The sequence below is a fragment of the Rhodococcus sp. NPDC058505 genome, from assembly GCF_042720095.1.
GTDB lineage: Bacteria > Actinomycetota > Actinomycetes > Mycobacteriales > Mycobacteriaceae > Rhodococcus_G.
This window is the reverse complement of record NZ_JBHXNB010000017.1, coordinates 17,431-75,101: the sequence shown is the minus strand read 5'-3', so window position 1 is coordinate 75,101 and position 57,671 is coordinate 17,431. Positions and strand designations below refer to the sequence as shown.

Sequence of the window (57,671 nt, the reverse complement as noted above, 5' to 3'; positions counted from 1 at the left end):
GCGTCGACGATCGCCTCGAACGCAGTCGGCGACATGTTCGCCACCGCAACGGGGTTCGCCTCGACGATCCCGAGGATGGCCTCCGGGTCGAACGTCTCCCCCGCCAGGTGCACGGTGGCACCGGAGGTGAGCGCGGCCCACACGTTCTTCTGCGTCAGGTCGAAGCTCGGCGACGACGCGATCAGCACGCCGTCCCCGGCGGCCAGGTCCAACTCCCGCCGGTACCAGTCGACGGTGTTCGCGATGCCCGCCATCGGCACCAGCGTCGGCTTCGGCCTGCCGGTGGAACCGGAGGTGGAGATCACGTAGCCCAGGCGCGCATCGGCACCCGGCTCGGTCCACGGGTCGGCGGGGACCGTGCCGGCGTCCGACGACGCGTCCACCGCGATCACCGCGGCGTCGGCGAGGGTGCCGCCGAGGCCGGTTGCCGCGATCCACGCCGGCGTCGATACCAGGGCGCGGGCGCCGGTGTCGGTGAGCAGGGCCGCGATCCGGTCCACCGGGTGCGCCGGGTCGATCGGCGCGTACGCCGCACCGACCTTCCACGCCGCGAGCATGCCGACGACCCAGTCGACGGACCGGCCGAGGGCGAGGGCGACGACGCCGTCCCGACCCGCACCGGCCGAGGCCAGCTGCGCCGCAAGCGCATTCGCGCGCCCGTCCAGGTCGCGGTAGGTCACCGCGCCGGCGGCGTCGACGACGGCCACCGCGTCCGGTGCGGCGGTCACCCGCGCGGCGACGAGGCCGAGCAGGGTGTCCGCGCCAACCGCGGGGTCGGCGCCGCGGCCGAACCCGGCGATCGTCGCGCGCTCGTCGGCGCCGAGCAGGTCCACGGCGCCGAGACGGGTCGTCGGGTCCGCCGATACCTGCGCGAGCACCCGCAGGAACCGGTCCGCGAAGCCGCGGACGGTGGACGCGTCGAACAGGTCGGTGGCGTAGCTCAGCGACGCCGCGATGTCCGCCGGCGCCCCGTCCTCGCGGTAGGTCTCCTGCAGCCCGAGGGTCAGGTCGAACTTCGCCGGCTCGGGGCCCGCGTCGACCGCGCCGACGGTGAGGCCGGGCAGCTCGAACGTCGCCTGCTCCAGGTTCTGGAACGTGAGCATCACCTGGAAGAGCGGCGAGTGCGACGTCGACCGCTCCGGGTCGAGCACCTCGACGAGCCGCTCGAACGGGATGTCGGTGTTGCCGAACGCCCCGAGGTCGCTCTCCCGGACCGCGGCAAGCAGCTCGGTGAAGGTGATGTCCGGGTCGACCTGCGCCCGCAGCACCAGGGTGCCGACGAACATGCCGACCAGGTCGTCGAGTGCGGCGTCGCCGCGGCCCGCGGACGGGGTACCGACCGGGATGTCGGTGCTCCCGGACAGGCCGGCAAGCAGCACGGACAGTGCGGCGTGCATGACCATGAACACGCTGGCGCCGCCGGCGCGGGCCACATCGACGAGCGCCCGGTGGGTGTCGGCGTCGATGGTGAACTCGACGGTGTCGCCGGCGAGGGACTGCACCGGTGGCCGCGGCCGGTCGGTGGGCAGTTCCAGCTGCGTCGGCAGGTCGGCGAGCGCCTCCCGCCAGTGGGCGAGCTGCCGGGCCGCGAGCGACTGCGGGTCGGCCTCGTCGCCGAGGACCTCCCGCTGCCAGATCGCGAAATCGGCGTACTGCACCGGTAGTTCGGTCCACTGCGGCTCGAGTCCCGCGGTGCGCGACCCGTACGCGACCATCACGTCGCGGGCCAGCGGCGCCATCGACGAGCCGTCACCGGCGATGTGGTGGACGACAACGACCAGCACCCGCTCGGTCGGCGAGGTCTCGAACAGCGCGATCCGCAGCGGCGGCGCGACGGTGACGTCGAACCCGCCGGACGCGAAGCCCACGACCGCGGCGAGCAGGTCCGCCTCGGCGACCGGGCGCGGCGCCAGCACCGGCATCACCTCGTCGGCGGGCAGCACCACCTGGTGCGGTTCCCTGCCGACCGCCGGGTACACGGTCCGCAGCGTCTCGTGCCGCTCGACGACGTCGGCGACGGCAACGGCGAGCGCGTCGACGTCGAGGTCGCCGGACAGCCGCACCGCCAGCGGAATGTTGTAGGCGGCGGAGTCGGTGTCGAACTGGTTGAGGAACCACATCCGCCGCTGCGCGAGCGACAGCGGAATCCGCTGCGGTCGCGTCGCGGGCACCAGCGCGGGGCGCGAGATGCCCTGCGCGCGCACCGAATCCACGTGCGCGGCGAGGGCAGCGACGGTGGGCGCGTCGAACACCTGCCGGACACCGAGGGTGGCACCGAGGACCGCACCGACCCGGGCGGTGACCCGCGTCGCCGACAACGAGTTGCCGCCGAGGTCGAAGAAGCTGTCCGTGGACCCGACGCGGGCGACGCCGAGCACCTCGGCGAACACCCCCGCGACGATCTCCTCGGTCGCGGTCCGCGGCGGCACGTATCCGCCGGTGACGGTGACGATCTCGGGTGCGGGCAGCGCGCGGGTGTCGAGCTTGCCCGCCGGGGTCAGCGGCAGCGCGTCGAGCACCACGATCGCCGACGGCACCATGTACGCGGGCAGCGTCGCGCCCGCGTGCGCGGTGAGGTCCTCGGCGCGCACCGCGGTGTTGGCCGCGGCGAGCACGTACGACACCAGGTGGGTGTCGCCGGACTCGCCGACGTGACCGACGGTGTGCGCGAAGTCGATGCCCCGGTGCGAGACGAGTGCCGCGTTGATCTCGCCGAGTTCGATGCGGTAGCCGCGGATCTTGACCTGGTGGTCGGAGCGGCCCAGGTACTCCAGCTTCGGGTCGGACGGCTGCCCGACCCAGCGCACCACGTCACCGGTCCGGTACATCCGGTCGCCGGGCTCCCCGAACGGGTTGGCCACGAAGCGGTCCGACGTCTGCCCGGCCCGCGCGTGGTAGCCGCGGGCCAGCGCGGCACCGGCGACGTACAGCTCGCCGGGGACACCGGCGGGCACCGGACGCAGCCTGCCGTCGAGGACGAGGGCGGCAACGCCCCGGTTGGGTCCGCCGATCGTGATCGGCTCGCCCGCGGCCAGCGGACCGTCGATGGTCACGCAGATCGTGGCCTCGGTGGGGCCGTACATGTTGAACATCACCCGGCCGGGTGCCCAGCGGTCGGCCAGTTCGGGCGGGCAGGCGTCGCCGCCGACACCGACCCACTCGAGCCGGTCGAGGCCCTGCTCGTCCACCGAGGCGAGGGCCGCCGGGGTGATGAACATGTGGGTGACCTGCTCGTCCCGCAGCAGCTGCGCGAGTTCGGCACCACCGAACACGGTCGGCGGCGCGATCACGAACGTGGCAGCCGAGCCGAACACCATCAGGTACTCGAGCACCGACGCGTCGAAGCTCGGGGTGATCACGTGCGCCACCCGCGACGACGGCGTGACCGCGCACCGGTCCCGCATCTCGGCCGCGAAATTGTCGAGTCCGGTGTGGGTGACGGCGACGCCCTTCGGCAGACCCGTCGACCCGGAGGTGTAGATCAGGTACGCCGGGTGCGTGGGGTGCAGCGGCGCGGTCCGGTCCGCGTCGGTGATCGGCGCGGACGAGGCGCGGTCCCAGCCGGCGGTGAGGTCCGCGTCGTCGAGGACGAGCCAGTCGATGGAGTCACCGAACGCGTCGCGGTGCGCGCGCACGGTGATGCCGATCGGGGCGCCGGAGTCGCCGAGCATGTGCGCGATCCGGTCGGCCGGGTACTCCGGGTCGACCGGCAGGAAGGCGGCACCGGACTTGGCGACCGCCCACATCGCGGTGACCGACTCGACGGACCGGGACAGGCCGAGGGCGACGAAGCTCTCCGGCCCGACCCCGCGGTCGACGAGGATCCGGGCGAGCCGGGTGGACCGCTCGTCGAGGTCCCGGTAGCTCACCGCGACCTCGCCGGAGACCAGGGCGGTGGCGGCCGGGTCGAGCGCGGCGGCCGCCGCAAGCAGCTCCGGCAGGGTGCGGGGCGCGGCACCGGCGCCGCCGCGGACCGGGGCCAGGGCCGCGGTCTCGGCGTCGTCGAGGATCTCGATGTCCCCGATCGGCGCCGCCGGGTCGGCGGCGATCGCGTCGAGGATCCGGGTCATCCGGGCCGCGAACCGCTCCACCGTTGCTGCGTCGAAGATGTCGGTGGCGTAGCCGAACGTGAGAGACATGCCCTCGGCGCGGCCCTGCGCGTCGAGCCGCTCCGCGTACGACAGTTCCAGGTCGAACTTCTCGACGTGGGTGTCGTCGGCGACGCCGCTGACGGTCAGGCCGGGCAGCTCGAACCGCTCCTCGCCGACGTCGTCGGTGGACAGCACCACCTGGAACAGCGGCGAGTGGGAGGTGGAGCGGGCCGGGTCGAGGATGTCGACGAGCCGCTCGAACGGCAGATCGGCGTGCCCGAACGCGCCGAGGTCGACCTCGCGGGCCTGCTCGAGCAGGGCGGTGAAGTCCTGCGCGGCGTCCACCTCGGTGCGCAGCACCAGGGTGTTGACGAACATGCCGACGAGGTCGTCGAGGGCGCGTTCGCCGCGGCCGGCGATCGGGGTGCCGACCGCGATGTCGGAGGTCCCGGACAGCCGGGCCAGCAGCACCGCGAGGGCGGAGTGCACGACCATGAACAGCGTCGCGCCGCCCGCGGTGGCGATCGCCCGCAGCCGCTCGTGGGTGGCGGCGGCGATCGGGAACTCGACGCGCGCGCCCTGCTGGGTGCGGTCGGCCGGGCGGGGCCGGTCGGTCGGCAGGGCCAGCACCTCGGGCAGGTCGGCGAGGACGCCGGTCCAGTAGCCGACCTGCTCGGCGGCGAGGGAGGCCGGATCGTCCTCGGCTCCGAGGAGGTCGCGCTGCCACAGGGTGTAGTCGGCGTACTGCACCTCGAGTGGCGCCCAGCCGGGCGCCTCGCCCGCGGTGCGGGCCAGGTAGGCGACCATGATGTCGCGGGCCAGCGGCGCCGTCGACGAGCCGTCACCGGAGATGTGGTGCACCACGAACGCGAGGATGTGCTCGTCGGCGGCCACCCGGTACAGGGCGACCCGGACCGGCGGCTGCGCGGTCACGTCGAACGGGGTGAGCGCGAATGCGCTGACCGCGGCGGCGATCTCGTCGGCGGTGACGTCGACCGGGGTCAGGTCGCCGAGCACCTCGTCGACAGCGAGGATCACCTGATGCGGGCCGTCCGCGGAGTCCGGGAACACGGTGCGGATCGACTCGTGCCGGGCAACGACGTCGCGGACCGCGGCGGCCATCGCCGCCGTGTCGAGCTCGCCGGACATCCGGACCGCCAACGGGATGTTGTACGCGGCGGAGTCGGTGTCGAACCGGTTGAGGAACCACATCCGCTGCTGCGCGAGCGAGAGCGGGATGCGCTCCGGGCGCGGCCGCGGCGCGAGGGCAGGCCGGGTGCGTCCGGTGCCCGCGCGTTCGACCTGCTGCGCGAGACCGGCGACGGTCGGCGCGTCGAACAGGGCCCGCACCACGAGGCTGCTGCCGAGGGCGGCGTTGACGCGGGCGATCACCCGGGTCGCGACCAGCGAGTTGCCGCCGAGCTCGAAGAAGCTGTCGGTGGCGCCGACCCGGTCGAGGCCGACGACCTCCGCGAACACCGCGGCGACGATCTCCTCGACGGGCCCGCGGGGCGCGACGTACGCGGCCTGATCCACCTCGATGTGCGGAGCGGGCAGGGCGCGGCGGTCCAGCTTGCCGCTCGCGTTGAGCGGCATCTCGTCGAGGGCGACGAAGGCGGCCGGGACCATGTAACTCGGCAGCCGCTCCGCGAGGAACGCCTTCAGCTCGGCGGCCGCTGCCGCGCCGACCATGTACGCCACCAGCTGGTCGCCGGTGTGCGGGTCGCTGTGCAGCACGACGACGGTCTGTTCGACCGCCGGATGCGCCAGCAGCGCCGCCTCGATCTCGCCGAGCTCGATCCGCTGGCCGCGCAGCTTGACCTGGAAGTCGGAGCGGCCGACGTAGACGAGTTCCCCGGCCGCGTTATACCGCACCAGGTCGCCGGTGCGGTACATCCGAGAACCACCGTCCGAGAACGGGTTCGCGACGAAACTCGCCGCGGTCTGGCCGAGCATGGCGCCGTAGCCGCGACCAACACCGACGCCCGCCACGTAGAGCTCACCCGTGATCCCCATCGGGACCGGCCGCAGTCGGTCGTCGAGGACACGGAGCTCGATGCCCGGGATCGGCGCGCCGATCGGCGTGGTCACGCCGTCGGACGCCGACACCGCGCGGTACGACACGACGTCGGACGCCTCGGTCGGGCCGTAGCTGTTGACGATCCGCACACCCGCCGCGGTGAGCGCGGCGAACGGGGCGGGGCGCAGCGCCTCACCGCCGAGGAACACGACCCGCAGCGACGACAGCACCCCGTTGACGTCGGCATCCACGACCGCCTCAAATGCGGACGGCGACATGTTCGCGACACGCGCACCGGACGCCACCGCCGCGAGGATCTCCTGCGGGTCGAAGCGATCCGACACCAGGTGAACGGTGCCCGCCGAGGCGAGCGTCGCCCACACGTTCTTCTGGGTGAGGTCGAAGGTCGGTGCCGACGCGATCAGGACTCCCTCGCCCACCGTCAGTGCGAGCTCGTCGGCGTACCAGCGGACCGTGTTCTCGATGCCCGCCATCGGCACCACGGTCGGCTTCGGGCGTCCGGTCGACCCGGACGTCGAGATCACGTAGCCGACGCGGGCACCGGCCTCGGCGCCCCGCCAGGGATCCGACAACGGAGCCGGGGTGGCGGTAGCGCGCGATGCCGGTGTCAGGACCGGACGGTCGAGCGACAGGCCGGGTGCCCAGTCGTCAGCGGCGACCACGGCCGCCGCACCGATATCGGTCAGCAGGCCAGCAACCCGGTCGAGCGGCCACGCCGGATCGACGGGCACGTAGGCCGCGCCAACCGACCAGGCGGCAACCATGCCGATCACCCAGTCCGTCGAGCGCGGCAGCGCGAGCGCGACCACGTCATCGGCACCGACGCCGTTGTCGACCAGGTCGGACGCGAGGGCGGCGGCACGGGCACCGAGTTCGGCGTAGGTGAGCACCGAGTCGCCTGCCACGACGGCGGGGACGCCCGGATGCTCGCCGATGCGGCGAAGGACGGCGGCGGGGAGCGACTCGGCCGGGCGCGCGGCCGCGGCGGCCCGCGCCAACGCGGACACCCGGTCCGCTTCGGCCGATTCCATCATCGAGACGTCGCCGACGGCGGTCCCCGGCTCGGTGGTCAGGGTGCTCAACACGCGGGTGTACCACTGCGCGAACCTCGCGACCGTGGCCTCGTCGAACAGGTCGGCCGCGTAGGTGAAGTACGCGTACATGCCGTCCGGGTCGCCGGTGTCGGTGACCGCATCGCCGAGGGTCAGCCCCAGATCGAACTGGGTGACCTCGGTGCCCGGGTCGAGGGCGCTGACGGTCAGGCCGGGCAGTTCGAACTCGGCCCGCTGCTGGTTCTGCAGCGACAGCGACACCTGGAACAGCGGCGAATGAGCCGTCGACCGAACCGGGTTGAGTACGTCGACAAGACGCTCGAACGGAATGTCGGTGTTGCCGAACGCACCGAGGTCCGAGTGCCGGACCCGGCCGAGCAGGTCCGCGAAGGTCTCGTCGCCGTCGATCTGGGTGCGCAGCACGATCGTGTTCACGAACATGCCGACCAGGTCGTCGAGGGCCGCATCGCCGCGGCCGCCGATCGGGGTGCCGATCGCGATGTCGGACTCGCGGGTCAGCCGCGCGAGCAGCACCGCGAGCGCGGCATGCAGCACCATGAACGGGGTCGCCCCGTGCGCGGCGGCGAGCCGGTGCACGGACTGTCGGGTGTCCTCGCCGATCGCGAACAGGTGCCGGCCGCCGCGCATCGACTGCTCCGCCGGGCGGGGTCGGTCGGTCGGCAGGTCCAGCGCGTCCGGCAGGCCAGCGAGCGTGGTGGTCCAGTAGTCGATCTGTCCGGCGGCGAGGGACTGCGGATCGGCCTCGTCGCCGAGCAGGGCGCGCTGCCAGATCGCGAAGTCGGCGTACTGAACCGGCAGCGGAAGCCACTGCGGTGCTTCCCCGTTCGCTCGCGCGGTGTAGGCGATCATGACGTCGCGGGCGAGCGGCGCCATCGACATGCCGTCGGCACTGATGTGGTGCACCACCATCACCAGGACGTGTTCGGCACTGTCGGGTCGTTCCGCAGGCTCCACTCCTGCGCTTCCGGGTCGTTCCGCAGGCTCCACTCCTGCCCGCTGAACCGCCAGCAGACGGGCCCGCACCGGCGGGGCCGCGGTGACGTCGAAACCGGTGGACAGCAGGCCAGCGACGGTCGGCAGCAGCTCGTCCTGGCCAACCGGGGTCGGCGTCAGGTCGAACTCGACGTCGGCGGCAGGGAGGACCACCTGGCGCGGGCCGTCGACGGAGTCGGGGAACACGGTCCGCAGTGACTCGTGCCGGGCCAGGACGTCCGCGACCGCCGCCGCGAGGGCCGCGGTGTCGAGGTCACCGGACAGCCGGATCGCCATCGGAATGTTGTAGGCCGCGGAGTCCGGGTCGAACCGGCTCAGGAACCACATCCGCTGCTGCGCCAGCGACAGCGGCACCAGCTCCGGTCGCGGCGCCGCGGTCAGGGCGGGGCGCGCCGCACCGGCCGCACCGGCGTGCTCGAACCGCTGCGCCAACTCGGCGACGGTGGGTGCCTCGAACAGGTCCCGCACACCAATGCGGGCGTCGAGGGCCGCGTTGACGCGGGCGACGACGCGGGTCGCGACCAGCGAGTTGCCGCCGAGGTCGAAGAAGGAGTCGTGGATGCCGACCCGGTCGGCGCCGAGCACCTCGGCGTAGACCGCGGCGATCGCCTCCTCGACGGCGTCCCGCGGGGCGACGTATTCGGTTGCCGCCGCGAGGAAGTCCGGCGCGGGCAGGGCCCGGCGGTCCAGCTTGCCGTTCGCGGTGAGCGGGAACTCGTCGAGGACCATCAGCGCGGACGGCACCATGTACGCGGCAAGGAATTCGCCGATGAAGGCGAGCGCCGCGTCGGTGTCGACGGTGGTACCCGCCTCGGGCACCACGTACCCGACCAGCCGGTCACCGGTGTGCTCATCCGAGCGCACCAGCACCGCCGACGCGGCGACACCCTCGAAGCGCAGCAGCGCCGACTCGATCTCGCCGAGCTCGATCCGGAAGCCACGCAGCTGCACCTGGAAGTCGCTGCGCCCCAGGTACTCCAGCTGACCGTCGGCATTCCAGCGCGCCAGGTCACCCGAGCGATACATGCGCTCGCCGGCTGCTCCGAAGGGGTTGGCCACGAACCGATCCGACGTCAGATCCGGCCGCCCCAGGTACCCGCGAGCCAACTGCCCACCGTGCACATACATCTCACCGACCACGCCGACCGGCGCCGGCTGCAGACGGGTATCGAGGACGTACACACCCATGCCGGGCAGGCCGCGGCCGATGACGGAGGCCTTGGACTCCGCGGCGAACGCCCGGTCCAAAGACAGGAACGACACGTGCACCGTCGTCTCGGTGATGCCGTACATGTTCACCAGACGCGGACCGGCAGCGACATCCCCCGTCGCTTCGCTCGCCCCGTCGTCGTGCCGCTCGTACCAGCGTTCCAGCTGGCCGAGGTCGAGGGCCTCGCCGCCGAAGATCACGTACCGCAACGCCAGATCGGAGACAGAGCTGTCCCCTGAGACATCGACGGAGGTTCGGTCGGCCTCCGCGAGCTGGTAGAACGCGGACGGCGTCTGGTTCAGCACCGTCACCCGCTCACGCCGCAGCAGGTCGAGGAACTCCTCCGGCGACCGCGACGTCAGGTAGTCGACGATCACGAGTTCGCCACCGAACAGCAGCGGACCCCACAGCTCCCACACCGAGAAGTCGAAGGCGTAGCTGTGGAACATCGTCCACACGTCGGTCTCGTCGAACCCGAACTTGGTCTGCGTGTTCGCCATCAGGGTCAGCACGTCCACGTGCGGCACCACGACACCCTTGGGGCGGCCGGTGGACCCGGACGTGTAGATCACGTAGGCGGGGTGCTGCGGCGACAGCGCTGCCGCGCGGTCTGCGTCGGTGACCGGCGCCGCGGATACCGTGGCCAGCCGCTCCGCCAGCTCCGGCGAATCGAGCAGCAGCTGCGGAACATCGTTGTCCGGCAACGATTCCACGTCGGCCGCCGTCGACAGCAGGACGACGGGCTTCGCGTCGGCCAGCATGTATGCGAGACGGTCCTGCGGGTAGGTGACGTCCACCGGCACGTACCCGCCGCCCGCGGTGATCACCGCGAGCAGCGCGACGACCAGGTCGGTGGTCCGCGGCATCGCGACCGCCACCATCGACTCCGGGCCGACACCCTCGGCGATCAGCACCCGGGCAAGTCGGTTCACCCGCTCTGCCAACTCGCCGTACGCGAGCCGACCACCCTCGGCGACCACCGCGGTCCGGTCCGCATGCGTCACCGCCTGGGCGGCAAACGCGTCGGCGAGGGTTCCCGCGGGCGCGGCGACGCCGGGATCGACCCACCCACTGAGCACCAGAGCACGCTCCGGCTCGTCGAGCACGTCCACGGCGGCGACCCGCAGCTCGGGGGTCTCGGCGAACGCGGTGAGCACCCGCAGCACCCGGTCCAGCAGGGCCCGCACCTGGTCGGCGTCGTAGATGCCGGTCAGGTACTTCATCTGCAGGTTCAACCGGTCCGCGACGCTCGCGACCAGGGTCAGCGGGTAGTGCGTGGAGTCCATGCCGCGCAGGCCGGTGACCCGCATGCCGTCGATGTCGGCGGCGGCGGCGAGCGCGTCCTGATCCACCGGGTAGGACTCGAACACGGTCAGCGTGTCGAAGCCGGCGCCCGCCCCGACCGCCTGCTGAATCTCGGACAGGCCGAGGTAGTGGTGGTCGAGGAGCGCGGCCTGCTCGACCTGCACGCGGGCGAGCAGGTCGGTCAGCGTCTCCGCCGGGTCGAGGGTGACCCGCACCGGCAGGGTGTTGATGAACAGGCCGATCATCGACTCGACGCCGGGCAGGTCCGCGGGACGACCGGACACGGTCGAGCCGAACACCACGTCGGTGCGCGAGGTCAGTGCCGACAGCACAACACCCCACGCGGCCTGCACGACGGTGTTCAGAGTGACGCCGTGCGCGCGGGCCAGCGCGGTGAGGTTCGCGGTGAGGTCCACCGACGCGAGCGTCGACAGGTCGGCGGAGTCGACCGAGCCGTCGCCGGCACCGACCGCGAGCAGGGACGGTTCGTCGACGCCGGCGAACGCGTCCCGCCAGGCCGCGGTCGAGGCGGGGCGGTCGCGGTCGGACAGCCACACCAGGAAGTCCCGGTACTCACCGACCGGCGGGAGCGTGGACGCATCGCCGCCGGTGGCGTACAGGTACAGCAGGTCCTTGAGCAGCAGCGGCGTCGACCAGCCGTCGAGCAGGACGTGATGGTTGGTCGAGAGCATCCGGTACCGTCCGCCGCCGAGGTCGGCGAGGGTGAACCGGATCAGCGGCGGCGTCGCCATGTCGAACCCGCGGGCGCGGTCCCGCCGGAGCAGGTCGGCAAACGCGGCGTCGGCGTCGGCCTCGGCGCGGAGGTCGACCGTCTCCCACGGCAGTTCGACATCCGACGGGACGATCTGGACCGGCTCACCGGACGCGGTGTCGAACGCGACCCGCAGGTTCGCGTGCCGACGCAGCAATGCCTGACCGGCGGCCCGCAGCCGGTCGGCGTCGACGGTGCCGTCGAGGTCGAGGACCGTCTGCACCATGTAGGCGTCGAGGTGCTCGCCCGCGAACTGGGCGTGGAAGAGCAGGCCCTCCTGCAGCGGCGAGAGCGACCACACGTCCGCGAGGTCCGGGTGGCCCGCCTCGAGGGCGTCGACCCCGGCCTGGTCGAGCGCGACCAGCGGCAGATCGGACGGGGTGAACCCGCCCGCTCCGGGGGTGTCGGTGTGGGTGACGAGCGCTGTCAGCGCGGACACCCACAGGTCGGCGACCTCCCGCGCCTGCCCGGCGTCGAGCACACCGGTGGCGTAGGAGAAGGTGGCGCCGAGCCGGGTGCCGTCAGCGGTGTCGACGGCGGAGGCGTTGATGTCGAGCACGACCGGCGCGGTCATCCCCGCGTCCCGCACACCGCCGACGGCGGCCGATTCGGAGTCCGGCACCCACGGGGCGTCGGTGCCGGCCGCGGTGGCCGCGACCCTGCCCAGGTAGTTGAAACCGATCTGCGGTGCGGGCAGATCCCGCAGCGCGGCACCGCCGTCGGCGTCGAGATGACGGAGCATGCCGTACCCGATGCCGTTGTCCGGGATGGTGAGCAGCTGTTCCTTGATCCGCTTGAGCGCGTCTCCCGCGGCGGGGCCGCCGGCGAACGCGTCGTCGAGATCGATGCCCGCCAGGTCGAGGCGGACCGGGAAGGCGCTGGTGAACCAGCCGACCGTGTTGGCGAGGTCGGCGCCGGGTACGGCCTGTTCCTCGCGGCCGTGGCCCTCGAGGGTGACGAGGGCGCCCGGTGCGTCGATGCCCCGGCCGCGCCGCCACTTGGCGACGGCCAGTGCCAGCGCGGTGAGCAGACCGTCGTTGGTGGTGCCGTGCACCATCGCGGGCACCCGGCCGAGCACGGCCTCGGCGACCTCGGGGTCGAGTTCGATGCGCAGGTCCTCGATGGTCGACACCGTGTCGACGGCCGGGTCGAGCGCGCGGGAGCCGAGCAGCGGGTCGTCGCCGCCCAGCATCGTCTGCCACAGCGGCAGCTCCGGCAGCCGCGCCGGGGCCTCGTCGACGAGCCCGTGCGCCCAGCGGCGGAACGAGGTGCCGACCGCGGACAGCTCCGCGCCCTGGCCCTGCGTGGTCCGGTACCAGGCGAGTGCGAGATCCGGGACCAGGGCACGCCAGGACACGCCGTCCACCACCAGGTGGTGGGCGACAACCAGCAGCCTGCCGGGTTCGCCCGCGGTGGGATCGAGCCAGACGAACTGGATCATCGACCCGGCGTCGGGGTCGAGTCGGGTTGCCGCGCGGCGCATCTCGGCCTCGGCGAGGGACGCGAAGGCGTCGGAGCCGGGCAGGTCGGTGACCGGGGTGCGGGTGACGACGGTGTCCGCGGACACCGAACCGGCAGCCGACACCACGAGCCTGCCGTCGGCGCGCAGCAGGCGCGACCGCAGCATGTCGTGATGGTCGAGGACGGTCTGCACGGTGGCGTGCAGGTCGGCCTCGGCAACGTCGACCGGGAGGGTGAGCAGGACGGCCTGCGAGAACTCGTCGAACTCGCGCAGGTGCTCGATCATCCACCGCATGATCGGGGTGAGCGGCATCTCGCCGACCCCGCCGCCGGGCAGCTCGTCGAGCACGACGCCTTCATCGCCGACCCCCGCCACCCGGGCGAGGGCCGCGACGGTCTTGTGCTCGAACACGAGTGCAGGCTTAAGCGCGATGCCTTCGCGCTTGGCGCGAGACACCAGCTGGATGGCCATGATGGAGTCGCCACCGAGCGCGAAAAACGAGTCGTCGGCTCCGACACGGTCCAGGCCGAGCAGTTCCGCGACGAGCCGCGCGAGCACTGCTTCGGTGGGGGTGCTCGGAGCCCGGTAGGTCTCCGAGCGGTCCGTGAGATCCGGTGCAGGCAGCGCCTTGCGGTCGAGTTTGCCGGAGGCGTTGAGCGGCAACGCCTCCAGAACCATCAGTACCGAGGGCACCATGTACTCGGGCAGACGCGTCGACAGAACCGAGGTCAGCGAGTCGACCCGCGGAGCGGAGCCCGCCGATGCCGTCACGTACGCCACCAGCTGCTGCGCCCCCGGGACGTCCTCACGCACCAGAACCGCCGCCTGCGCGATCTCTTCCTGTTCGAGGAGCACGGCCTCGATCTCGCCGAGCTCGATACGCAGACCTCGCAGCTTGACCTGGAAGTCGGTGCGGCCGAGGTACACCAGTTCCAGTCCGGAACCGTTGTCGACCCACTTGACGAGGTCACCGGTGCGGTACATCCGCTCGCCTGTGACACCTCCCGTCGCTGCGCTCGCCCCGCCGCCCATCGGGTTGGCGACGAACCGGTCCGCGGAGAGATCGGGGCGGCCGACGTAGCCGCGGGCGAGTTGCGCGCCCGCCAGGTACAGCTCACCTGCGACACCGATCGGAACCGGGCGCAGTCGGTCGTCCAGCACGTGCAGTTCGGTGTTCCACACCGGGGCACCGATCGGCACCGTCGTGGTGTCGGCCGCAGTGTACTCGTGGAACGTGACGTCGACGGATGCCTCGGTCGGACCGTAGAGGTTGTGCAGCGCTGCCGAACTCAGCGCGGCAAACGACTGCGCGGCCTGCGGGGTCAGCGCCTCACCGGAACAGAAGACCTGTCGTAGCGACGGCACCCGACCCGCGTCGACCAGCGACGTGAACGCGGACAGCATCGACGGGACGAAGTGGGCGGTGGTGACAGTGTGCATCTCGATCAGGTCCGCCAGGTACAACGGATCCCGGTGTCCGTCGGGCCGCGCGATCACGAGGCGGGCACCGACCTGCAGCGGCCAGAAGAACTCCCACACCGAGACATCGAAGGTCGACGGTGTCTTCTGGACCACGGTGTCCTGCGGACCCATCGGGTACTGCGCCTGCATCCATTCGAGGCGGTTCACGATGCCCGAATGCGGTACCGCGACGCCCTTCGGACGTCCCGTGGAACCGGACGTGTAGATCACGTACGCGATGTTCGAATCACGTAGCGGCGCTGTGCGATCCACATCGGTGACCGGCGCAGCGGGGTACTCCGAAGTGTCCAGGGAGTCCAGTGGCCAGACCGGGACACCGGGCGGTACGTCCAGGATCGTGTCCGATCCGGTCAGCACGACCGCGGGCGCGGACGACTCGAGCACGTACCGGGTGCGCTCGGCCGGATGGTCGGGATCGACCGGAACGTAGGCGCCGCCAGCCTTGACCACCGCGTACATACCGGTCAGCAGGTCCAGCGACCGGCGGACCGCCAGCGCGACGAGCACGTCGGGCCCCACCCCGGCGTCGATCAGCTTGCGCGCCAGACGGTTCGCGCGTGCATCGAACTCGGCGAAGGTCAGGCGCTCGTCCTCGAAGACCAGCGCGACCGCATCGGGGGTCCGGGTGACCTGTGCGTCGAACAGGTCGACGAGGGTCGACCCGGCCACCGGCTGGGCGGTCGTGTTGACGTCGCCGATCGCGGCCAGATCCTCGGCACCGGCGATCTGCACGTCACCGACCGCGATGTCCGGATCGGCGGCGACGGCAACCAGGATGCGCAGGTACGCATCGGCGAATCCGCGGATGGTCGACTCGTCGAACAGCGCGGTCGCGTAGCTCAGCGACGACACCAGGTCCTCGGGCTCGCCGGACTCGCCGCGGGCGTCGGTGACGGTCAGCTGCAGGTCGAACTTCGCGACATCGAAGTCGGAGGTCAGTCCGCTCACCGTCAGGCCGGGCAACTCGAAGTTCGCCTGCGCGTTGTTCTGCATCGTGAACATCGCCTGGAACAGCGGCGAGTACGCCGTGGACCTGGCGGGCGCGAGCACATCGACCAGCTGCTCGAACGGCATGTCCGCGTGCGTGAACGCAGACAGGTCGCTCTCCCGGGCGGCGTCGACGAGGGCCGCGAACGTGGTGTCCGGGGTGACCTCGGCGCGCAGCACCAGGGTGTTGACGAACATGCCGACCAGGTCGTCGAGGGACTGCTCGCCGCGCCCGGCGACCGGGGTGCCGATCGCGATGTCGGTCTCCCGGCCCAGGCGCGAGAGCAGCACCGCGAACGCGGAGTGCAGCACCATGAACAGGCTCGCGCCGCGGGTGCGGGCAAGTTCCAGCAGGCGGGCGTGGGTGGCGGCGTCGATGACGAACTCGACGTTCGCGCCCGCCGTGGACTGCACCGCGGGACGCGGCCGGTCCATCGGCAGGTCCAGCACCTCGGGCAGACCGGCCAGCTGCGCACGCCAGTACGCGCTCTGCGTGCTGACGAGGGAGTCCGGGTCGTCGAGCGACCCGAGGGTGTCGTGCTGCCAGATCGCGTAGTCGGCGTACTGCACCGGCAGCGGAGCCCACTGCGGCGCCGCACCGTACGACCGGGCGCCGTAGGCGACCATGATGTCGCGGGCCAGCGGCGCCACCGAGGCGCCGTCCGCCGCGATGTGGTGCATGACCACGACCAGCACCCGCTCGGTCGGCGAGATCTCCAGCAGGGCGAGGCGCACCGGCGGCGTCGCCGCGGTGACGTCGAAGCCGCGGGCGATCAGCTCGACCGCACGGTCGACGACCTCGGCCTCGGTGACCGCGATCCGGTCCAGGCTCACCTCGAGGTCGGCGACCGGCAGGATCTGCTGGTGCGGCCCGTCCGCCGAGTCCGGGTACACGGTCCGGAGCACCTCGTGCCGGGCAAGAACGTCGGCGACGGCGTGCTCGAGTGCGGCGACGTCGAGGTCGCCGGACAGGCGAACGGCCATCGGCACGTTGTACGCGGCCGAGTCGGTGTCGAACTGGTTGAGGAACCACATCCGACGCTGCGCGAGGGAGAGCGGGATCCGCTCCGGCCGCGGCCCGGCGACCAGGGCCCGCGCGGTATCTGCAGATGAATGCTCCACCCGGGCAGCGAGTTCCGCGACGGACGGGGCGTCGAACAGCTCCCGGACGCCGACCCGCACACCGAGCGCGGCGCTGACCCGGGCGGTCACCTTGGTCGCGGACAGCGAGTTGCCGCCGAGGTCGAAGAAGCTGTCCAGCACGCCGACCCGTTCCGCGCCGAGCACCTCGGCGTAGATCCCCGCGATAAGCTCCTCGGTCAGCGACCGCGGCGCCACGTAGTCGGCGGCCGGGGTGACGAACTCGGGCTTCGGCAGCGCCCGCCGGTCCAGCTTGCCCGCGGGCGTCAGCGGCACCTCGTCGAGGGCGACGACGTGCGACGGAACCATGTAGGCGGGCAGGAACTCCGCCGCGAACGCGCGCAGCGTCTCCTCCTCGACGACGCGGCCCGCGGCCGGGAGCACATAGCTCACCAGCACGGTGCCGCCGTCGGGCGCGGTGACGCCCTCGGTGGTGACGAAACCGACGCTGTCGTGGCACGCCAGGGCGCCGCTGATCTCGCCGAGTTCGATGCGGAAACCGCGCACCTTCACCTGGAAGTCGGAGCGGCCGACGTACTCGAGGGTGCCGCCGGAGGTCCAGCGGACCACGTCGCCGGTGCGGTACATCCGCGAGCCGGGGGCACCGAACGGGTTGGCCACGAAGCGTTCCGCGGTGAGCGGACCGCGGGCGTGGTAGCCGCGGGCCAGCGCGGGGCCCGACAGGTACAGCTCACCCGCGACACCGACCGGGGCGGGCCGCAGCCTGCCGTCGAGGACGGCGACGCGGACCCCGCGGGTGGGGGCGCCGATCGTGATCGGCTCGCCCGCCTGCAGCGGCGCCGACACGGTCGACCACACGGTGGCCTCGGTGGGTCCGTACAGGTTGAGCATCGTCCGGCCCGGTGCCCAGCGGGCCACCAGCTCGGGCGGGCACGCGTCGCCGGCGACCGCGAGCACCCGCAGCGTGTCGAGGCCCGTCGGGTCCGCCGCGGCGAGCGCGGCCGGGGTGATGCAGGCATGGGTCACCCCACGGCCGCGGAGGAACTCGGACAGCTCGACGCCGCCGAACAGGTCGGCGGGGGCGATCACCAGCGTCGATCCGCTGCCGAACGCCATCATCATTTCGAACACCGACGCGTCGAAGCTCGGCGACGCGAACTGCAGTGTCCGCGAACCCGGTTCGATCAGCATGTGTGATCGCTGCTCGGCGACCAGGTCGGCGAGGCCGCGGTGGGTGACCACGACGCCCTTCGGCAGGCCGGTCGATCCGGAGGTGTAGATGACGTACGCGGCGTCGTCCACCAGCACCGGGCGGGCCGGCTCCACCGTGTCGTCGGCGGCGGCCGCGATCGTGTCGGCGGCCTCGTCGAGGACCAGCCAGTCCACCTGTCCGGACAGCGCGTCCCGGTGCGGGGACGTCGTGATACCAACGGCGACACCGGAATCGGTGAGCATGTGCGCGATGCGGTCGGCCGGGTAGTTCGGGTCGACGGGCAGGAACGCGGCGCCCGTCTTGGCGATCGCCCAGACCGCGGTGACGGTGTCGACCGAGCGCGGCATCGCGACCGCGACGAACGAGCCAGCGCGCACGCCCCGGTCCATCAGGACGCGGGCGAGACGGTTGGAGCGGGCGTCGAGCTCACGGTAGTCGATCCGGAGCGCGCCCGCGTCGACGGCGACCAGGGCCGGGTCGGCGGCGACGGCGTCGGCGAGGATCTGCGGCAGGGTGCGGTGCGGCAGCCCCGCAGGCCCCGCGACCCCGGCGAGGCGATCCTCCTCACTGGGGTCGAGGATCGGCACGTCCCCGACCGGGATGGTCGGGTCGACGACGACGGTGGACAGGATCCGCACCAACCGGTCCGCGAAGGTGCGGACCGTCGCGGCGTCGAACAGATCGGTGGCGTAGTCGAAGCCGGCGCGCATGCCGTCCGGGCGGCCGTCGGCGTCCACCTGCTCCGCAAGGGACAGCTGCAGGTCGAACTTGGCGACACCGGCGGTAATCGGCTCCGGGGTGATCGTCAGACCGGGCAGCTCCAGCCGCGCCTCGCCCGCATCCTGGAAGTCGATCGCCACCTGGAACAGCGGGTGGTGCGACTGGGACCGGGACGGGCTGATTGCATCGACGAGCCGTTCGAACGGCAGCTCGGTGTGCGCGAACGCCCCGAGGTCGGCGGTGCGGGTGTGCTCGAGCAGGGTCGCGAAGTCGGTTTCCGGCTCGACCCGGGTGCGCAGCACCAGGGTGTTGACGAACATGCCGACGAGCCCGTCCAGCTCCGGCTCGCCGCGGCCGGCGATAGCGGTGCCGATCGCGATGTCGGTGCTGGTGCTCAGCCGAGCCAGCAGCACCGCGAGGGTGGCGTGCATGACCATGAACACGGTCGCGCCCTGCGCGCGGGCGATCTCGGCGACCGCGCGGTGCACCTCGGCGTCGATCGTGAACTCGATGCGGCCGCCGCGCATCGACGCGCGGGCGGGCCGCGGCCGATCGGTCGGCAGGTCCAGCTGATCCGGCAGCCCGGCAAGGGCCGACGTCCAGTAGCCGAGCTGCGCGGCCGCCCTGGACCGGGGATCCTCAGTGTCGCCGAGCAGCTCCCGCTGCCAGATCGCGTAGTCCGCGTACTGCACCGGCAGCGGCGTCCACTGCGGCTCCTGCCCGCCGATGCGGGCCGCGTACGCGGTCATCAGGTCGGTCACCAGCGGCGTCAGGGAGACGCCGTCGGCGGCGATGTGATGCATAACGAGCACGAAAACGTGCTCCGCGGACGAGAGTTCGAGCAGCGCGGCCCGCACCGGCACCGCGGTGGTGACGTCGAAGCCGTCGGTGGCGAGGGCCGTGATCCGCTCGACCACCCGGTCGGCGGACACCGACTCGACGGCGAGGTTGAGGTCGACGGCGTCGAGGGCGTGCACCAGCTGGTGCCCACCGTCGCCGCTGTCCGGGTACGAGGTGCGCAGCGTCTGCTGCCTGCCGACCACGTCGCGCAGCGCGGCGTGCAGCGCCGCCACGTCCAGGTCGCCGGACAACCGCACCGCCAGCGGGATGTTGTAGGCGGCGGACGCGGGATCGAGCCGGTTGAGGAACCACATCCGCTGCTGCGCGAGCGAGAGCGGCAGCTGACCGTTTCGCTGCTGCGGCACCAGCGCGGGCCTGCTGCTGTCGCCGCCGCGGACCACCCGGGCCGCGAGCTCGGCAACGGTCCGCGCCTCGAACAGGTCCCGGACCCCGATCCCGGTTCCGAACGCCTGATTGATCTGGGCGACAACGCGGGTCGCGATCAGCGAGTTACCGCCGAGGTCGAAGAAGTCGTCGGTCGCACCGACTCGCTCCGCGTCCAGGATCCGCGCGAACACCTCGGCGACACCGACCTCGACGTCCCCGGCGGGCGCGACGTACACGGCCGCACCGGCGAACTCGGGGGCGGGCAGCGCCGCCCGGTCCACCTTGCCGAGCGCGGTGAGCGGCACCTCGTCGAGGACCATGATCACCGACGGCACCATGTACGGCGGCAGCGTCGCCGCGACCGACGCGGTGAGCGCGTCGACGTCCAGGCGGGCCCCGGCGACCGGCTGCACATAGCCGACCAGCGCCAGGTCCCCTGCGGGGCCGGGTCTGCCGACGGTGACGGCGAACGCGACCGATTCGTGCGCGGACAGGGCGGCGTCGATCTCCCCGAGCTCGACCCGGAATCCGCGGACCTGCAGCTGGAAGTCGGAGCGGCCGACGTACACCAGGTCGCCGACAGTGACATTCCCCGTCGCTTCGCTCGCCCCGGCATCCCAGCGCACCACGTCACCGGTGCGGTACATCCGCTCCCCCGGCCCGCCGTACGGGTTCGCGACGAACCGCTCCGCGGTCAGGCCGCGGCGCGCGTGGTAGCCGCGGGCCAGGCCGGCGTTGGTGATGTACAGCTCGCCGGGGGTGCCGACCGGCACCGGACGCATCCGGGCGTCGAGCACCAGCGCGTGCACGCCGCGCATCGGCGCGCCGATCGTGATCGGTGCGCCCGCGCCGAGCGGGTCGGTGATCGTGACGATCACCGTGGCCTCGGTGGGGCCGTACGCGTTCCGCAGTCGGCCACCCCAGCGGGCGGCGAGCTCCGGCGGGCAGACGTCGCCACCGACGACGATCCGCTCGATCAGATCGAGACCGGTGGCGTCGATCGTCTGCACGGCCGTCGGCGCGCCGACGAACAGGGTGATCCGCTGGTCCCGGATGAACGCGGCCAGCTCGGTGCCGCCGTACAGGTCGGTGGGGGCGATGACCATCGTGGCGCCCGCCCCGAACGTGGAGAGCAGCTCACCGACCGCCGCGTCGAAGCTGATCGCCGCGAACTGCAGCACCCGCGACGCGGACGTGGTCCCGTAGAACTCGACGAGGTCGGCGGTCAACGATGCGAGGCCGCGGTGCGGCACCGCGACACCCTTGGGCAGACCGGTGGTGCCGGAGGTGTAGATCAGGTAGGCGAGGTGGTCCACCGACAGCGCGGCGGCCCGGTCGGCGTCGGTCAGCGGCGCCGCCGACTCGGCGGCGACCGCGGTCGCCAGCTCCTCCGAGTCGAGCGCCAGCCAGCCCGCGTCCGGGCGGGCGTCCGCCGGCAGCTCGGAACCCGCTGCCGCGGTGGTCAATCCGACGACCGCACCGGAATCGGTCACCATGTGGGCGATCCGGTCGGTAGGCAGCTTCGGGTCGATCGGGACGTACCCGCCGCCGGCAGCGGCGACCGCCCAGATCGCGACCATCGCGTCGATCGACCGCGGCAGCGCCAGCGCAACCACGGTGTCCGGTCCGACGCCGAGGCGGATCAGGTGCCGCGCCAGCCGGTTCGCGCGCGCGGCCAGCTCCGCGTAGGTGACGTGCTCACCGTCGGCTTCGATCGCGGTCCGGTCGGCGTTCCTGACCGCGCTGTCCGCGAGGATCGCGGCGAGCGTCGTGGGCGCCTCGGCGGCGGGGCCGCGGCGGTCGACGAGCGCGGCCGTCCCCGCCGCGTCCAGCACCGCGAGGTCGCCGACCGGGGTGGTCGGCGCGGCGAGGGCCTCGGCGAGCAGGCGACGCAACTGCTCCCCGATCCGGGCGACGCTGGACTCGTCGAACAGGTCGGTGGCGTAGGTGAACACCGCGTCGGCGCCCGACTCGCCGGTCTCGACGACGGTGAGCATCAGGTCGTACTTCGCCGAGCCGGTCGGCACGTCCAGCGCGTCGACGTCGAGTCCGGCGAGCTCGAACCGGGCCGGCGCGGCGGGCGCGAAGGCCAACGCCACCTGGAACAGCGGCGAGTACGCCGTCGACCGGGGCACGTCGAGGACCTCGACGAGCTGCTCGAACGGGATCTCGGCGTGCTCGAAGGCCGCGAGATCCGCGGTCCGGGTTCGGGCGACGAGCGCGTCGAAGCTCTCGCCGCGGTCCACCACGGTGCGCAGCACGAGGGTGTTGACGAACATGCCGACCAGATCGTCGAGGGCACGCTCGCCGCGGCCGCCGACCGGGGTGCCGACGGCGATGTCGTCGGTGCCGGACAGCTGCGCGAGCAGCGTCGTGTACGCGGCGTGCAGCACCATGAACGGTGTCGCGCCGGTGCGGCGCGCGTAGCCGGTGACCTGTGCATACAGCTCCGCCCCGAGCGCGACCCGGAGGTCGGCGCCGCGGGTGGACTGGGCGTGCGGGCGGGGGCGGTCGGTGGGCAGGTCGAGGCGGTCCGGCAGCCCCGCCAGGGTCTGCCGCCAGTACCCGATCTGGGCGGCAGCGACGGACCGGGTGTCGGCGGCGTCGCCGAGCACGGTGCGCTGCCAGAGGGCGTAGTCCGCGTACTGCACGTCGAGCGGCGCCCACCCGGGCGCCTCGCCGGCGGTGCGGGCGCCGTAGGCAATCATCACGTCCCGGGCCAGCGGTCCCATCGACAGCGCATCACCCGAGATGTGGTGCAGGACAAGGACGAGCACGTGCTCGCCGCGGGCGTCCCCATCGGTGACGCGAAGCAGCCGCGCATGCAGCGGCACCTCGACGGTCACGTCGAAGCCGCGGGTCGCGGCCTCGGCGACGGCGGCGGGCAGGCCCGCCGTGTCCACGTCCACCGCGGTGAGGTCGGGAACCACGCCCGCCGCGGGCACGATCACCTGGTGCGGGCCGGACTCCGAATCCGGGAACATCGTGCGCAGCGACTCGTGCCGCTCGATGACGTCGGCGACCGCGGCCGTCATCGCCGCGACGTCGAGGTCGCCGACGAGGCGGACCGGCAGCGGCAGGTTGTAGGCCGGTGAGGTCGGGTCGTAGCGGTTGAGGAACCACATCCGCTGCTGCGCCAGCGACAGCGGCACCGTCGCGCCGCGGTCCTGACGGGTAAGGGCCGGACGGTCCCTGCGGTCGGACAGCTCCAGCCGCGCGGCGAGCTGCGCGACGGTCGGCGCCTCGAACAGGTCCCGCACGCCGACGCGGACACCGAGCGCCGCGCTCACCTGGGAGACGACCCGGGTCGCGATCAGCGAGTTGCCGCCCGCGTCGAAGAAGCTCTCCAGCGCGCTGATCCGCGGCACGCCGAGCACGTCGGCGAACACGCCCGCGACGACCTCCTCGACCGGGTCGCGCGGCGCGACGTATTCGGCGGCCGCGAGGTCGAACACCGGCTCCGGCAGCGCCTTCCGGTCCAGCTTGCCGCTGCCGTTGAGCGGGAACTCGTCCAGCACCATCACCGCGGCGGGCACCATGTACGACGGCAGCGCCTGCGCGGCGTGCGCGGCCACCTCGTCGCCGACCAGGGTGACGTCCCCGGTGGGCACCACGTAGCCGACCAGCTGATCGCCGGTGTGCGCGTCGCTGCGGACCACAACAACCGACTGGCTGACCCCCGGCGCGGACAGCAGCGCGGCCTCGATCTCGCCGAGCTCGATCCGGTTGCCGCGCACCTTGACCTGGAAATCGGTGCGGCCGATGTACTCCAGGACACCATCGGGCCGGTGACGCACGAGGTCACCGGTGCGGTACATCCGCTCCCCGGCCGCGCCGTAGGGGTCGGCGACGAAGCGGTCCGAGGTGAGGTCGACGCGGCCCTGATAGCCGCGCGCCAGCTGGACGCCCGACAGATAGAGCTCACCCGCGACGCCGACCGGGACCGGCTGCAGGCGCGAATCGAGCACGTAGAGGCGGGTGTTCCACATCGGCACACCGATCGGGACGACGCCCTGGTCGGCGGCGGTGTGCCGCCAGTAGGTGACGGCGAGGGACGCCTCGGCCGGGCCGTACAGGTTGTCCAGCGGCGCGGACGACAGGGCCCGGAACCGTTCCGCCGTCTCGATCGGCAGTGCCTCACCAATCGCGATCACGGCACGCACCGAATCCGGAATGCGCGCAGACGAATTGGACACGAACATCGCGAGCATCGACGGCACGAACTGCACGACGGTGACGCGCTGGTCGACCATCAACTGCGACAGGTACTCGGGGTCGCGGTGCCCGTCGGCGCGGGCGATGACCAGCCGGGCGCCGGTCTGCAGGGTCCAGAAGAACTCCCACACCGACACGTCGAACGTCATCGGGGTCTTGAGCATCACCGCGTCGTCGGTGGTCAACGCGTACTCGTCCTGCATCCAGCGCAGCTGGTTGACCAGGCCGGCGTGCGGCACCGAGATGCCCTTCGGCCTGCCGGTGGAGCCGGAGGTGTAGATCAGGTTCGCCGGATGCTGCGGGCGCAGCGGGGCGATCCGGTCCGCGTCGGTGACCGGGGTGTCGGCGTAGCCTGCGGTGTCGATCTCGTCGATCTGCAGCGCGGGCGCGTCGGCGGGCAGGGCGTCGGCGTCCCGGGAGGTGGTCAGCACGCAGACCGGTGCCGCGGAGTCGAGCACGTAGCCGTTGCGTTCGGCCGGGTGATCCGGGTCCAGCGGCACGTACGCGCCGCCCGCCTTGAGGATCGCGTACATGCCGACGAGCAGGTCGATGGACCGGCGAATCGACAGGCCCACCAACGATTCCGGGCCGACACCCAGACCGATGAGGTGCCGGGCGAGCCGGTTGGCGCGGGCGTCGAACTCCGCGTACGTCAGCTCCTCGCCCTCGAAGGCGAGGGCGACCGCGTCCGGGGTGCGGGCCACCTGCGCGTCGAACAGCGCGGCGAGGGTGTCCTCGCCCGCCGCCACCTCCGGCACCACGTGCGCGGTGTCGTTCCAGGTGTCGAGCACCAGGGCGCGCTCGTCGGCGGACACGAGCGCGATGTCGCCGACCGCGACCGCCGGGTCGGCGGCGACGGCGGCGAGAACGGCGGTCAGCCGGGCCGCGAACGCCTCCGCGGTGGACCGGTCGAACAGGTCGCTCGCGTAGGTGAGGACGACGTCGATGTCGCCGGGAGCACCCTGCGCGTCGGTGGTGTCGGTGACGGTGAGCTGCAGGTCGAACCGGGACAGCCCGGTCTCGAACTCGGCGGGCGCCACCGTCAGTCCGGGCAGTTCCAGTGCGGCGCGGGTGACGTTCTGGAACCACAGCGACACCTGGAACAGCGGGTGGTACGCCGCGGATCGGGTCGGGTTCAGCGCCTCGACGAGCCGCTCGAACGGCACGTCGGTGTGCGTGAACGCGGCGAGGTCGCGTTCCCGTACCCGGCCGAGCAGGTCCGCGAAGGACGCGTTCTCGTCGACCTCGGTGCGCAGCACCAGGGTGCCGACGAACATGCCGACGATGTCGTCGAGGGCGGCCTCGCCGCGGCCGGCGATCGGGGTGCCGACGGCGATGTCCTCGCTGCCGGACAGCCGGGCCAGCAGCACCGACAGGGCCGCGTGCACGACCATGAACAGCGTCGAGTTCGTCTGCCGCGCAACGCCGAGCAGGCGGGCGTGCAGGTCGGCGTCGAGGGTGAACGCGACGTCGCCGCCGCGGTACGACTGCTGCGCCGGGCGCGGCCGGTCGGTGGGCAGCTCCAGCAGGTCGGGCAGGTCCGCGAGCGCGCCGCGCCAGAATTCCAGCTGCCGGGCCGCGAGGGACTGCGGATCGGTCTCGTCGCCGAGCAGCTCGCGCTGCCAGATCGCGAAGTCGCCGTACTGCACGGGCAGCGGCGCCCACGCCGGCGCCTCCCCGGCAGTGCGGGCGGTGTAGGCGACCATCAGGTCGCGGGCCAGCGGCGCCGACGACCAGCCGTCGAAGGCGATGTGGTGCAGGACGAAGACCAGGACGTGGGTGTCGACGCCGTCCGTGTGCGCACTGCCGGTCTGCAGCAGGCGGACCCGCAGCGGCGGCGCGGCGGTCACGTCGAACGGGGCGGTCGCCAACGCGACCACTTCCCGTTCGAGGTCCTGCTCGGCGACCACGGTGACCTCGAGGTCCGCGGCCGCCGCCACCTGCTCGGCGGGCAGCACCACCTGCAGCGGACCGGTGTCCGCGTCCGGGTACACGGTGCGCAGGGTCTCGTGCCGGTCCAGGACGTCGCGCATCGCCGCGCGCAGCGACGGCACGTCCAGGTCGCCGGTGAGCCGGATCGCGAACGGCATGTTGTAGGCGGCCGATTCGGCGTCGAACCGGTTCAGGAACCACATCCGCTGCTGCGCCAGCGACAGCGGCACCTCGGCGTCGTGGACGCGGGCGGTCAGCGCCGGACGATCCGTGCGACGCTCGGCGTGTTCGACACGACCGGCGAGTTCGGCGACGGTCTGGGCCTCGAACAGCGCGGCGACGGCGAGCTGCACGCCGAATGCCTCGTTGATCCGGGAGATCACCCGGATTCCGGCGAGCGAGTTGCCGCCGATGTCGAAGAAGCTCGCGGTGGCGCCGACCCGCTCAATACCGAGCACCTCGGCGACGATCCCGGCGACGATCTCCTCGACCGGAGTGCTCGGCGCCACGTACTGGTCCGAGTGCAGCAGGTCCAGGTCCGGGGCGGGGAGCGCGCGACGATCGACCTTGCCGCTCGCATTGAGCGGCAAGGCATCGAGCGCGACGAACGCCGCCGGGACCATGTAGGTGGGCAGACGTCGGCCGAGCTCCCGCTTGACGTCGGCCGTGTCGAGCCCGGTGCCGACGAGGTAGGCGACCAGCTGGTCGCCTGCGTGGGCATCACTGTGCAACGCGACGACGCACTGGTCGACGCCGTCAAGGGCCAGGAGCGCGGACTCGATCTCGCCGAGCTCGATCCGCTGGCCGCGGAGCTTGACCTGGAAGTCGGAGCGGCCCACGTACACGAGCTCACCGACGCTGTTCCAGCGCACCAGGTCGCCGGTGCGGTACATCCGGGAGCCGTTGTCTCCGAACGGGTTCGCGACGAACCGTGCGGCGGTCTGGTCGACCATCGCACCGTAGCCGCGGCCCACGCCGATGCCCGCGACGTAAAGCTCACCCGTGATCCCCGCGGGTGCCGGTCGCAGCCGCTCATCGAGCACAAACAGGTCGATGCCCGGGACCGGCCGGCCGATCGGCGTGGTGGCACCGTCCGTGGCCGACACGGCCTGGAAGGACACGACGTCGGATGCCTCGGTCGGTCCGTAGCTATTGACGATCCGCACGCCCGCCGCGGTCAGCTCGGAGAACGCCGCCGGACGCAGCGCCTCGCCACCGAGGAACACCACGTCGAGCGATGCGAGGACATCCGCTGTGTCCGCGTCGACTACGGCCTCGAAGGCGCTCGGCGACATGTTCGCCACCCGGACACCGGCGGTCACCGCGGCCAGGATCTCCCGCGGATCGAACTGCTCGGTTGCCAGATGCACGGTGCCGCCGGACGCCAGCGTGGCCCACACGTTCTTCTGGGTCAGGTCGAAGCTCGGCGACGACGCGATCAGCACCCCGTCGCCGACCGCGAGGCTCAGCTCACCGGCGTACCAACGGACGGTGTTCTCGATACCGGCCATCGCGACGATCGTCGGCTTCGGCCGACCGGTCGACCCGGAGGTCGAAATGACGTACCCGGCCCGCGCACCCGCTGCGGGTTCCCGCCAGCGGTCGGGCAGAGCCGCGGTGCCGGTGGCACCGAGCTGATCGATGACCACGACCGGCACGCCGACGTCGTGCTGGGCGGCCCAGTCGCCCCGCGCGACGAGTGCGCGGGCGCCGATGTCGGTCAGCAGCGACTCGACACGGTCCAGCGGCCAACTCGGGTCGACGGGTACGTAGGCCGCACCGGCCTTCCACGCCGCGACCATGCCGACGACCCAGTCCAGGGAGCGCGGCAGCACCAGCGCAACCACCGTGTCCGGGCCGACGCCCTGGGCGACGAGGCGGGCCGCCAGCGACTCCGCGCTGGCGTCGAGCTCGCCGTAGGTGCAGCTCGCGTCGCCGACGACCACCGCTGCGGCGTCGGGGTAAGCCCGGACCTGTCCCGCGATACTCGCCGACAACGACTCCGCTGCCTGCTCCGCCGCCGGCCCGCGGGACCAGGCCAACACCCGCTGTGCTGCGGCCTCGTCCAGCAGCGCGACATCGCCGATCGCGGAAGTGGGATCGGCAAGTACGCCTGCGAGCAGGGTCGTGTACCAGCGGGCGAACCGCTGGACCGTCGACTCGTCGAACAGGTCCGTCGCGTACAGGAACGTGACGTCGTAGCCGCCGCCGGCCTGCTCGCCGACGGTGACCTCGAGGTCGAACTTCGACACCGCGGTCTTGATGCCCTCCGCCGCGACGGTCAGGCCGGGCAGGTCGATGCTGGGGTCGGTGAAGTTCTCGAGCGCGAACTGCACCTGGAACAGCGGCGAATGCGCCGTCGAGCGCACCGGGTTGAGCACCTCGACGAGCCGCTCGAACGGCACGTCGGTGTGCTCGAACGCGGCCAGGTCGCGGCCGCGGACCTGCGCGAGCAGATCCGTGAACGACGCCGCGCCGTCGACCGTGGTCCGCAGCACCAGGGTGTTGACGAACATGCCGACGAGCTCGTCGAGCGCCTTCTCGCCGCGGCCGGCGACGGGGGTGCCGAGGGCGATGTCGGACTCGCCGGAGATCCGGGCGAGCAGCGCCGCGAGCACCGACTGCAGCACCATGAACGGCGTCGAGCGATGCGCGTGCGCGAGGTCGTCGATCGCGCGGCGGGTCTGCGCGTCCAGCGGGAACTGCACGCGAGCACCGATTCCGGACTGCTCCGCCGGGCGCGGGCGGTCCGAGGGCAGGTCGAGAACATCGGGCAGCCCGGCAAGCTCGCCGGTCCAGAAGCCGATCTGCCGCGCGGCCAGCGACTCCGGGTCCCGCTCGTCGCCGAGCAGCTCGCGCTGCCAGATCGCGAAGTCCGGGTACTGCACCGGCAGCGGCGCCCACACCGGCGGCACCGACTGGGTGCGGGAGGTGTAGGCCAGCACCAGGTCCCGCGCCAGCGGCGCCAGCGACCAGCCGTCGGTGGCGATGTGGTGCATCACCAGGGTCAGCACGTGCTGATCGGCATCGAGCTCGAACAGGAAACCGCGGACCGGGATCTCGCGGGTCACATCGAAGCCGGCGGAGCCGAGTTCGAGTGCACGGGAATGCAGTTCGGCCTCGGTGACCGCGATCGGGGTGAGGTCGAGATGCACCTGCGACAGCGGAAGCACCACCTGCTCGGGCCCGTCCACGGTCTCCGAGAACACGGTGCGCAGCGCCTCGTGGCGGCCGAGCACATCCCGCAGCGCCTCCGCCATCGCGGCGGTGTCGAGATGCCCGGACAACCGGATCGCGAGCGGCACGTTGTAGGTGCCCGCCGCCGGGTCGAGGCGGTTGAGGAACCACATCCGCTGCTGCGCCAGCGACAGCGGGATCCGGGCCGGGCGATCCGCCGCGACCAGCGGCAGCCGGTCCGCGGTTCCGGTCGCGGCGTGCTCGGCGCGCAGCGCGAGCGCGCCGACGGTCGGCGCCTCGAACAGGTCCCGGACACCGATCGTGGTGCCGAGGGCGGCGTTCACCCGTGCGGTGACCTTGGTGGCGATCAGCGAGTTGCCGCCGAGGTCGAAGAAGTCGTCGGTCAGGCCCGCGCGCGCGACCCCGAGGACCTCCGCGAACACGTCGGCGACGAGCTCCTCCACCGGGGAGGTGGGCGCGACGTACTCCGTTGTCGTCGAGGCGAATACCGGCGCGGGCAGCGCGCGGCGGTCGAGCTTGCCGACCGGGGTCAGCGGCACCACGTCGAGGACCACGATCGCCGACGGCACCATGTAGGCGGTCAGGGACCGGCCGACGAACTCGGTGAGCTCGGCGGTGTCGATCGTCGCCCCGGGCGCCGGGCGCACATAGGCGACGAGCTGCGTCTGCCCGTGCTCGTTGTCGACGCCGAGGGTGGCCGCGAAGTCCACCGCCGGGTGCGCGGTGAGCGCGGCGTCGATCTCGCCGAGCTCGATCCGGAAACCGCGGACCTTCACCTGGAAGTCGGAGCGGCCGAGGTACTCGACCGTGAGAGCCGTCTCATCCCCCGGCGCCGCCGGGATCCAGCGCACCAGGTCGCCGGTGCGGTACATGCGCTCGCCCGGCGCCGCCGGGTTCGCGACGAACCGTTCGGCGTTCAGCGCGGGCCGGGCATGGTAGCCGCGGGCCAGGCCGACACCGGCGATGTACAGCTCACCGGTCGCGCCGACCGGAACCACCCGCAGCCGCTCGTCGAGCACCAGCAGCTGGGCACCGCGGATCGGGCCGCCGATCGTGATCGTCTGCCCCGGCGCCATCGGGTCGCTGATCGCGGCCATGATCGTGGTCTCGGTCGGGCCGTAGCCGTTGTACAGCCGCCTGCCCGGCGCCCACCTGGCGACGATCTCGGCGGGCACCGCCTCGCCGCCCGCGACCAGGTGCTGCAGGCTGTCGAGCCCGGCCGGGTCCACCGACGCCAGCGCGGACGGGGTGATGAAGGCGTGGGTGACCTGCTCGGCGACGATCAGGTCGTGCAGTTCGGCGCCACCGAACACGGTCGGCGGGGACACCACCAGGGTGGCACCGGAACCGAACGCCATCGTGTACTCGAGCACCGACGCGTCGAAGCTCGGGGACGCGACGTGCAGCACCTTGGACGCGGCGGTGACGCCGTAGCGTTCCCGCTGCTCGACGGCGAAGTTCGCCAGGCCGGTGCGGGTGACGACGACACCCTTCGGCAGGCCCGTCGACCCCGACGTGTAGATCATGTACGCGGGCTGCTCGAGGCGCCCGGCCCCGAGCCGGTCCGCGTCGGTCAGCGGCGCGGCGGACCGGGCCGCGGCCTCCGTCGCGAACTCGTCGGTGTCGACGACCAGCCACTCGGTGCCACCGCCGGGCAGCAGCGCCCGTTCGGCGGCGACGGTGAGACCGATCCGGGCGCCGGAGTCGGTGAGCATGTGCTCGATCCGGTCGAGCGGATAGTTCGGGTCGACCGGGACGAACGCGCCACCGGACTTGAGCACCGCCCACATCGCGACGATCGACTGCAGCGACCGGGTCATCCCCAGTGCAACAAAGGTTTCCGGCCCGACGCCGCGGTCCACGAGGATCCGGGCCATCCGGTTGGACCGCTCGTCGAGCTCCCGGTAGGTCAGTTCCTGCCCGGCGAAGGAGACAGCTGTCCCCTCGGCGTTGTCGGCACACGCCTGCGCGAACAGTTCGAAGCCGCGGTGCACCGGCGTCGCGGGCAGCCCGCGGACCGGCGCGAGCCGCGCCCGCTCCGCGCCGTCGAGGATCTCGATGCCGCCGACCGGCGCCGACGGGTCCGCGACCACGGCGGCGAGGATCCGGGTGAACCGCGCCATCATCCGCAGCACCTCGTCGCGACCGAAGACGGTCGGCAGGAACTTGACGGTGAAGCGCAGCGCCGGGTCCTGCAGCGCCACCAGCGTCAGCGGGTAGTGGGTGGCGTCGTTGACGCCGATGTCCCGCACCCGCATGCCCGCGATGTCGGTGGCCGCGGACAGCGCGTCCCGGTCCACCGGGTACGACTCGAACACGGCGAGGGTGTCGAACAGGGCGCCGAGACCGGCGGTCCGCTGGATGTCCGTCAGGCCCATGTGATGGTGGTCGAGCAGGTCCGCCTGCTCGACCTGCAGCCGCCGCACCAGTTCGGTGATCGGCTCGGCCTCGTCCAGGTGCACCCGCACCGGCAGCGTGTTGATGAACAGGCCGACCATCGTCTCGATGCCGGGCAGCTGCGGGGGACGCCCGGACACGGTGGCACCGAACACCACGTCGGTGCGCCCGGTCAGCCGCGCCAGCAGCACGCCCCAGGCGGCCTGCACAATCGTGTTCGCGGTGACCCCGAGGTCCCGCGCCAACGCGACGACCCCGGCCTCCACGGCGGCGTCGAGGGTGACCTCGACCTCCTCCGGCACCGGCAGCGCCGCGACCGGATGCCCGGACGCGAGCAGCGTCGGCTCCTCCAGCCCGGACAGGGCCCGCGCCCACGCGTCCCGCGACACCTGCGGGTCCTGCCGGTCCAGCCACTCCAGGAACTCCCGGTAGGACCGACCGCGGGTCAGCACCGACCGGTCCCCGGCCACCGCGTACAGCGCGAGCAGGTCCTGCAGGATCAGCGGCAGCGACCAGCCGTCGAGCAGCAGGTGATGGTTCGTGATCGCCAGCCGGTAGCGGTCTGATGCGGTGCGCACCAGCAGCATCCGCACCAGCGGCGGCGCGGCGACGTCGAACCGGGCCACCCGGTCCGCGTCGATCAGCCTGGCGGCCTCCGCGTCTGCGTCGGGGTGCCCGGCCAGGTCGACGAGCGTGAACGGCACCGTCGCGTCGTCGACGACGACCTGCGCCGGGACGCCGGAGTCGTCGTAGACGAACGCGGCCCGCAGGCTCGGATGCTGGTCGACCAGCGCCTGCCCGGCGACCCGCATCCGGTCGGCGTCGACGACGCCGCCGAGGTCGAGGACGATCTGCGCGGTGTACACGTCGACGGACTGGTCGGTCAGCGTCGCGTGGAACAGCAGACCGGACTGCAGCGGTGACAGCGACCAGACGTCGGACAGCGACGGGTAGCGCAGCTCCCAGCCGTCGATCTGCTCCTGCGTCACCGACACCAGCGGCAGGTCCGACGGGGTGCGCCCGCCGGTGTGGTCGGACGCGGCGAGGGCTGCGAGGCCGTCGAGGGCCCGCTGCCACAGCCCGGCCAGTTCGGCGACCGACCGCTCGTCGAGCAGCCCGGCCGCGTACGCGAACGTCGCGGTGAGCCGGACCCCGTCGGCGGCGTCGGCGGCGATCGCGTCGATCGCCAGCGCCGCGGACAGCGGCATGTCCGCGTCCCGGTGCGCGCCGGTGCCGAGCGAATCGCCGTCCGGCATCCAGCCGACGCTGCGCAGTTCGGCGGGGATGTCGCCCGCGGACAGCCTGCCCAGGTAGTTGAACGCGATCTGCGGGCGTGCCCAGCCGCGCATCTGCCCGGCGGTGTCCTCGTTCAGGTAGCGCAGCAGGCCGTACCCGATGCCGTGGTCCGGCACCGAGCGCAACTGCTCCTTGACCCGCTTGATCGCGGCCGCGGCGGCGGGGCCGCCGGTGAGGGCGTCGTCGACGTCGACGTCGCCGAGATCGAGCCGCATCGGGAAGACGCTGGTGAACCAGCCGACCGTCCGGGACAGGTCGGCGCCGGGGACGACGGCCTCCTCGCGGCCGTGCCCCTCGAGGTCGATCAGCGTGGACGCGGCGTCCTGGCCGCGGTCGCGACGCCACGCGGCGACCGCGATCGCGAGACCGGCGAGCAGGGCGTCGTTGACGCCGCCGCGGAACTGGGCGGGCAGCGTCGTCAGCAGCGCCTCGGTGGTTGCGGCGGACAGCTCCACCTCAACCCGCTGCTCGGTGCCCGCGACGTCGACGGCCGGGTCGAGGGCCCGGGCGCCGAGCAGCGGGTCCGGTCCGTCGACGATGCCCCGCCAGCTGTCGAGTTCGGCGATCCGGTCCGGGGCCTGCGCCGCCTCGATCAGGCCGTGCGCCCAGCGGCGCATCGACGTCCCGACCTCGGGCAGCACGGGGGCCGCGCCGGACGCGATCTGCAGCCACGCCATCGCGAAGTCCGGCACCAGCGCACGCCAGGACACCCCGTCGACGGCGAGGTGGTGAATCACCGCGAGCAGTCGGTCGCCGCCGGCGGCACCGGGCGCGCCGGTCAGCCGGACGAACCGGGCCATCACCCCGGCGGCCGGGTCCAGCAGGCCCGCCGCTGCCGCCGTCTCCGCCCCGACCTGGGCGGTGAAGTCGGCGGTGCCGGGCGCGGCGACCGCGGCGACCTCGGCAATCAGGTCGGCGGCCGACACGCTGCCGACCGGCCGGGCAACGAACGCGGCGTCCGGCCCGGCGCCGGTCAGCTGCGCGCGCAGCAGGTCGTGCCGGTCCAGCACCGCCTGCACGGTCGCGACGACCCGATCCTGGGCGGCGTCCTCCGGCAGCACCAGGACCAGCGCCTGCGCGAAGCCGGCGTAGTTGCCCAGGTCCAGCATCGACCGGACGACCGGGGTCAGCGGCAGGTCGCCGACGCCGCCGCCGGGCAGCTCCTCCAGCCGGGCCGGGGCGTCGGCACCGTCGTCGGCGATCCGCGCGACCTCGGCCAGCCCCGCAACGGTGCGGCGTTCGAACACGTCCCGCGCGGTGAACGACAGGCCAGCGGCCTTCGCCCGGGAGACGAGCTGCATCGACACGATGCTGTCGCCGCCGAGTTCGAAGAAGCTGGCGTCGACGCTGACCCGGTCCAGGCCGAGGACCTGCGCGACGATCGCGGCGATCCGGTGCTCGAGGGGGGTGCTCGGGTCCCGGTGCTCGGCCGTCGCGGTGACCAGCTGCGGTTCCGGCAGCGCGGCCCGGTCGAGCTTGCCGTTCACGGTCAGCGGGATCTCGTCGAGGACGACGACGGTGCTCGGCACCATGTACTCGGGCAGCTGCCCGCCCGCGTGCGCGAGCAGCGCTGCGGTGTCGATGTGCTCGCCCTCCACCGGCAGCACGTAGGCGACGAGCAGGCTCTGCCCGGCCGCCCCGGTGCGGACCTGCGTGGTCGCGAAGTCCACCGACGGGTGACCCGCGAGGACGTCGTCGATCTCGCCGAGCTCGATGCGGAAGCCGCGGACCTTCACCTGGAAGTCGGAGCGGCCGACGTAGTCGAGGTCGCCGTCGGCGGTCCACCGGACCACGTCGCCGGTGCGGTACATCCGCTGCCCGGCCGCGCCGTACGGGTTCGCAACGAACCGCTCCGAGCTCAGCGCGGCGCGGCCGTGGTAGCCGCGGGCCAGGCCGGGGTTGGCGATGTACAGCTCGCCCGCCACCCCGATCGGGGTCGGGCGCAGCTGCGCGTCGAGAACGAGGGCGTGCACGCCCCGCATCGGGGCGCCGATCGTGACCGGCATGTCCGGGGTCAGCGGGTCGGTGATCGTGACGATGACGGTGGTCTCGGTGGGGCCGTAGGCGTTGCGCAGCCTGCCGTCCCAGCGGGCCGCCAGCTCCGGCGGAAGCACGTCGCCGCCGGTGACGACGCGGACCAGTTCGTCGAGGCCCTCCGGGTTCAGCGTCTGCACCGCGGGCGGGGTCGAGACCAGGGTGGTGACGTGCTCGGCGGCGAGCACCGCGGCGAGGTCGTCGCCGCCGAGCACCGTCGGCGGGGTGACGACGAGGGTCGCGCCGTGCGCGAACGCGGCGAGCATCTCGCCGAACGCGGCGTCGAAGCTCGGCGACGCGAAGTGCGCGACGCGGGCGTCGGGGGTGACCGAGTAGGTGACCCGCAGGTCCGCGGCCAGTGTGGACAGGCCGAGGTGCGGGACGACGACGCCCTTCGGCCTGCCGGTGGAGCCGGACGTGTAGATGACGTAGGCGGGGTTCGCGGGCCGGATCGGGGCCAGCCGGTCGGCGTCGGTGACGCCGTCGCCGGACTGCGCCGCGCACAGCGCGTGCAGGTCGTCGGAATCCAGGACCAGCCAGTCCACCGAGTCGGGCAGGTCGGCGCGGTGCGCGGCGAGGGTCACGCCCTCGACGATCTGCGAGTCGGTGACCATGTGCGCGATGCGGTCGGCCGGGTAGTTCGGGTCGATCGGCAGGTACGCGCCGCCCGCCTTGGCGATGGCCCACACCGCGAGCACCGATTCGAGGGACCGGGGCGCGGCGAGCGCGACGAAGCTCTCCGGCCCGACGCCGCGGTCGACGAGGACGCGGGCCAGCCGGTTCGCGCGGTCGTCGAGCTCCCGGTACGTCCACTCGGTGCCGTCGAGGGTGACCGCGACCCGGTCGGCGTGCTGCCGCGCGGTCTCGGTGAGGATGTCGGCGAGGACCCGCGGCTCGGTGGCCGCCTCGCCGCGGCGATCGGAGAGCCAGACGACCTCCGCTTCCCCGACGTACTCGAGGTCGGCGACGGTCGCGTCCGGGTCGGCGGCGACGAACCGGGCGAGGAAGTCGAAGAACCGCTCGTGGTGCCGCTCGATCTCCTCGCCGGTGTAGCGGGCCGGGTTGCCGATGAAGTCGATGTGGGTGCTGCCGGTGCCGGTCTCGTACAGGTTCAGCATCAGGTCGTCGACCGGGCCGGACGACAGCACGTGCAGGTGCGAGGTCATCTCGCCGAGGCGCAGGTCGCCGAGGCCCATCATGATGTTGACGACGGGACCGAAGTAGGCCCGCTCCGCGCCATGAACGCCCAGGTCGCGGCGGATGTCCTCGGCGCGGTACCGCTGGTGCCGCAGGGCACCGACGATCTGCACCTGCACGGACTCGACGAGGCTCGCGATCGAGGTGTCGGCGGCGACCGTGACGCGCAACGGCACCACGTTCGACACCATGCCGCCCGCGCGGCGCATCGCCGCGGTGGTGCGGGCGGACACCGGCAGCGACAGCAGGACGTCCTCGGTGCCGGTCATCCGGCCGAAGTAGGCGGCGAACGCGGCGATCGTGGCGGGGGCCAGCGACGGGCCGCCCTCGGTCATCCGGTCGACGGTGCCTGCGGCGAGCGGTGCGCTGGCGACCCGGCTCAGCGCCTGCGGCGGCGCCTGCCGCGGCGCGAAGGTGACCGGTTCGGGCAGGCCCCGCGCGATCTCGCCCCAGTAGCTGCGGTCGGTGTCGAAGCGCGTCGACTGCCGGTACTTGTCCTCGGCCTGGTACAGCTCGAACAGCCCGTCGTTGCGTTCGGCGGGCAGCTCGGCGCCGGCGAGCGCCTCGGTGTACAGCTCGGCCGTCCTGGTCATCAGGGTGATCGCGCCGAGGCCGTCGAGGGCGACGTGGTGGCAGCGGGCATACCAGTAGTGGTGATCGGGGCCGACGGTGATCAGGGCGCAGCGGATCAGCGGGTCGGCGAGCAGGTCCAGCGGCGCGGTGTACTCGAACCGCATCCAGGCCTGCGCGGCGGCGACCGGGTCGGCCTCGGCGGAGAAGTCCAGGCGAATCAGCGACTGGTCGATCGTGCGGTCGACCATCTGGTAGGGGCGTCCGTCGACGTCGAGGATGCGGAGGTAGCCGGATCCCAGTTCCTTGCCGACGACGACGAGGGCGCGCTCGAGCAGGTCGACGTCGAGTGCACCGCGAAGCTCGACGTACTGCGCCATGTTGATCGGCACGTCGGGATTCAGCTGCTGCGAGAGCCACAGTCCGAACTGGGCGGCCGAGAGGGGGAACGCGCCGGCGGGGACACCCACCGTCTCCCCCGCCCGTGCTCCCACGTTCGTCGTCGCCTCGTCCACTCGTGTCCTCCTCGTTGCCGTCGCCGCGGCCTCGTTCGTGAAGGACCCGAACATGGGAACCGAGGACCCCAATGTCCCCCGACTCCGCAGGTCCCTCGCGAATCAAACTCTCGCGCCCCCGCGTCCGCCGCGTCGAATCGGCACGACGAAACAGCAGGGGTCCATTCCATTATCTCTTGCGGATGTGCGCCCGTTACTTTGGGTCCGGGGTCCGACACGTCCGATACAATGCCCACCGACACGCCCGTGTCCTGGGGAAATGTTCACCGCCGACGGTACCCACCCCAACCCGGGACACCCGGCAGGTGCCGGACGTGCATTGGTATCAGACCGCTCGACGGGGCCGCAAACACCGAGAGACCCGTGTCGCCGATTCCCGGGCCGGTTCGATCGTCCGAACGACGGCCGGGAAGCCGGGTCAGTTGGTGTCGACGTTGTCGACGATCCAGCGGTCGCCGTCCCGGACCAGGGTCACCACCATCCGGTACTGCTGGGTGTTGCCGTCCGGGGCGACGACGTTGGTTGCGTGCTGGTCGACGAACACCAGGACCACCGCGCGGTCCGCGTCCAGCGACTCGACGCCGACGTGGGCGGCGGTGGCGGTCGCCTTGCCCTTGCCGTCGGTGACGATCTGCCGCAACGCGTCGACCATGTCCGCGTACTTGTCCGCGAACGCCTGCGTCGACTGCGCGGTGATCGCGTCCCGGTTGGCGTCGAGGTTCTCGAAGTCGAACGACGACAGCGCGACGGAGTAGTCGCGGGCGGTGTCGATGGCCTCGGTGCGCAACACGTCCAGGTTGCGGTCCCGGAGCACCTGGATCAGCAGGGTCGTGGCGACGGCGAGCAGCGCGGCGACGAGCAGCGCGGCAACGGCGACCCCGGGCCTGCGCCACCGCGCGGCCCGCTCCGGCCGCGGCGGGGCGGGCCGCGTCTCGGTGTCGACGCCGTCCACGGTCAGAACCGAGCTGTCATCGTTCGCCATCGCCGAGATCCTCCAACAGTGCTGTCCAGTAGTCGAGTGCCTGCGTTCCGGTCGGGATCAGGATCGGGTCCGCGACAACGGGCGGCCCGATCGGTGTTCCCGGCGTCGTCGCATTCTGCAGGCCGAGGTCGTTCGGGCGCGGCGCGTTGCGGGATCCGCGCTGCGCGATGTTCTGCCCGGGCGGGCAGTAGTACGTCAGGTTCGGCTGGGTCGGGGCGACGTCCCCGACCGCCCGCCGCACCGTGTCGTAGTTGCACACCTGCCCCTGCGTGCCGACCAACGCGAAGTTGGCGCGGTCGCCGACGACGATCGACTCAAGCTTGCCCAGCCCCCGCGGGATGTCGGTCAGGCCTGCCGCGAGGGCGGCGTCCCGGTCGGAGATCACCGGCGCGACCGTCACCAGATTCGCCAGGACCGCACCGAACGTGTCGTGGTATCGGTCGAACAGCTCCCGCGCGCGGGTGAGCGCGGCCGGGGAGGTGTCCGCGAGATACACCAGCACCGGCGCGTTGCTGTCGAGTTGCTCGGTGAAGGTGCGGGCGGCGCCCATCCCCCGCACGAACGAGTCGGGCCGCTCCGCCATCGTCGTCACCAGCTCCGTGGTCCGGGTCAGCAGCGACGTCAGCATCGGCGCCTGCTCGTGCAGCGCGGCGGTCAGGGTGTCGCCGGTGTCGATCAGGCTCGCCATCGCGGGCCCCAACCCGTCGAACGAGGCGCCGAGCTCGGTCCCGATGTCGCTGACGGCTTGCGGGTCGATGCCGGTGAGCAGGTGGGAGGCCTGGGTCATCAGCTCCCCCATCTGCACCGGCTGCTCGTCCTCGGGCGCCGCCAGCCGGTCACCGTCGCGCAGGTACGGGCCGTCCGCGGTGGACGGGAAGATGTCGACGTTCTGGATGCCCGCCGCGGTGCCCATCCCGACCCGGGCGACGCTGTCGACCGGGATCCGGGTGCCCGGGTCGAGTTCGAAGTCGACGCGGGCGCCGCGGACGTCGGGGTCCAGCCGCACCCCGGACACCCGGCCGACCGCGACGCCGCGGTAGGTGACCGCGGTCCCGGCGGTCAGCCCCCGCGCATCGGTCATCTCGGAGTACACCCGGACCGGAGTGCCGAACGCCTGCGGCCCGATCACGTAGTTGATGCCGAACGGGATCACGATCGCGGACACCACCGCGAACAGGATCAGCTGCACCAGGACCAGCCGTCTCATCGGGCACCCCCGCCCAACAGCGTGGCCAGGTCGACCGGCGGCGCCGTCGCAGCGCCGGGCGGCGTGCCCCCGGTCAGCAGCGTCTCGATGCCCTCCGGGATCAGCAGGGCGCCGTCGAAGTTGAGGTAGTCGCCGTGCACCGACCGGGTGAAGTTGTCGAGGAAGGCGTTCATGTTGCCGAGGGTCTGCCCGATCTCGGCGTTGAACGAGGTGAGCGTCGCGATCACCGTTGACGCGTCGGTGAGCATGCCGCCGAGGTCGGCGCCGGAGCTGACGGTGCCCGCGGTCGCCGCCAGCCGGGTCGTCGACTCCATCAGCGAGGCGATGCTGTCGCGTTGCGCGGTCAGGACGCGGACCGCCTCGGGCATCGTGTCGAGGAAGCCGTCGACGGTGGCCTGCTGCCCGGCCAGCTGCCGGGAGATCCGCGCCGCCGTGTCGATCGCGGTGTCGAAGTCGTCGCGGTTGGCGGTGGCGGTGGCCATCAGCGTGGTCATCGTGTCCATCAGCCCGCGCACCTCGCCGGATCGTCCGGCGAACGCGGTGTTCAGTTCGTCGACGACGGTCTGCAGCTGGCCGAGGCCGCTGCCCGTCACGATCGTGCCGAGCGTGGCGAGCGCGCTCTCCACCTGCGGTCCGATCGTCGTTGCGGATTCGGCGATCACGTCGCCGCCCTGCAGCTGCCGCGGCGACGGGTCGGGCGGCGGGGTCAGCCGGATGAACGGGCTGCCGAGCGCCGACGGCAGTTCCACCGCCGCGAGCACGTTGTCCGGGAGTTGCGTCTGCTGTTCGAGGCTGAGCCGCGCGGTGGCCCCGACGCTGTCGGTGGCGAGCCGCTGCACCCGCCCGATCACCCGCTGCCCGGTCCGCACGTCGGCGCCGGGCAGCAACCCCTCCGCGGTGGCCAGCTGCAGCGTCACCGCGTAGTCGGGTCCGTCGGCGGTGCGGCCGAGCGGCAGATCCTGCATCCCGACCGCGCACCCGGTCACGGTGAGCGCGACCGCGGGGGACAGCAGGGCAAGTCGAATCGTGGTGCCGCGCATCAGTTCCCCTTCGGCTGGGCGCCACCGGTGACCGCGGACACGATGCCGAGCGGGTCGGAGGCGCTGATCGGGAACGAGATCGGGTTGGTGAACCCGGCACCCGTGCACAGCGGCAGCGGGTAGGCCTCGCACAGGGGTTTCGCGACCGCGAACTGGGTGAGGGAGGTGGAGACGTTCAACCGGATCCGGCCGCGGTTGTTCTCGTCGACGCCCCGCGACAGGTTCTGCATCAGCAGCGGAACCAGGTCCATGAACTCGGCGAGGCCGGCGGTGTTCGTGGCCAGGGCGTCGCCGAGGACGCGGACGTTCTCGGCGACCGTGCCGACGTCGTCGCCGTGCTCGGTCATGAAGGTGTTCACCTGGTCGAGCACCACCCGCAGGTCCTGCAGCGGCCCGGTCAGGTCGATCCCGTGCGCGGCCCACTCGTCGCCGACCGCGCCGAGATCGGACACCAGCGTGTCGATGCTCACCTGCCTGGCGTCGAGCGCACCGATCAGCGCGTTCAGGTTCGACACCAGCGCGGTGACGTCCTCGGCGCTGGCGCCGACCACCCCGGTCGCGGAGCTCAGGTTGCGGATCGCCGCGTTGAACTGCTCGCCGCGGCCGCGCCAGCCGTCGGCGGCCCGGGTGAGCAGGTCGCCGGTGGTCCCGTCCGCGGCGAGCGCCTCGGTCAGCGTGCTCAGGCTGCCCATCAGCCCGTCGAAGTCGATCGGGGCGTGGCTGCGTTCGGGCGGAATGTCGGCCCCGTCCGCGAGGGTCGGGCCGCCCCGGTAGGTGGGGCCGAGTTCGATGTGCCGGTCGCTGATCACCGACGGGTTGAGCACGTAGGCGCCCGCGTCGGCGGGCAGGACGACGTCGTCGGGCATCGTCATCGTCACCCGCACCGTCGCCCCGTCGGGGGTCACCTCGGTGACCGTGCCGACCGGGACGCCGAGCACGGTCACCGTGCTGCCCGGGTAGATGCCGCCCGCGTACGCGAAGTGGGCGGTCACCGTCATCGACCGGTCGGTGCCCGCGAAGACGAACCAGCCGGCGACGGACACCGCGACGACAAGGACCAGCGCGGTCGCGGCGCTCGCCCACCGCCCGCGGCGCGGTCGGGTGGTCGGCGGGCCGCTCATCGGCACCCCTGCATGACGCCGATCGCGCACAGCAGGTTGTCCGGGAGCACCGCTGCCGGGGCGTTGACGTCCGTCCAGGCACCGTTGCCGGTCGCGTCGGTGGCGCCGCGCAGCGCGGTCGGCAGCTTCACCAGCATCTGGTCGATGTTGGCCGCGTTGGCCTTCAGCGTGTCGGTGACCGCGACGAGGTTCGCGACCATCGGGCCGAACTCGTCCTCGTGCTCGGTCATCGTCGCGGACAGGGTCGCGAGGATCGCGCCGAGGTTGTCGACCAGGTCGGTCAGCGCCTGCTTGCGCACGGCGAGGATCGACGCAATCGTCTGTGCGTTCGCGGCGGTGTTCGCGACCGAATCACTCTGCCGCACCAGCAGATCCGACAGGGACCGCGACATCGTCAGCAGCTGGTCGATCTGCTCGCCATTGTCGGCGAACGCGGCGGAGGCGGCGCTGATCCCGGTCAACGCCCGGCCGACCTGGTCGGAGTCCTCGGGCAGCACCTGCGACAGGGTGGTCAGCATCGCCCGCATCGCGTCGAGGTCCAGCCCGTCGGCCGCGGCGGTGGCGTCCCGGCTGACGTCGTCGAGGCTGTACGGCACCGTCGTCCGGGCCAGCGGGATGAGGTTCCGGCCGTCGTCGACGCCGGCGGGCACCACCTCCAGGTACCGCTTGCCGAGGACGGTCTTGAGCCGCACGGTCGCGGTGGACTGGTTGCCGACCGGCTGCCCGCTGTCGAGCCGAAAGTCGACCCGCACGTGATCGTCGGCCAGCTCGATGGCCTCGACCCGGCCCGCGGGCACCCCGGCCACGTACACCGGGTCCCCGCCGGACAGTCCGCTCGCGTTGGCGAGTTCGGCGACGTACGGCTGGGTCCGGTGCTGGTACCACACCCGTGGGGCGCCGACCGCGACGAACAGTCCGGCGACGAGCACGACGATGCCGAGGACGCCGAGCGCCATCGGGGTCGCGCTGTTGCGGCGATCGCCCTTGAACAGGAACAGTGCCACACCGACGACGGTGTCGATCACCTTGACCAGGAACATCATTGGCAGACTTCCGAGTGTGCGGTCCCGAAAATGTTGGCGTCCACGTCCCCCGCCTCCAACGTGAAGTTGCACAGATACAGATTGACGAAGCCGCCGTAGCTCCCGATCCGGTTCACCGTGTCCGCGAACTCCGGCATCTTCGCGACGAACGCGTCGAACTCGGCGGTGGACCCGATCCAGGTGTCCGTCAACGTCTTCAGGTCCATCACCGACCTGCCGAACGCCCCGTTCGACCGGGCCATCGCCTCCGCCAGCTGGGCGACCGCACGGTTGCCGTCCCCGAGCAGGGTGACCAGCTGGTCGTTGTTGCCGACGACGGCGCCACTGAGGGCGTCGAGGCCGGTGACCAGCTGCTCGAGCTGGGGTGCGCGGGCGTCGACGGCACCGAGCAGGGCGGTCATGTTGTGCGCCAACTGTTCCATCACGTCCCGCCGGTCCGCGAGGCCGGTGCTCAGGTCGCCGATCTGGGTGAGCAGCGTCGCCACCGTCCGTCCCTGACCGCCGAACGTCTCGACGAAGCCGCGGGTGAGCTCGTTGACCTGGTCCGGTGCCAACGCGTCGAACAGCGGGCGGAACCCGTTCATCATCGCGGTGAGGTCGATCGGCGGGGTGGTCCGCTGCACCGGAATCGTCGACCCCGGGTCGAGGGTCCGCGTCCCGGACCCCGACGCGGCGACCTGCGCGGGGCCCCTCGGGTTCGACAGCGCCACATAGCGGGCGCCGAGCATGTCGCCGTAGCGGACGGCGGCGGTGACGTCGGTGGTCAGCGGATGGTCGGCCTGCACCTCGATCCGCACCACCGCCTTGCTGGTGCCCCCGCCCGCGTCGGCGAACGCGATGTCCTCGACCCGCCCGATGCGCACCCCGGCCATCGTGACCGGATTGCCCGGGGTGAGGCCCTCGACGTCGGTGAACTCGACGGTGTAGCGCTCGGAGTCGCCGCGGACCGGCACCTGCAGGGTGTTCGCGACGAGCAGCCCGCAGGCGATTCCGGTGGCGCAGAAGCCGGTCACCTTCACGACCGGGACCCAGCCGAGCCTCATCGGACACTCACCTCGTTCCCCCGTACCAGCGGGCCCAGCATCATCACGGTCGCCGGGTTCGGCTGGGCGCCAGGCATTCCGGGGAGGCCCCCGGGCCGCGCCTCACGGAGTTCGGATTCGAGCAGGCCCAGCACCGGGTTCTCCCTGGCGGTGCCCGCGACACCAGCCGCGGTGGGGGTCGGCGCGGCGGGCGAGGCCGCCGCGACCGGGGCCTGCGGTGCGGGGGCACCGCTGCAGTACGCGCCGCTCATGTCGCCGTAGGTCGGGCAGTCGGCGCCGGTGTACGGCATCGGGCCGGCGAAGGTGGGGACCGCGGTGATGTCGAACTTGCCGGACGCGAACACCCGGGCACCGGCCGCACCGAAGGTGTTGGCGCGGGCGAGCGTCTCGCGCAGGCCGTCGGACCGCGCGGCGGTCGTCGCGAGGATGGTGCCCGCCGAGTCCACCACCGTCGTGATCGCCTGCTGCTGCCCGCCGAGGAAGCCCGCGGCGACGGCGGCGAAGCCCGCTGCCGCACCGAACATCGACCCCACCGCGGGGGCGTGGTCGACCAGGGTCCGGGACACCGCGGTCGCGGCCGTCAGCGTGGCGAGCACGTCCGGGGTCGCCGCATCGAGGGCCCCGACCACCGTCCGGAACTCCGGTGTCGCGTCGAGGAACTGCTGCGCCGCCGGGGTGAGGGTCGGGGACACCGCGGCGAGGCGGTCGACGATCCCGCCGATCTGCTCGCCCCGGCCGTCGAGGGCGTGGCCGAGCGCGGTGAGCGCGGTCTGCAGCTTCTGCGGCTGCATGTGGTCGAGGACGGCCACCATCTTGGTGTACACCCCGTACAGCGCGACCGCGTCGGGCCCCTGGTCGATGGTCAGCCGGGCACCGTCCGCGAGCGGCGGCGCTGCCGCGGCGTCCGGGGGGTCGACGAGGTCAATGAAGATGTCCCCGAAGAAGGTGCGCGGCACCACCCGGACCGCAACGGTGGCCGGAATCTGGTCGATCGCGGTCGCGTCGATCTGCAGGCTCACCACCGACGACTCGGTGCCGGAGTCGATGCCGGAGATGCGGCCGACGTTCACGCCGCTGTAGCGGACCGGTGCCTCGCCGGTGATCAGCCCGGCGGATGCCGGGATCGCGACGGTCACCTCCGGGTTGCGCTGCAGGCCACCGGATCCGCGCATCACCATCAGGACCGCGACGGCGACCCCGACGAGGACAGCGATCAGCCCGCGTAGCGCGAGCCTGGCCCGGGAGCGTCCGGTGTACTGGTCCATCTCAGATCCCCAGCCCGGGGATCTCGGGGACCAGACCCCACAGGGCGAACGTGAGCAGCACGTCGAGGACGCCGATCGCGAGGATCGCGGTGCGCAGGGCCCGGCCGGCGGCCTGCCCGACCCCGGCGGGCCCGCCCGCGGCGTAGTAGCCGTATGCGCAGTGCACCAGGGAGACCACCGCAGCGAACACGATCGCCTTCAGCGCCGCGTAGAGCAGGTCCTGCGGGGACAGCGCGAGGTGGAAGAAGTAGTCGTAGGTGCCCGCCGACGCACCGCCGAAGAACACGATCACCAGCCGGGTCGACAGGTAGCTGGCGAGCAGGCCGATCATGAAGATCGGGAGCACGCACACCATCGCGGCGAGCACCCGGGTGCCCGCGAGGAACGGGATGGACCGGATCGCCATCGCGTCGAGCGCGTCGATCTCGTCGGAGATCCGCATCGCGCCGATCTGGGCGGTGAAGCCGGTCCCGACCTTGGCGGCGAGCGCGATCGCGACGACGACCGGCGCGAGTTCGCGGGTGTTCGCGATCGCCGACAGCATCCCCGACATCGTGGTCATGCCGACGAGTTCGAGGCCGCGCTGGGTTTCGACGCCGAGCATCATCGCCGCGGCCAGCGACATCGCGAACACGATGCCGATGGTGCCGCCGCCGGACAGCAGCGAGTTGGTGCCGAAGCTGACCTCGCTGATCTGGGCGAGCACGTGTTTGCGGTAGCGGATCAGCGCGAACGGCATCGAGGCGAGCGCCCGGCCGTAGAAGGTGACGTGTCGTCCGACGTCGGCGAGGCCGCCGTACACGGCGCGGGCGGGCGCCCCGGCCCTGGAGATGCGGTGCCGGACGTCGATGCCGACCATCAGTACGCCCCGACCGCGGGCACGATCACGGTGTACAGCGCGGACAGCGCGGTGTTGACGATGAACACCAGGGCGAACGCGATGACGACGGCCTCGTTGACGGCGTCCGCGACGCCCCGCGGTCCGCCCTTGGTGTGCAGGCCTTTGAAGGTGGCGACCAGGGTGGAGGTGAGACCGAAGACGGCGGCCTTGACGAGGGCCATCACGAAGTCCGACATCCGGCCGTACTGGCTGAACGTCGACATGAACGTTCCGGCCGGAAGGTGTTGCACGTAAATGTGATACAGGTAGCAGGCGAGGACGCCGCCGAAGGTGACCATCGCGCACAGGGCAAGCGAGACGACGACCGCGGCGACCAGACGCGGAGCGACGAGTCGCTCGACCGCGTCGATGCCCATGACCTCCAGCGCGTCGATTTCCTCCCGGATCTTCCGCGACCCGAGGTCGGTGCAGATCGCGGACCCGGCGACGCCCGCCATCATCAGCGCGCACACGAGGGCGGCGGCCTGCCCGACGATGATGAACGCGACGACCGCGCCGGAGTAGCCGCCCGCGCCAATCCGGCCCGCCAGTTCCCCGACGGACACCGCGATGAACACCCCGATCGGGATCATCAGCAGCAGCGACGGCCCGGTGCTGACCCGGCCGATGAACAGCGTCTGGGTGACCGTCTCCTGCAGGGACAGCCTGCGGGCCAGGATCGCCCGGAACAGCGCGACGATCGAGAGGACCGCGAATCCGATCAGGTAGCCGCCCTGGCTGGCGACGTCGCGCACCGGGCCCTTGGCCGTCGGCAACTCGTATGTCACCCGAGCACTCCCCCCATGCCTGTTCTCCCGTCACCCGCCTGATCGAGACCCCCGTCGGTGCCGCGGCCCCTGATCACCGCGGCACCGATCCGTGCGCCCGGCTCAGCCGGCGCGCACGGTCAGCGAGCCGTGTTCCTTGCGGAGCTCGCCCTTGACGACCTTCCCGCTCGCATTGCGCGGCAACGCCTCCACGATCACGAGTTCCTTGGGATGCTTGTACCTGGCGAGCACGTCGTCGAGGTAGCCGGCGAGTTCGTCGAGGGTGAGCTCGGCCGCCGCGGGATCCTTGAGCGCGACCACCGCGACCGGCACCTCCCCCCACCGGGCATCGGAGCGACCGATCACCGCCGCCTCCAATACCTTCGGGTGTCCGAAGAGGGCGTTCTCCACCTCGGCGCAGTAGATGTTCTCGCCGCCGGAAATGATCATGTCCTTCTTGCGGTCGACGACGTAGACGAATCCCTCCTCGTCCTGGCGCACCAGGTCCCCGGAGTGGAACCACCCGCCCGCGAAGGCGTCGGCGGTCTCCGCCTGCTTGTTCCAGTAGCCGCTCATCATCGTCGGTCCGCGGTAGACGATCTCGCCGACCGCACCGACGGGCACGTCGTTCATCTCGTCGTCGACGATCCTGGCCTGAATGGTCGGGATCACGGTGCCCACCGAGCCGAGCTTGCGCAGCGCATCCTCGCCGTCGAGGACGCAGGTGATCGGGGACATCTCGGTCTGCCCGAACACCGCGACGTTGAGCGCGTCCGGGAAGGTCTCGGACATCGCCCGCAGCACCACGTCCGACGCGGGCGCGGCACCCCAGCTGATCACTCGTAGCGCCAGATCACGTTGCCGCACGGTCGGTTCCGCGCACACCGCCTGCCACTGCACCGGAACCAGGAACGCGGTGGTGACCCGCTCCGCCTCCCACACGTCGAGCAGCTCGGTCGGGTTGAAGGCGCCGAGCGGATGGATGACGGTGGGGATGCCGAGCTGCAGGCTCGGCGCCATGCTGCCGAGCGCGGCGATGTGGAACATCGGCGACGCACAGAACCCGACGTCGCCCGCGCCGTGCATGCGCAGCGCGCGGATGCAGGTCTGCGCCTGGGCCTGCATGTTGGTGTGGGACAGGACCGCACCCTTTGGGCTGCCGGTCGTGCCGGAGGTGTACATGATCAGCGCCGGAATGTCCTCCGGCAGGTCGACCGCCGGGTGCGGGGCGCCGTCCTCGGCGACGAGCCGCTCGTATCCCTCCGCCGCGTCGGGTGCCTCCTCCCCGACGACGACGCAGGTGGCCAGCTCCGGAACCTGTTGCCGGACCGCGGAAACCAGTGGGGCGAGCGGGGTGTCGGTGACGACGACGGTGGCGCCGCTGTCGGTGACGAGGTACGCCATCTCCGGCGGGGTGAGCCGAAAGTTGACCGGAACCGCGATCGCACCGAGCGCGTTGACCGCGAGCACCACCTCAAGAAATTCGGGGCGGTTGAGCATGACGATCAGCACCCGGTCGCCGAACCCGACGCCGCGGCGGGCCAGCGCATCCGCGAACGACTCGGATCGGCGGTGCAGACCCGCCCAGGTGGTGTCGGCGCCCTGAAAGCGCAGCGCTACCGCGTCGGGCCGCATCATCGCGTGCGTGGCGACCTGGTTGTTCCAGTGGTTCCTGCGGGACCGCAGGGGCTGAGTGAGGAGATCGGGTGACATCGTTCGACAAGCCCTTCCCTGTCACGGAGACTGTGTGGCACGGTGTACGCGCCTCTCCGGTTGCGGTTGATTATGGCAAGCCAGCGGCCCCCTGTGGGCCATTTTGTTAACTACTATTCGCAGAATCGGACAGGGTGTCCACCGCGACACGCCGCGCGACTCACGAACCAAACCGGGGGCGTCGGCGGGCCAGCATCGCGGCGGCCCCCTCCCGGAAGTCCGCGGATCCGAGCAACTCGACCTGCCCCTCGGTCTCGCGCACGAGGGCCTCCTCGACTCGGTCGAGGGTGGCCGCGGTCAGCGACCGCTTGGTCAGCTCGATCGCCCTGCGGGGACCGGCGGCCAGCGTCGCCGCGACCGCATCGACGTGCGCGGCAAGGTCGTCGGGCGGCAGCACCCGGGTGATCAGCCCGGCGGCGTGCGCGTCGACCGCGCCGAGTCGCTCGCCGAGCAGCGCCATCTCCGCCGCCCGTGCGCGTCCGACCGCGGCGGGCACCAGCAGGCTGGATCCACCGTCCGGCATCAGGCCGACGTTGACGAACGCGAGCAGAAAGTAGGCGGACGGCGCGGCGTAGGTCAGGTCGGCGGCCAACGCGAGGGAGGCCCCGACCCCGGCCGCCGCGCCGTCGACCCGCGCGAGCACCGGCGACGGCAGCGTGAGGATCGCCCGGATCACCCGGTTCGCGGTGTCCATCACCACCCGCGGGTCGGTGCCGGGCCCGGACGAGGCGGCGATCAGGTCGGCGCCGGTGCAGAACGCGCCGCCCTCGCCCGCCAGCACCACCACCCGCACGTCACGCTCGCGCGCGCGGCCCTCCAGCAGGTCGCCGAGGGCGCGCATCGAGTCGATGTCGAGGGCGTTCATCCGGTCGGGACGCGCGATCGTGACGCGCAGGATCCCGTCCGCGAGGTCGACCAGCAGTCCCTCGACCCGCTCCGCTTCGACGTCGGTCATCGCCGGACCGCCGAGATCTGCGAATCCAGCAAGGCGACAGCCTGTTCCGTGATTGTGTTGGCACGACTGATCATGTGCGTCATCGGCTCCCCGCCTTCGACAAGACCCGGATCCTCGCCACCCCTCCGGACCGGCGCGGTGGCGAATTTGCGTTAACTTTCATGCACGGTTCGCGTACTGTCAAGACCAAATCCACTATCGGAGCAGAATTTTCGCCCGCCCCCTCGCTGCCGCCACCCCGGGCACCGGACCACCTCGCGGGTTCCGGTTCGGGGCCAGCGCTCCGATACCATTTCCGTCGAACAGTTCAGGAGGCCCGATGACCCAGTCGACCCGCCGTCGGTCGGTTCCGGAGCCGCCGGCACCCCGCAAGCGACCGAAGAACCGCAAGGCCCAGATCGCCCTTGTCGCCGCGGAAGCCTTCAGCGATCGGGGCTATCACGCCGTCGGGGTCGACGACATCGCCGCGGCGCTCGGCATCTCCGGACCGGCGCTGTACCGTCACTTCCCCAACAAGTACGCCCTGCTCGTGCAGGCCGCGCAGAGCACCGTCGGGTCACTGCGCGCGGCGGCGGAGGAGGCGGTGACCGCCACCGCGGATGCGGATGCCGAGCGCCGACTCGATGCGATCGTGCGGGCGCTGGTGACCACCACCACCCGGAACCGGCGCACCGGCGGCCTGTACCGCTGGGAGGGCCGCTACCTGCAACCCGACGACCGCGCCGCGATGCGCGACGACTTCGCGGCCCTCAACGAGCAGGTCAACCGGCCGCTGCGGGACCTGCGCCCCGAGCTCGCCCCGACGGACGCCGCGGTCCTCGCGGCGTCCGCGCTCAGCGTGATCGGCAGCATCACCGCGCACCGGGCGGCGCTGGCCACCCGCCGGATCGAGAAGCTGCTGCGCGCCGCCGCGTGGGCGGTGCTGCGCGCCGACCTGACGCGCGCGACCCCGGCCGCGACGACGCTCGACGACCCGTCCGCCCGCGGATTGCCCGTCACCTCGACCCGCGAACTGCTGCTGACCGAGGCGATGCGGATCTTCAACCTCCGCGGCTATCCGGAGTCGAGCATCGAGGAGATCGGCGCCGCGGCCGGGATCACCGCGTCCAGCGTGTACCGGCACTTTCCCAGCAAGGCCGACCTGCTCGCCGCCGCGTTCTACCGGGCCGCGGACCGCCTCGCGACGGCCACCCGGGCCGCGCTGGCCGAATCCGCCGAGCCTGCCGCTGCGGTGCGGCGCCTGGTCGCGGCGTACATCGACCTCGCGTTCGCCCGCCCCGAGGTGCTGACCGTGTACTTCGCGGAGATCGGGAATCTGCCCGCCGCCGAGCGCACCGACCTCCGCAACGTCCAGCGCCTGCACATCGAGGAGTGGGTGACCCTGCTCGCCGCGGCCCGCCCCGACCTGCCTGCGGCCGAGGCGCGGTTCCTCGTCCATGCCGCGCTCGGCCAGACCCTCGACATCGGCAGGCTGATGCGGTTCGACACCGGCCCGCTCGCCCGCGGCCGAATGCAGGCGCTGATGCTGGCGGTGCTGTACAGCTGAGCACGCGGCTCCGCCGCCCGTGAGTCCTTTTGGTCCGCAACGGGGCCAGAAGGACTCACGGGCGGGTCAGCGGCTCCGCGCCGAGTTCGCTCGGTCGGTAGCCGCTCGGGTAGCCGGGGTAGGTGCGGTTGCCGGGGTCGACGGCGATGACCGAGGTCCGACGCGGCGGGAAGTGCCGCAACGCTCGGGCACGCACCGCGAGCGCCCGATCTGCCACCGGCCGCATCCACGACGGCGCGGCCCGGAAACCGAACGCCGAGAGCATCATCGGGTCGAGCATCGCGGTGACCCCGACGGAGACCGCGGGCCGCACCGCGGCCGGGAACCACGAGCAGAACAGGTCCCGGGTGTACACCCCGACGGCGTGGACCTCGGGCGTGTTCCGGAAGTGCAGCCGCTCGTACGCCGCCTTGAACCGGTGGAACTCCTGGAAGTCGTCGGGGATGTCCCGAATCCCCATCCTCACCCCCACCTCCCGGTAGAAGTGGAACGCGGCGAGCCGTTCGTGCGGATGCAGCGGCCGCCAGCCGTACCGTTCGATCCAGTCCAGCGGCTCGTAGACGAAAGTGGACAGCACATACCGCATGTCGTCGTTCGAGATCTCGTACTTGCCGTGCATCCGGTTCACCACCCGCAACGACTCCTTGCCGCGCGGCGAGTCGTAGCCGTGCTCGAGCAGCTCCGCCATCAGCAGCGAGGTGTCGTCATACCGCTTCTGCGGCCGGTTCTCGAACTCGCCTGTGCGCTTGAGCAGTTCGGAGATGGACGGCACGCAGTAGGTGCGGAACAGCGCAAATTCGAGCGCCCGGGTGTAGTCCCAGGGGAACTCGAAGCCCGCGGTGATCCGGTGGATTTGCTGATGGTCGCGGACCGGGTCGAGGGTCTCGATGCGGCGCAGCCAGCCGTGGCGACCGCGCGGCGCCTTGCCTCCGTCGATGAGGAACATGGCGTCAGTCCCGTCCGTGCATGGTGCGCAGCAGCCACTCCGCGATCTTCATGTCGCGGCCCTTACGCTCCATCGTCAGCAGGTTGAGCGGGGCCCGGAACTTCTGCCGGGTCACCGCCTTGGGCCGGGAGAACTCGCGCAGCCCGTCCGCGCCGTGGATCCGCCCGAACCCGGACTCGCCGACACCGCCGAACGGCAGCGACGGGACGCCCGCGAACCCGAGCACCGAGTTGATCGACACCATCCCGGTCCGCAACCGCTCCGCGGCGGCGAGGGCCCTCGCCCGGTCCTTACTGAAGATCGACGCCCCCAGCCCATAGCTCGACCGGTTCGCCTTGTCGACGCCGTCGTCAAGGTCGCGCATCCGGTTCACCGCGACGATCGGCCCGAACGTCTCCTCGGTCATCGCGGTGCTGTCCTCGGGGACGTCGCCGAGGATCACCGGCTCGATGTAGGGGTGGCGCACCGACTCCCGGCCGCCGAGCACGGCCCGCGCTCCCCTGTCGAGTGCGTCCTCGACCTGCCCGCGCACCACCTCATTCTGCCGGTCCAGGGTCATCGGCCCGTAGGAGTCGCCGGTCCCACCACCCGTGCGCAGCCGCGATGCCTGCTCGGTCAGCTTCCGAACGAACGGGTCGTACACCTCGTCGGCGACGAAGATCCGTTCCACCCCGGCGCAGGTCTGGCCCGCGTTGCCCATCCCGCCGAAGACCGCGAAGTCCACGGCGGCGTCGAGGTCGGCGTCCGCCGCGACGAGCATCGCGTCCTTGCCGCCGCACTCCGCGACGAGCGGGGTGAGCGTCTTCGCGCACGCCTCCATCACCTTGCGCGCGGTGGGGCCGGAGCCGGTGAACGCCACCTTGTCGACGCCGGCCGCGACGAGCGCGCCCCCGGTCGCGCCGAGGCCGGTGACCACCTGCAGCACCGGCTGATTCGGTACGAGCGAGTTCCACTTGTCGGCCAGCCACACGGCGACGCCGGGGGTGAGCTCGCTCGGCTTGAACACGATCGCGTTGCCCGCCGCGAGTGCGTAGGAGATCGACCCCATCGGCGTGTAGATCGGGTAGTTCCACGGGCCGATCACGCCAACCACGCCGTACGGTTCGTACCCCAGGGTGGATTCCTGATTGGCGCTGACCATCCCCGACGGCACCTTGCGACGCTTAAGGACCTTCCCCGCGTTCTTCGATGCCCAGTCCAGATGCTCGACGGCCAGCATGATCTCAAGGATCGCGTCGTCGATCGGCTTGCCGGTCTCGGCGGAGATCACCGCGGCCAGCGAGCGGGCGTCCGAGGCGATCGCGGACTTCCACTTCTGCAGCCACTTTTTGCGCCCGTCGAAGCCGAGGTCGGCCCACCAGATCGCGGCATCGCGGGCGCGGGCGACCGCGGCGGCGACGTGCTCGGCGTCGTGCACCGGGTATTCGGCCAGCACGGCGCCGGTGCGCGGGTCGAGCGAGGCGAAGGTGCCGGACGTGGTGGGCGCCTGCGCGTCGCTCGGCGTGTGGTCGGTGCGCTGGGACATGGGGCGTTCCTCCGTCGGTTGGCGCGGCAGATCGGTCGCATGGCGTCGTTCGGGGTGGGTCCTGATTCGATCCTTGCCTACCCGGACCCTTCCGAACCAAGATCACATCACATATATTTGATTTGTCGTACTGTTGTCGGCATCACAGTAGGCCGTACCCCCGCGGCGGGCAATGCTCCCGCCGCGATCCGCCACTTCCGATCGGAGCATCACCGATGAGCGTCGATTTCAGCACCGAGCAGCGGGCGTTCGCCCAGACCGTCGCCGACTTCTGCAAGCGGGAGGCGGGCACCAGGGAGATGCGGGACCGCCTCACCGACCACGGCAGGGCGAGTCACAGCCCCGAGATCTACGGGAAGATGGCCGACCTCGGCTGGCTGGGCCTCACCGTCCCGGAGGAGTACGGCGGATCCGACGCGACGATGGTCGACATGTGCATCCTGCTGGAGGAGACCGCGCGCGGAATGGCCCCGATCGGTGCGATCGGACCGACCCTCATCACCGGCGGCGCCTACGCGAAGTTCGGCACCCCCGAGCAGAAGGAGACCGTGCTGCGCGGCATCGTTCGCGGTGTGTCGCAGTCGATCTCGATGTCCGAGCCGGAGGCCGGATCCGATGTCGGCAACCTGAGCACCAAGGCGGAGAAGACCTCCGACGGGTGGGTGATCAACGGCCAGAAGACGTGGTGTTCGAACGCGCACATCTCCGAGAACATCCTGCTCGTTGCCCGCACCTCGCGTGGCGAGAGCAAGCACGAGGGGATGACGATGTTCCACGTGCCGGTGACGACCCCCGGCCTGAAGATCAGCGGCATCGAACTGATGGGCGGCCACAAGGAGACCAACGACCTCTACTTCACCGACTGTGTGCTCCCGGAGGACGCCGTCGTCGGCGAGGTCGGCAACGGCTGGCGGCAGCTGATGACGGGGTTGAACTTCGAGCGGCTGATCCTGTCCGCGATGATCCTCGGCACCGCGGAGCGCGCCTTCGAGGACACCCTCGCGTTCGTCACGCAGCGCACCCAGTTCGGTCGGCCGATCGGCACCTTCCAGGCGTTGCGGCACCGGATCGCGGACCTGGCCACCGAGATCGAGTGCACCAAGCTGCTCGTCTACAGCGTCGCCCGCGCCGCCGACGCCCATCCGGACAAGATGCTGGCGCGGGAGGCGTCGATGGCCAAACTGAAGGCCACCGAGACCGCGAAGCGGGTCGCGCTCGAGGGCATGCAGATGATGGGCGGCTACGGCTACGCCACCGAGTTCGACATGGAGAAGCACGTCCGCGCGACCCTCGTCTCGACGATCTTCGGCGGCACCAGCGAGATTCAGCGCGACATCATCGGCAAGACATACGGGCTCTGAGCGTTCGGAGGCGGCGCGCACCGCTGCCCCTATGCTGAACTGCCGTGACGAGGAGCAGCACATGACCACCACCCGCAAGGCCGACGGCCGCGCACTGCGCCGCAGGCCCCAACTGTCCGACGACGTCGCGGCGCACGTGCGCGGCGTCATCATGTCGGGCGGGGTGCGGCCCGGGGACTTCATCCGGCTCGACGAGACCGCGGCCGAACTCGGCGTTAGCGTCACGCCGGTGCGGGAGGCGCTGCTGACGCTGCGCGGGGAGGGGCTCGTCGAGTTGGTGCCGCACCGCGGCTACGTGGTGGCCCCGCTGACCCGGGCCGACGTACACGACCTGTTCTGGCTGCAGGGTCAGGTCGCGGAACGGCTCACGATCCGCGCGGCACCCCAGGTGACGCCCGCGGTCCTGGCCGAGATGCGGGAGGCGAGGGACCTGTTGGCCCGGGCCGTCGCCGCCGGGGACACCGACCGGATCGAGGACCTGGAGTTCTCCTTCCACCGGATCCTCAACCGGCTGGCCGGGGCGCACAAGCTGTCGTGGTTCCTGCTGAACGCGCTGCGCTACACCCCCGCGCACCTGTATTCCGCGGACCCGCAGTGGGGCGCGGCCGCGGTCGCCAGCCACGGCCGGTTGATCGCCGCACTGGCGGCGGGCGATGCGGAGGAGGCGGGCGCGGTGACCCGCGCGCATTTCGCCGATGGAGCGCAACGCCTGCTGACGCACCTGGAGCAGGCGGGCATCTGGGACTGAAACCCGCTGCCGCCCAACGACAGGGGCCGCACCCGGATTTCCGGATGCGGCCCCTGCGTGCCCTGCGTGAAGACGTGACTACCAGACGACCGCGATGATCACGTTGACGACGGCGAGGATCCCGATCGCGTGCGCGAGGGTCGCGGTGGAGTTCGCGGTGGCGACGGCCGCCCCACCGGTCGGGGCCGCGGGCTCCGCCTTCGCCGCGCGCAGTCCGAGGACGGCGAGGACGAGGATCACGATCGCGACGACGAGCTTGATGCCCACCTTCATGTGGTTCATGTCCGCGTCGTTCGCCTCGTTCAGGCCGACCAGTGCCAGCCCGGAGACGACCTGCAGGATCGCGCCGTGCAGCATGCCCGGGATCACGCGCGGTGCCTTGAGCACGGTCATGTAGCTGCCGATGATGGCGGCGAGTCCGATGAAGTGCAGGATCAGGAAGATGTCGATGGCTGCGGTCATGCCTGTATTCGACCAGGGCCGATAGAGCCCTGTAAAGCAAGGTTTACCTTCACCCGTCCGCGGACGCCACCGCGACTGGACACACGTCCAGTCGATGTTCCCGAAACCGAGCCGACGGGTCCGTGCTCGGTAGTACTGTCACCGACCGAGCAGCGCGTGACGGCCCACACGCGCACCCGTCGGACCGTCGCACAGCCACCGCGACGGCAGACCCGTGACGAAGGAGCCAATCGCTGTGTGTTCAATTCTCGGCATGTTCGGCCTGCGCCCCGACGACGACCGGGCGGCGCTGCGCGCCAGGGCGGTCGAGGCGTCCCGGCGGCAACGCCACCGCGGGCCCGACTGGAGTGGCGTGTTCGTCGACGACGGCGTGATCCTCGTCCACGAGCGCCTGGCGATCGTCGATCCGGCCAGCGGCGCGCAACCGCTGCGCTCGCGGGACGGCTACCTGGCGCTGGCCGTGAACGGCGAGATCTACAACCATCGCGACCTGCGCGCCGGCCTCGACTACGACTTCACGACGGCCTCGGACAGTGAGGTCATCAACGCGCTCTACCGCACCGGCGACGACGACTTCGTCAGCCGGATCAACGGGATCTTCGCGTTCGCGCTCTGGGACGCCGACCGGCGTCGGTACCTGATCGCGCGCGACCCGATCGGCGTCTGCCCGCTGTACTGGGGGCACGACAGCGACGGCCACCTGCTGATCTCGTCGGAGATGAAGTCCCTCGCCGACCTCTGCGACGACGTCGCCCAGTTCCCCCCCGGACACATCTTCGACAGCGTCACCGGAGAACTGCGGCGCTACTACCTGAGGCCATGGCGCGAGTACGCGGCCACCGCGGGCACCGAGGTCGCGCCGGCGGCCCTGCGTGCGGCCTTCGAACAGGCCGTGCGGCGGCAGCTGATGACCGACGTTCCCTACGGGGTGCTGCTGTCCGGCGGCCTCGACTCCTCCCTCGTTGCGGCGTGTGCCGCCAAGTTCGCCCGCGACCGCGTCGAGGACGACGACCGCAGCGAGGCGTGGTGGCCGCACCTGCACTCGTTCGCGATCGGCCTCGACGGCTCCCCCGACCTGGCCGCCGCGCAGCTGGCCGCCGACATGCTCGGCACCGAGCACCACGGATTCGTGTACACCGTCGAGGAGGGCCTCGACGCGCTGCCGGAGGTGATCCGGCACATCGAGACCTACGACGTCACCACGATCCGCGCGTCCACACCGATGTTCCTGCTCGCCCGCCGGATCAAGGCGATGGGCGTGAAGATGGTGCTGTCCGGCGAGGGGGCGGACGAGATCTTCGGCGGCTACCTGTACTTCCACAAGGCGCCGTCCGCGGCGGCGTTCCACGACGAGACGGTCCGCAAGATCGACGCGCTGCACAACTACGACTGCCTCCGGGCGAACAAGTCGATGATGGCGTGGGGAGTCGAGGCCCGCGTCCCGTTCCTCGACCTCGAGTTCCTTGACACCGCAATGGGTATCGATGCCCGGTACAAGATGGCGGGCGGGGGACGGATCGAGAAGGCGGTGATCCGCGAGGCCTTCGACGGCGCGCTGCCCGAGCAGATCCTGTGGCGCCAGAAGGAACAGTTCAGCGACGGGGTGGGCTACGGCTGGATCGACGGACTCAAGGATCACGCCGAGATCGTCGTCACCGATGTCGAGTTCGCCACCGCCGCCGAGCGTTTCCCCCACAACACCCCCGCCACCAAGGAGTCGTTCCTCTACCGGCGGATCTTCGAGCAGCACTTCCCCGGCGAGGCGTGCGCGGCGACGGTACCCGGCGGCAAGTCGATCGCCTGCTCGACACCCGCGGCGCTGGAATGGGATCCGGAGTTCGCGGCGATGGCGGACCCGTCCGGCCGCGCCGTCCGCGGGGTGCACGACCGGGCCCTCGCCGGCTAGCCGACCGCATCAGCGAGAACGGGGAGGGGCTCCGAGCCGAATGGCTCGGAGCCCCCCCCCCATTGCCCGCGGGCGCCCCCCCGGCGGGGCCACCTCCGCCGCGGCCCCCAACGCGGCGTCGCGGCGGAGG

19 protein-coding genes (1 of these 19 running past the window's edge) are annotated in these 57,671 nt (G+C 71.8%); 4 read left to right on the top strand and 15 right to left on the bottom strand.

Annotated elements, in window-relative coordinates; genetic code table 11:
* The 12 genes from ACFWPA_RS14080 to ACFWPA_RS14025 form a co-directional block, all read right to left on the bottom strand.
* A protein-coding gene (locus ACFWPA_RS14080) for a non-ribosomal peptide synthase/polyketide synthase (RefSeq protein WP_378570591.1) crosses the window boundary here: on the bottom strand, window positions 1–37,031 show its 5' portion. It extends 6,388 nt beyond the left edge of the window; the window shows 37,031 of its 43,419 coding nt (coding positions 1–37,031); its start codon is at window positions 37,029–37,031; its stop codon lies off the left edge, out of view.
* 418 nt (window positions 37,032–37,449) lie between these two features.
* Entirely contained in the window at window positions 37,450–38,013 is a 564-nt protein-coding gene (locus tag ACFWPA_RS14075; RefSeq protein WP_378508001.1) for a mce associated protein mas1a, read from the bottom strand.
* Window positions 38,000–39,220 (bottom strand): MlaD family protein, encoded by a 1,221-nt coding sequence (locus ACFWPA_RS14070; protein WP_378508002.1) that lies wholly within the window; start codon window positions 39,218–39,220, stop codon window positions 38,000–38,002. The genes ACFWPA_RS14075 and ACFWPA_RS14070 overlap by 14 nt, the downstream gene beginning before the upstream one ends.
* Window positions 39,217–40,260 (bottom strand): MCE family protein, encoded by a 1,044-nt coding sequence (locus tag ACFWPA_RS14065; RefSeq protein ID WP_378508003.1) that lies wholly within the window; start codon window positions 40,258–40,260, stop codon window positions 39,217–39,219. The genes ACFWPA_RS14070 and ACFWPA_RS14065 overlap by 4 nt, the downstream gene beginning before the upstream one ends.
* Window positions 40,260–41,381: an MCE family protein gene (locus ACFWPA_RS14060; RefSeq protein WP_378570588.1), complete on the bottom strand. Its 1,122-nt coding sequence runs from the start codon at window positions 41,379–41,381 to the stop codon at window positions 40,260–40,262. Before ACFWPA_RS14060 ends, ACFWPA_RS14065 begins: the two co-directional genes overlap by 1 nt.
* Entirely contained in the window at window positions 41,378–42,421 is a 1,044-nt protein-coding gene (locus tag ACFWPA_RS14055; RefSeq protein WP_378508095.1) for an MCE family protein, read from the bottom strand. The genes ACFWPA_RS14060 and ACFWPA_RS14055 overlap by 4 nt, the downstream gene beginning before the upstream one ends.
* Complete coding sequence (locus ACFWPA_RS14050) at window positions 42,421–43,467, bottom strand: MCE family protein (protein WP_378508005.1); 1,047 nt, start codon at window positions 43,465–43,467, stop codon at window positions 42,421–42,423. The genes ACFWPA_RS14055 and ACFWPA_RS14050 overlap by 1 nt, the downstream gene beginning before the upstream one ends.
* Window positions 43,464–44,732: an MCE family protein gene (locus ACFWPA_RS14045; protein ID WP_378508006.1), complete on the bottom strand. Its 1,269-nt coding sequence runs from the start codon at window positions 44,730–44,732 to the stop codon at window positions 43,464–43,466. The genes ACFWPA_RS14050 and ACFWPA_RS14045 overlap by 4 nt, the downstream gene beginning before the upstream one ends.
* 1 nt (window position 44,733) lies before the next feature.
* Entirely contained in the window at window positions 44,734–45,591 is an 858-nt protein-coding gene (locus ACFWPA_RS14040) for an MlaE family ABC transporter permease (RefSeq protein WP_378508007.1), read from the bottom strand.
* Complete coding sequence (locus ACFWPA_RS14035; RefSeq protein WP_378508008.1) at window positions 45,591–46,400, bottom strand: MlaE family ABC transporter permease; 810 nt, start codon at window positions 46,398–46,400, stop codon at window positions 45,591–45,593. Before ACFWPA_RS14035 ends, ACFWPA_RS14040 begins: the two co-directional genes overlap by 1 nt.
* A 102-nt stretch (window positions 46,401–46,502) precedes the next feature.
* Window positions 46,503–48,092, bottom strand: a complete 1,590-nt coding sequence (gene fadD5, locus ACFWPA_RS14030) for a fatty-acid--CoA ligase FadD5 (protein ID WP_378570582.1) — start codon at window positions 48,090–48,092, stop codon at window positions 46,503–46,505.
* A gap of 160 nt (window positions 48,093–48,252) precedes the next feature.
* The gene (locus ACFWPA_RS14025; protein WP_378570580.1) at window positions 48,253–49,047 is read right to left on the bottom strand and encodes an enoyl-CoA hydratase; all 795 of its coding nucleotides are present in this window, start codon (window positions 49,045–49,047) and stop codon (window positions 48,253–48,255) included.
* A gap of 319 nt (window positions 49,048–49,366) precedes the next feature.
* Here ACFWPA_RS14025 and ACFWPA_RS14020 point away from each other — a divergent pair, with 319 nt between their 5' ends.
* A complete protein-coding gene (locus ACFWPA_RS14020; RefSeq protein ID WP_378508011.1) occupies window positions 49,367–50,593 on the top strand; it encodes a TetR/AcrR family transcriptional regulator in 1,227 nt (408 codons plus the stop codon).
* A gap of 55 nt (window positions 50,594–50,648) precedes the next feature.
* Here the strand turns inward: ACFWPA_RS14020 and ACFWPA_RS14015 are convergent, their stop codons facing one another.
* A complete protein-coding gene (locus ACFWPA_RS14015; protein ID WP_378570578.1) occupies window positions 50,649–51,539 on the bottom strand; it encodes an oxygenase MpaB family protein in 891 nt (296 codons plus the stop codon).
* A gap of 4 nt (window positions 51,540–51,543) precedes the next feature.
* A complete protein-coding gene (locus tag ACFWPA_RS14010) occupies window positions 51,544–53,064 on the bottom strand; it encodes an aldehyde dehydrogenase family protein (protein WP_378570576.1) in 1,521 nt (506 codons plus the stop codon).
* 215 nt (window positions 53,065–53,279) lie between these two features.
* Between ACFWPA_RS14010 and ACFWPA_RS14005 the strand changes: the two genes are divergently transcribed.
* Window positions 53,280–54,425 carry an acyl-CoA dehydrogenase family protein gene (locus ACFWPA_RS14005; RefSeq protein ID WP_378508014.1) on the top strand — a complete coding sequence of 382 codons (1,146 nt, stop codon included), beginning with the start codon at window positions 53,280–53,282 and terminating at the stop codon, window positions 54,423–54,425.
* A gap of 61 nt (window positions 54,426–54,486) precedes the next feature.
* On the top strand, window positions 54,487–55,173 hold the full coding sequence (locus tag ACFWPA_RS14000; RefSeq protein ID WP_378508015.1) for a GntR family transcriptional regulator: 687 nt from the start codon (window positions 54,487–54,489) through the stop codon (window positions 55,171–55,173).
* Between the two features lie 78 nt (window positions 55,174–55,251).
* Here the strand turns inward: ACFWPA_RS14000 and ACFWPA_RS13995 are convergent, their stop codons facing one another.
* Window positions 55,252–55,635 carry a hypothetical protein gene (locus ACFWPA_RS13995; protein ID WP_378508016.1) on the bottom strand — a complete coding sequence of 128 codons (384 nt, stop codon included), beginning with the start codon at window positions 55,633–55,635 and terminating at the stop codon, window positions 55,252–55,254.
* 235 nt (window positions 55,636–55,870) lie between these two features.
* On the opposite strand from ACFWPA_RS13995, the gene asnB reads away from it, so the two are divergent.
* Window positions 55,871–57,541 (top strand): asparagine synthase B, encoded by a 1,671-nt coding sequence (asnB, locus tag ACFWPA_RS13990; protein ID WP_378570573.1) that lies wholly within the window; start codon window positions 55,871–55,873, stop codon window positions 57,539–57,541.
* Window positions 57,542–57,671 lie beyond the last annotated feature (130 nt).

Coding starts and splice junctions, on each gene's coding strand:
- ACFWPA_RS14040 (WP_378508007.1), bottom strand. CDS start 45,591: ATGGTCGGCATCGACGTCCGGCACCGCATCTCCAGGGCCGGGGCGCCC.
- ACFWPA_RS13995 (WP_378508016.1), bottom strand. CDS start 55,635: ATGACCGCAGCCATCGACATCTTCCTGATCCTGCACTTCATCGGACTC.
- ACFWPA_RS14065 (WP_378508003.1), bottom strand. CDS start 40,260: ATGCGCGGCACCACGATTCGACTTGCCCTGCTGTCCCCCGCGGTCGCG.
- ACFWPA_RS14010 (WP_378570576.1), bottom strand. CDS start 53,064: ATGTCCCAGCGCACCGACCACACGCCGAGCGACGCGCAGGCGCCCACC.
- ACFWPA_RS14045 (WP_378508006.1), bottom strand. CDS start 44,732: ATGGACCAGTACACCGGACGCTCCCGGGCCAGGCTCGCGCTACGCGGG.
- ACFWPA_RS14020 (WP_378508011.1), top strand. CDS start 49,367: ATGACCCAGTCGACCCGCCGTCGGTCGGTTCCGGAGCCGCCGGCACCC.
- ACFWPA_RS14070 (WP_378508002.1), bottom strand. CDS start 39,220: ATGAGACGGCTGGTCCTGGTGCAGCTGATCCTGTTCGCGGTGGTGTCC.
- fadD5 (WP_378570582.1), bottom strand. CDS start 48,092: ATGTCACCCGATCTCCTCACTCAGCCCCTGCGGTCCCGCAGGAACCAC.
- ACFWPA_RS14025 (WP_378570580.1), bottom strand. CDS start 49,047: ATGACCGACGTCGAAGCGGAGCGGGTCGAGGGACTGCTGGTCGACCTC.
- ACFWPA_RS14050 (WP_378508005.1), bottom strand. CDS start 43,467: ATGAGGCTCGGCTGGGTCCCGGTCGTGAAGGTGACCGGCTTCTGCGCC.
- ACFWPA_RS14015 (WP_378570578.1), bottom strand. CDS start 51,539: ATGTTCCTCATCGACGGAGGCAAGGCGCCGCGCGGTCGCCACGGCTGG.
- ACFWPA_RS14005 (WP_378508014.1), top strand. CDS start 53,280: ATGAGCGTCGATTTCAGCACCGAGCAGCGGGCGTTCGCCCAGACCGTC.
- ACFWPA_RS14055 (WP_378508095.1), bottom strand. CDS start 42,421: ATGTTCCTGGTCAAGGTGATCGACACCGTCGTCGGTGTGGCACTGTTC.
- ACFWPA_RS14000 (WP_378508015.1), top strand. CDS start 54,487: ATGACCACCACCCGCAAGGCCGACGGCCGCGCACTGCGCCGCAGGCCC.
- ACFWPA_RS14060 (WP_378570588.1), bottom strand. CDS start 41,381: ATGAGCGGCCCGCCGACCACCCGACCGCGCCGCGGGCGGTGGGCGAGC.
- ACFWPA_RS14075 (WP_378508001.1), bottom strand. CDS start 38,013: ATGGCGAACGATGACAGCTCGGTTCTGACCGTGGACGGCGTCGACACC.